Genomic DNA, 56873 nt, shown 5'->3' on the forward strand with positions numbered 1-56873 from the left:
GGCGGATATCTCACGCCGCAAGCTCCGGTCGTGGTTCCTGCCGCCGTTCGAGCGGGTCGCGCGGGAGGGGTGTCGCACGTTCATGCTCGGGTATCAGAGCACGGACGGGGTCCCGATCACGGTGAACGACTGGCTGCTGTCGGACGTGCTGCGCGGGGAGTGGGGGTATACGGGCACGTTGATCACGGACTGGGACAACGTGGGCCGGATGGTGTGGGAGCAGAAGGTGCAACCCGACTACGCCCACGCCGCGGCCGCGGCGGTCACCGCGGGCAACGACATGGTGATGACGACCCCGCACTTCTACGAAGGGGCATTGGAGGCCGTGGAGCGGGGGATGCTGTCCCCGGACGCGTTCGACACCGCCGTGACCCGCATCCTCACCCTCAAATTCGACCTCGGCCTCTTCGAGAACCCCCGACTCCCCTCGCCCGGGCTCGACGCCGTGGTGGGCAGCGGAGCGCACTCCGACCTCAACCTCGAGATGGCGCGGCGCTCGCTCGTGCTGCTGGAGAACGACGGGGTGCTGCCGCTCGGCGGGACAGCGCCGCTCACGGCCGCGGATCCGATCCGCGTCGCCGTCGTGGGTCCGCTCGCCGACGACGCGCAGACGCAGCTCGGCGACTGGGCCGGCGGATCCGGACAGGCCGGCTGGCTGGACGGCCAGCCCCGAGAGATGATCACCACGGTGCTGGACGGTCTGCGCGCGGTCGACGGACTGGCCGTACGGCACGCGCACGGCGCCGACATCCTCACCCTCGAGGACGATCCGCTCGGCGCCACCTTCCCCGACGGCCAGCCCCGCCCGCAGGTGGTCGTGCCCGCGGAGCCGGATCCGCGTCTCCTCGCCGAGGCGGTGCGGGCCGCGGAGGCGGCCGACGTCGTCGTGGCGGTCGTCGGCGACCGGATCGAGCTCGTCGGCGAGGGCCGCTCCACCGCGACCCTCGAACTCATCGGAGCCCAGAACGCCCTCCTCGACGCGGTGATCGCCACCGGGACACCCGTGGTCGTGGTGCTGCTGGCGTCGAAGCCGCTCGTGCTCCCGGCATCCGCGTCGAGGGCCGCCGCCGTGATCTGGGCGGCGAACCCCGGCATGCAGGGCGGGCGCGCGATCGCCGAGCTCCTCACCGGCGCGATCGAGCCGCAGGGGCGGCTGCCGATCTCGTTCGCGCGGCACGTCGGCCAGCAGCCGACCTACTACAACCAGATCCGCGGACAGCACGGCACGCGCTACGCCGACCTCACGCAGGCGCCGGCATGGACCTTCGGTGAGGGCCTCTCGTACACGACCGTGGAGTACTCCGCGCTCGCGCTGGTGTCGTCCTCGCTCGGTGCAAACGACACGATCGTTGCCGAGGTGACGGTGGCCAACACCGGCACCCGCCCGGTGCGCGAGACCGTGCAGGCGTACGTGCGCGACGTCGTCACGAGCACGAGCTGGACCGACAAGGAGCTCAAGGCGTACCGCCAGGTCGACCTCGCCCCGGGGGAGTCGCGCCGGGTCGTGATCGAGCTGCCGGTCGCCGACTGCACGATCGTGGACGCCGCGGGCGTCCGCCGGGTCGAACCCGGTGCCTTCGAGCTGCTGGTGGGTCCGTCGTCGCGCGACGAGGTGCTCCTCACCGCGGCCTTCGAGGTGGGGGCCTGACCGTCGGATCCGACAATTCGTCCGGAATCCTTGCAAAAGTTTCCGCCCGACGGATCCGCTCTGCTTGGATGACCTGGTGCGAACGACTGATGAGGACACCGGCTTCCGGCCCGGAGCGCTGATCTGGCTCGCCGTCGCGACCTTCTCGATGGGCATCGACGGCTACGTGCTGGCAGGTCTGCTGCCCCAGATCGCCACGGATCTGCACGTGGACGCGGCGGCCGCCGGACAGCTCATGAGCGTGTTCGCCGCGACCGGTGCGATCGCCGGCCCGGTGCTGGGCGCGCTCACCGGACGGTGGGAGCGCAAGGCGACGATCGTGCTCGCGCTCACCGTGTTCGTGCTCGGCAACCTGCTGGTCGGGCTGGCCCCCACCTACTTCTGGGCGATGGCGGGCCGGGTGATCTCGGCCGTGGGCGGTGCGCTGCTGAACGCCGTGATCGGCTCGTACGTCATCGCGCGCACCCCCGCGCACTATCGGGGCAGGGCCCTCTCGCTCGTCATGGGTGGCTTCCTCTTCGCGACCGCGCTCGGCGTGCCCGTCGGGCTCGTGATCGGGCAGACCGACTGGCGGATCCCGCTGTTCCTCGTGGTCGGCGTCGGCACGGCCGCGCTCGTCGGCATCATCGCGCGGGTGCCGCGTCTGCACCTGCCGCCGCTGTCGCTGCGCGCGGCGCTGAGCCCGCTCACCCGGCCCGCGATCCTCGCGGTTCTCGTGGTCCCGATGGGGCTCATGTGCGCGAGCTACCTCTGCTTCACCTACGCGACGCTCATCCTGGGACCGCGCATCGGCGAGGGGTACCCGATGATCGGCGCGCTCTTCGGCTACGGCATCGTCAGTCTCGTCGGCAACATCGTCTCGGGTCGCGTGACCGACCGCCGCGGCCCGGTCGCGGTGCTCACCGTCATCGTCGCCACGGTGCTCGCCGCCGCCCTGCTGGGCTGGGCGGGGCTGATGCTTCCGGGCATCGCGGGAGCCGTCGCGGGACTCGTCTGGTTCCTGGCGTGCGCGTTCTTCAACGGCGGTTCCGGCGTCGCGGCCCAGACGCGGCTGGCGACGATGGTGCCGCCCGCGGTCGCTGCGCTCGTGCTCGCCCTGAACAACAGCGCGATGATGCTCGGCAGCGCGCTGGGCAGCGCCCTGGGCGGGCTCGCCCTCGCCGCCGGCGCCCTGCCGGACCACCTGCTGCCGCTGTCGGGGGTCGTGCTCGCCATCACCCTCGGCGTGCAGCTCACCACCGCAGTGGCGCATCGGCGCCGGGCCCGGAGCGCGGACGCGGGCGAGCTCGGCGCCTCCGTGCCCCTCCCGGAGTCGTTGAGCGAGAACCGGGCGTAGCGAGGAGCGAGACGAGACGCGGCGGTCTCTCGCGAGAGCGCCGCGTTTCGTCTCGGTCGCCTTCGGCGGCCTCGCTCAACGACCCCGAGGGGTTTCGGTCGCCTTCGGCGTCCTCGCTCGACGACCCCGAGGGGTCTCGGTCGCCTTCGGCGTCCTCGCTCGACGGCCCCGAGGGGTTTCGGTCGCCTTCGGAGTTCTCGCTCGACGGCCCCGAGGGGTCTCGGTCGCCTTCGGCGTCCTCGCTCGACGACACCGAGGGAGGGCCGTGCTCGGCGGCCCGGCGGTCGTCAGCGACCTCAGCCGAGGGTGTACCAGGCCGCGGAGTCGGGGGGCAGCACGGTGCCCGCGTCCGGGGCGCTGTGCACGAGCACCGTGGCGCCCGAGGGGAGCGCGAGCGGTGCGGAGCCGAGGTTCGCCGCGATGTGCAGCTCGCCGCGGCGGAACGCGACGGCATCGGATCCGAGATCCTCCCAGACGAGCGACCCGGATCCGAGTCCGCGCTCCTTCCGCAGCCGCAGCAGCTCCCGGTAGAGGGCGAGGGTCGACGTGTCGGATCCGTCCTCCCGGGCGCGGGCGTACTCGGCCCACTCCGCGGGCTGCGGCAGCCACGAGGCGCCGGTGTCGTTGAAGCCGTACGACGGGGCCGTGCCGCTCCACGGCAGCGGCACCCGGCAGCCGTCGCGACCGTAGCGCTCGCCCTCCGTGCGGAACCAGGTGGGATCCTGGCGGAACTCGTCGGGGATCTCCATGGCCTCGGGCAGGCCCAGCTCCTCGCCCTGGTACAGGTAGGCGGATCCGGGCAGCGACAGCATCACGGTGGTCGCGGCGCGGGCGCGTGCGAGGCCGAGGGCCCGGTCGGGCTTGGGCTCGTCCCGCGGGCCGATGCCGTCGCCCTGAGGGTTGTCCCAGGTGAGCGCCAGACGCGAGGCGTGGCGCACGACGTCGTGGTTCGACAGCACCCAGGTGCTGGGGGCGCCGACGGCTCCGAACGCGTCGAGGGAGTCGCGGATCACGGCGCGCAGGTCTCCGGCGTTCCACGCGGTCATCAGGTAGTTGAAGTTGAACGCCTGGTTCATCTCGTCGGGGCGCACCCAGAGCGCGATCTGATCGAGCGTCGGCAGCCAGGCCTCGGCGCACAGCGCGCGGTCGCCGTCGTAGGCGGCGAGAACGTCGTGCCAGTCGCGGTAGATCTCGTGCACGCCGGGCTGGCCCCAGTAGGGCACGTCGTCCTGATCGCCGCCCATCGAGTCGGCGTCGGCGGCGGGCGTGTAGTCCGGCAGCCCCGCCTTCTTGATCATGCCGTGGGCGACGTCGACCCGGAAGCCGTCGACACCGCGGTCGAGCCAGAAGCGCAGCACGCCGCGGAACTCCTCGCGCACCTCGTCGTTGGTCCAGTCGAAGTCGGGCTGGCTGGTGTCGAAGATGTGCAGGTACCACTGCCCCGGCGTGCCGTCGGCCTCGGTCACGCGGGTCCACATGCCGCCGCCGAACACGCTCTGCCAGTTGTTCGGGGGCAGCTCGCCGTGCGCGCCCTTGCCGTCGCGGAAGATGTAGCGGGCGCGCTCCGGGCTGCCCGGGGCGGCCCTCAGTGCGGCCTGGAACCACGGGTGCTGGTCGGACGAGTGGTTGGGCACCAGGTCGACGATCACGCGGATGCCGCGGGCGTGCGCCGCGGCCAGCATCGCGTCGAAGTCGTCGAGCGTGCCGAAGAGCGGATCCACGCCGCGGTAGTCGGAGACGTCGTAGCCCGCGTCCTTCTGCGGGCTCGGCATGAACGGGCTCAGCCAGATGGCGTCGACGCCGAGGTCCTGCAGCGCGTCCAGCCGTGACGTGATCCCGGGCAGGTCGCCGATGCCGTCGCCGTCCGCATCCGCGAAGGAGCGGGGGTAGATCTGGTAGATGACGGCGGTGCGCCACCACTCGGAACCCGGGGCGGACTGCTGCTCGATCTCGGCCATGCGATCAGGCTACCGGGACGCGGGGGATCCCGGAAACGCGGGGATCGAATCGGTTCGATCGGCGGCGGGGCGCTGCGGTGTAGGCGTGGGCCCGTGCGCAATTCAGGCTGGATGCCGTGGGGCGGGTTCCCGACCCCGGCGATTCCGCAGATCCGCAGTGGTGAGGCCGGCGTCTGGCCTGAATTGTGCGCGCGGGAGTACCGCCAGTACGGGGATCCGGGCTCAGCGCGGGATGAGGTTCGCCGGCTCCTCGCCCGCGAGCATGCGGTCGATCTGGGTGCGCACGAGGGCGGCGATGCGCGGGTTCATCGCGGTCGAGGCGCCGCCGACATGCGGCGTGAACAGCACGCCCGGCGTGGTCCAGAGCGGGTGCCCCTCCGGCAGCGGCTCCGGATCCATGACGTCGAGCGCGGCGCGGATCCGGCCGTTCTCGGCGACCAGCGCATCGGTGTCGACCAGGGTGCCGCGACCTACGTTCACCAGCAGTGCGCCGTCGGCCATGCGCGCCAGCATCGCCGCGTCGAACAGCCGGTGGGTCGCGGGTCCTCCGGGCAGCGACAGGATGACGATCTCGGCCTCGGGGAGCAGTGTGGGCAGGTCGGCCAGCGCGTGCACGGCGATCTCGCCGAGGCCCTCGACGACCTCCGTGCGGGCGGTCTGGCCGACCGCCGTGACGGCGACCTCGAAGCCGGCGAGCCGGCGGGCGACCGCCGTGCCGACGCCGCCGATCCCGACGAGCAGCACCCGGCGGTCGGCGAGGCTCGACGTGAAGGCGCGGTCCCACACGCCCGCGTCCTGCGCGCGCACGAACCGCGGCAGCTCCCGCTGTGCGGCGAGGGTCAGTGCCAGGGCGAGCTCCGCCGTGGCCGGCTCGTGCACGCTCGCGGCGTTCGCGAACGGGATGCCGGCGGGAATGCGGTCGATCACGGCCTCATAGCCGATCATCTGCCCCTGCACGAGGCCGACGTCCAGGTCCGCCAGTGCGGTGAGGTGCTGCCGGCCGAGGTAGGACGGCACGACGATGTCGATGCGCTGTGCGGGCGGGGGCGTCGCCATGTCCCATACGCGCACCTCCACTCCGTCGGGCAGCGGGCCGCGGGCGATGACGTCGGCGGCGAGTTCGGCGGTGGGGACGGTGACGAGGAAGCTCACCCTACGAGCGTAGGTCGTGCGCGCGATGCCGGAGCAGGCCACTCGGCGAGGACTGGATCCGACGCTCGGCGAGGACGGGATCCGGCGCTCGGCATCGCCGCCGGCGGTTGACATCCTCGTCAACTGTATACATAATACTGAGTGCGTCCCGCACCCGAACGGCCCTTCAACGACGAAAGAGGTGGCGCCATGCCCCGCTCGAACCCTCGCCTGCTCCGCACGCTCGCTGCGGTCTCCGCCGGCGCCCTGATGCTCGGCCTCGCCGCCTGCAGCGGCGGAGGCGGCGCCTCCGCCGGTGGCAAGACCACCCTCGTCTGGTCGACCTGGGGCAGCGCCGACGAGCTCAAGCGCTATCAGGACTTCGACAAGGAGTTCATGAAGAAGCACCCGGACATCACCGTCAAGCTGCAGCCCGTCGCAGGATACGACGACTACCACTCCAAGCTTCTCGCACAGCTCACCAGCAACACCGCCCCCGACGTGTTCTACGTGGGCGACGACATGATCGGCCAGTTCGTCGGCTCGAACCGTCTCATGCCCGTCAAGGCGCTCATGGACGGCCCGAAGAGCCAGAGCAAGCTGGACGACTTCTCGCCGGGCCTGTTCGGCGCGGCGGAGAAGGACGGCGAGATCTACGCGGCCCCGAACGACTCCAACCCCGACGTGTTCTGGTACGACAAGGAGGCCCTCAAGGCCGCCGGCATCACCGACGACCCGGCCACGCTCGCCGCCGAGGGGAAGTGGACGACCGCCGCCTACCTCGACATGAACAAGAAGCTCAAGGATGCGGGCCTCACCGGCACCATGTTCTGGAACTACTGGGCCACCCAGTGGAGCTGGCTGAGCTCGCAGGGCGTGGACGCGCCCTACGACGAGAGCGGGAAGTTCGTCGCGAACAAGAACCCCGACGCGGTCAAGGCGCTCGACCAGTTCGGCTCCCTGTTCCAGGACAAGACCTTCGTCGTCGCCGACACCCTGCCCGAGGGGGCGGGCGCGGACAGCGTCTTCGTCTCGCACAAGGCCGGATTCTTCGTGCAGGGCCGCTACACGATCGGCACGGTCGAGGCCGCCGGGGTCAAGGACTCCTACGACATCGCCCCCTGGCCTACGCCCGACGGGAAGGCGGCCCCGACGGGCGTCGCGACCTCCTTCCTCGCGATCAACAAGAACACCAAGGTCAAGGACGCGGCGTTCACGTTCTGGACCGAGTTCCTCTCGGCCGAGGGCCAGACCTTCCGGCTGCAGGGCGGCGGCAACGCGGTCCCGTCCATCAAGGGCGCCGACAAGGTCGTGCTCGACGGCTACCCGGCTCACGCCCAGACGTTCCTCGACATGCGCGACATCGGCTTCGTCAACTACGCGACCGAGGCGAAGCTGCCCGGCATCCGCTCCGGCATCGGCGACCAGTTCCTCGCCCTGTACAACGGCAAGCAGGACGCACAGGCGACCCTCGACGCGGTCGGCAAGCTGGTCCAGAACGGCAAGTGACGATGAGCACGCAAGCCGTGACCACTCGGGCGTCGTCGACGGCGCCCGAGTGGCGGCGTGAGGCCGGCTGGCGGCGGCGCGACCGTCGCTGGGGCTACGCCTTCGTCGGACCACAGCTGGTGGGGATGGGCATCTTCGTGCTCCTGCCCTTTCTCGCCAGCCTCGTGCTCGCCTTCGCGAAGTGGGACGGCCTGACCGACCTGAGCTGGGTCGGCCTCGACAACTTCGCCGCGGAGCTGTCGGATCCGCTCTTCGGCCGCGCGATCGTGAACACCCTGCTGATCGCGATCATCACGGTCCCGATCGGCCTGGCCCTCGCGGTCGTCATCGCGGTCGCGCTGGAGAAGCTCAAGACCCGCACCCTGTACCTCGTGCTGTTCTTCGCCCCGGTCATGACCTCGACGGTCGCCGTGGCGATGATCTGGCAGCAGATGTTCCGCGCCGACGGGGTGCTCTCGACCACGATCTCGAAGGTCTTCGGGGTCACGCCGCCGGACTGGCTGCAGGATCCGCGCCTGGCGCTCATCGCCGTGTGCATCGTGACGATCTGGTCGTCGCTGGGCCTCAACGTGATCATCTTCCTCGCCGGGCTGCAGAACATCTCGCCCTCGGTCATCGAGGCCGCGCGGATCGACGGCGCGGGCGCCTGGCGGCTTTTCACGAGCATCCGGCTCCCGCTGCTCTCGCCGATCGTCTTCTTCTCGTCGGTGGTCGCGTTCATCTCGTCGCTGCAGACCTTCGACACGGTCTACGTGCTGGTCAAGAACGCCGGTCCGGACAACGCGACCCGCACGATCGTCTACCACATCTACGACCTCGGCATGAAGCAGTTCAACTTCGGCCTCTCCAGCGCGGCGAGCATCATCCTGCTGCTGCTGACCCTGGTCATCACGGCGATCCAGTTCGCCGCCCAGAAGAAGTTCGTCCACTACGAGGATGACCCCGCATGAGCGTCGACGCCCCGCATCTGACCACCGGAGGCCGCGCACCCGCCACCGACTCCACGATCGCGCTCGTCGCACCGGGGCGACGGATCCGGCCGAAGCCGGCCGGGAAGGGCGCGCGCCGTGCCTCCGCCACGATCCTGCACGTCGTGCTGATCGTCGCCGGGATCGGGATGGTCTTCCCGTTCCTGTGGATGCTGCTGACCTCGTTCAAGACCCTGCCGCAGCTGCTGAAGGATCCGCTGTCGGTGATCCCGAACCCGTGGACGTTCGACAACTACGCGCAGGCGTGGGAGGCCGTGCCGTTCGCGCAGGCCTACCTGAACAGCGCCTACATCGCGGTGCTCGTCGTGACCGGCACGCTGATCACCGCATCGATGGCGGGCTACGCGTTCGCGCGGATCCGGTTCCGCGGATCCAAGGTGCTGTTCATCGTGTTCCTCGCGACGCAGATGATCCCGAAGCAGGTCACGCTCATCCCGTTCTACCTGCTGATGACGCAGCTGGGCTGGGTGGACTCGCACCTGGCGCTGATCATCCCCGGCATGATCGCGAACCCCTTCGCCGTGTTCCTCATGCGTCAGTTCGTGCTGGCGCTGCCGAAGGAGCTCGAGGAGGCGGCGCTGGTCGACGGGGCCGGGCGGATCCGCACGTTCTTCACCGTGATCCTGCCGAACCTGAAGCCGGGGCTCGCGGCGCTGAGCATCATCGTCGCCATCGACGTGTGGAACTCGTTCCTCTTCCCGCTCGTGCTGCTGAACACCCCCGACCTGTTCACCGTGCCGCTGCTGCTGCAGTCGTTCCAGGGCCAGTTCGGATCCGTGAACTACGGGCTGGTGATGGCGGCCTCGGCGATCTCGACGGTGCCGATGCTCGTCGTGTTCGTGATCGGGCAGCGCCGGATCCTGAACAGCATGGCCGCATCGGGACTGGGAGGGCGCTGAGGTGCAGCTGACCGGGGAGTGCGAAGCCGAGGCGCACGAGGGCGGCGTGCGTTCCGTCGATGGGATGACCGCGGAGGCCCTCGCGCGGGCGGCCGGGCGCCACCTCGACCTGGAGACCGCGCCGTTCACGATCCCGCGCTCCCGGCTGCTCGTCTTCCGGGCCGGCGACGGCGTGCGCGTGCACACCTCGGAGTACGAGCGCAGCCTCGAGGAGTGCCGGGTGCTGGATGCCCTCGTCGTGCGCGACGCGCACGGTCGTGTGCTCCCGGTCGCCGACGTGCAGCCGCACCGGATCTCGTTCGGCGCGGTGGCCGCGATGGACCCGTCGCCCGGTTCGCCTGGTTCGCCTGCTTCGCGGGTGGAACCTCCGCTCCCGTCGCAGAAAGTGTCGGAAAACGGGACGGAAAGCGACAGAAATCGCGACCTGAGCGGGGTGTCCCTGACCTTCGACGGGCTGCGGGCTCTGAGCGTGGGCGGCGATCCCGCGGCCTCGGTGCGGATCACGCGGCCGGACGGAACGGTCGAGGAGCACCGGATCGGATCCGGCCTGCGGCTGGACGTGGCCGACGACAGGAGCGTCACGGTCGCAGCGCAGTCCGCCGGCGCCCACGCGGCGGCGGAGGAGGCCCGTGCGTCCGAGTGGGCGGACTGGTTCGACCGCTGCCCGCGGGTGCGCGCCGACCTGCAGGACATGGCGGCGTTCTGCTGGTGGGTGCTCGGCGCGAACATCGTCGAGCTGCCGGCGCTCGCCGGGGCCAGGGCGGTCGTGCCGTCGAAGATCGGCTACGTCGGGCTCTGGCAGTGGGACGCGTACTTCATCGCGGTCGGCCTGCGCCACGGGGATCCGGCGCTCGCGCGCGAGCAGCTCGAGCTCGCGTTCCGCTTCCCCCGTGCGAACGGACAGCTTCCCGACGTGGTGCACGAGGAGGGGATCCTCGCGACGAGCGACGACCTGCCCGAATCGGACCGGGCGAACCTCCGCCGCGCCGGATCCCGGATCGCGGATCCCACGGCGCCGGTGCCGCTGACCAAGCCGCCGCTCGCCGCCTGGGCGCTGCGCAAGGTGCTCGAGGTCGAGGACGCACCGGACTGGGCCGCGGCGCAGCTGGAGCGCGTGATCCCCTCGCAGGACTGGTGGTTCGCCGGTCCCGCGGAGAACGGGTCTGACTTGGACGGCGACGGGCTGCCCGAGTACGGGCATCCGTACTCGTCGGGTCTCGACGACAGCCCGGTGTTCGACGGGCCGATCCCGACCACGGCGCCGGATCTCGCCGCCTACCTCGTGCAGCAGGACCGCGAGATCGCGGCGCTCGCCGCCCGGTATCTGCCCGGCCATGACCCGGCGCCGCATCTCTCCCGCGCCGATCGCACCGCGCAGCTGCTCGTGGAGCGGCTCTGGGATCCCGCCGAGGAGCGGTTCATCGCCCGCGGCGCGGGGGAGCGCATCGCGAGCGACACCGTCCTCGGGCTGCTGCCGCTGCGCGTCGAGGGGCTTCCGGCCGAGATGCGCTCCGCGCTCGTCGATGCGATCGGCGACCCCGCGCGCTACGGCCTCGCGTGGGGGCTGCCCACGGTCTCCGCCGCGGATCCGGACTTCTCCGCGGAGCGGATGTGGCGCGGGCCGATCTGGGTGAACACGAGTGCGCTCATCGCGGAGGGGCTCGACACGGCGGGCGAGCCCGAGCGTGCCAGGGCGCTGCGCGAGCAGACCGTGCGCCTGGTGATCCACGGCGGCGGCCCGCACGAGTACTTCAACCCGCGCACCGGTCTCAAGGCCGAGCGCGCGACGACCGCGTTCGGCTGGTCCGCCGCGCTGTTCCTCGACCTCGCGGTGGCGCTGAGCCGCTGACGTCGCGGCGCTCCCGACGCCCCGCTGTTCGGCGACGTCGCGCGCCGGGCTCCCGCGCGCCCGCGCGCCGGATCCGCGCTCCCAGATCCGCGTTTCCCTCCCCTCACCGTCTTTCCCTCCCCGCAACTGCGCCTGTGGGGGGAGGGAAAGACGCCCAGGGGAGGGGAACGCGGACCAGGGGCGCTCCTCGTGCTCGGGCGGACCAGGGGCGCCCCTCGCGCCCGGCCCCTGCGACCCCTCACCATCGGGAGGACCGTCGCTCGGCGGATCCGACGTAGTGTTTGCGTCACCATCCGTGTACTGTATGCAATACACAATTCTGACGAGGAGGTCATGATGAAGCGACGCGGCATGTTCGCGCTGGCGATCGGGGCGACGGCGGCCATCGCCCTCTCCGGATGCGCCTTCGGCGGCGGAGCGCCCTCGAAGAACGAGACCCTGAAGCCCGGAGCCGAGGCGACCGGCACGATCACGATCTGGTCGTGGGACGTCGCCGCGACCGCGCTCAAGCGGCTCGGTGCCGACTACGAGAAGTCCCACAAGGGCACGACGATCAAGGTCGTCGACATCGGCTACGACAACGCCTACGACAAGATCTCGGTCGGGCTGCAGGCCGGGACGGGGCTGCCGGATCTGATCACGCTCGAGACCGACCACAACCAGAGCTACATCACGCAGTTCCCCCAGGGGTTCTCCGACCTGTCTCCCGTGCTCGGCGACAAGAAGGCCGACTTCGATCCGTTCAAGTGGTCGACCGGCACCGACAAGGACGGCAAGCTGCGCATGGCGCCCTGGGACTCGGGCACCGTCGGCCTGTTCTACCGCACCGACTACTTCCAGGCCGCCGGCGTGGATCCGGCCTCCGTCAAGACCTGGGACGACCTCGTCGCCGCGGGCGAGAAGATCAAGGCGGCCACGGGGCACACCCTGCTCACCGCCGATCTCTCCGCCGGCGGATCGCTCTCGATGTACCTGCAGCAGCAGAGCCAGGGATTCTTCGACGACAAGGGCGACATCACCGTGAACTCGCCCGCCGCGGTGCGCACCCTCACCCTGCTGCAGACGATGCAGAAGAAGGGGCTCATCACCAATGCGAAGGGCTGGGACGCGAGCGTCACCAGCGCCAAGGACGGCGACTCCGCGGTGACCCCCGAGGCGGTGTGGTGGATCGGCACGCTCGAGGGCGAGGCGCCCGAGCTCAGCGGCAAGTACGCCGTGCGCGACCTGCCCGTCTTCGACGATTCCAGCGCCCCGACCTCGAACAACGGCGGATCCGGTCTCGCGATCCCCGCGCAGGCGAAGAACCCGCAGCTCGCGGCCGACTTCCTGGCCTTTGTGCTGGCGAACACCGGCAACCAGTCGAGCATGATGCAGAAGGAGGGGCTCTTCCCGGCCTACCTGCCCGCGCTGAAGAGCGGCTTCTTCGAGCAGTCCAGCGACTACTTCGGCGGCCAGAAGGTCTTCCAGACCTTCGCCGAGCTGACGCCGAAGATCCCCTCGATCTCCTTCACCTCCGACCAGTCGGTCGCGAGCGACGCCGTGGCGAACGCGGTCGGCGCCGCCGTGCTGAACGGCGAGGATCCGAAGAAGGCGCTGGACGACGCGGCCGCGCAGATCGCGAACTCGACCGGCCGCAAGATCGCGGGCTGACATGACCGTCGCCACCGTGCGGCGCTCCGACGAGGGGAGCCGCGACGACGACCGTCGCGGCTCCCCGCGCTCGGGCCGCCGCCTCGCCGCGCGCATGCACCGCCCCGGGATGTGGTTCGCCCTTCCCGCGGCGACGCTGCTCGCGCTGTTCTTCGCCTACCCGCTCGCGGTGTCGCTGCTGCAGAGCCTGTTCCGCACCTCCGGCGGGGTGAGCACGTTCGTGGGCTTCGACCAGTACACGCGGATGCTGCGGGATCCACTGGTGCTGAAGAGCCTCGGCAACGCGCTGCTGATCCTGGTCGTGCAGGTGCCGATCATGATCGCGCTCGCCGTGGGGCTCGCCTATCTGCTCAACCAGGCGTGGCTGCGGTTCCGCGCGGGGTTCCGGCTGCTCACGTTCCTGCCGTCGATCACCACGCTCGTCGCGTACTCGGTCGTGTTCCGCGTGATCATGACGACCGACGGCGGCATGCTGAACCAGTTACTCGCGCTGTTCGGCGCCGGGCCCATCGACTGGCTCAACAACGAATGGTGGGCGCGGGTCGCCGTGATCGCCTCGATCACCTGGCGCTGGACCGGCTACAACATGGTCATCATCCTCGCCGGCCTCCAGTCGATCCCGCCCGAGCTCTACGAGGCGGCCCGCATCGACGGCGCGGGACGCTGGCAGACCTTCCGGCACATCGTCGTGCCCCAGCTGCGCCCGGTGCTCATCTTCACGAGCGTCACGTCGACGATCGGCGCGCTGCAGCTCTTCGACGAGAACTTCATCCTCACCGGCGGCGGACCCAACAACGCCACGCTCACCCCGGTGCTGTACCTGTACAAGGTCGGCTTCCAGCAGTTCGACTTCGGCTACGCGAGCGCCATCGCCTGGATGCTCGTGATCCTCACCGGGATCATCGCGCTCATCCAGTTCCGCATCATGAGGGAGAAGCCATGACGACGCAGCTGATCACCACCGGCCGGCGTCGCCGCGCCGGCCAGCCGTCCTCGTCCGGCGGGGAGCCGCTGCTGCGGCGGGTCGTGCTGCGCGCCCCGGTCTACGCGATCATGGTCGTGGCGAGCGTGCTCGCGCTCATCCCGTTCCTGTGGATGGTGATCGCCTCGACGCACAAGACCAGCGACCTCTTCGTCACCCCGCTGCCGATCCTCCCCGGCGGAGAGTTCTGGCAGAACCTGGGCCGGCTGCAGGAGAGCGTGGGCTTCGGCCAGGTGATGCTCAACAGCGTCCTCGTGGCCGTGGTCTACACGGTGTTCAGCTCGCTGATCAGCATCATGTGCGGCTACGGCCTCGCGACCTACCGGTTCCGCGGGCGCGGGGTGCTGCTCGGCGTGATCCTGGTCACGATGATGATCCCGATGCAGGTGCTGCTGGTCCCGCTGTTCCAGATGATGGCGAGCGCCGGATGGATCGACACCTATCAGGCGCTCATCGTCCCGTTCCTCGCGAACGCGTTCGGCATCTTCCTGATGCGTCAGGGGTTCCTCGACTTCCCGACGACGCTCATCGAGGCGGCGCGGATCGACGGCGCCTCGGAGCTGCGCACGTTCTACCGCATCGTGCTGCCGGTGGCCCGCCCGCAGATCGCCGCCCTCGTGATCTACACGTTCATCAGCCAGTGGAACTCATTCATCTGGCCGCTGCTCATGCTCAACTCCGAGGACAAGTACACGGTGCCCGTCGCGCTGAACACGATGATCGGACTCAGCCGCGTCGACTACTCCGGGCTGATGCTCGGATCCCTGCTCGCGACCCTGCCGCTGTTCGTGCTGTTCCTGGTGTTCCAGAAGCAGTTCGTGGCCGGCCTCCTCGGCGGCGCCGTCAAGGGCTGACCCGTCGGACCCCCTCTCGTCCCCGCGAGACCGAATCTGCGTCACGAGACCGTGGAACTCATCCGCGGTCTCGCGACGCAGGTTCGGTCTCGCGGACGGATGGCGCGTCCGTGCGACCCGCGACCGTACGGACGTCAGGCCGAGAAATAGGCGCTCGACGAGTTGTCGAGGATGCGCTGCATGCCGTGCGTCCAGTTGACCTTGAGCGCGGCGACCGCGGCGGGGACGTCGCCGTCGGCGAGGGCGTGCGCGATCGCGGCGTGCTCGGCGGCGACGCGGTCGATCTTCACGTCGTCGGCGACGAGGAGGGCCTCGTAGCGGTGGAAGGATCCCCGCACGCTCTCGATCACGTCGAGCAGGCGCCGGTTCGGGCACACCGACAGCATGAGCGCGTGCCACTCGTCGTCCTTGGTCATGACCAGGGAGTGCTCGACGTGCTCGTCGGTGAACGCGTCGGCGAGCTCGACGAGGCGCGCCCCCACGGCTTTCAGCTGGTCGACCGGGCTGAGCTCGAGGGCGAGGCTCTCCAGGGTCGCCATCACCGGGGCGAGGTCCTCGAACTCGCCGGCGCTGAGCGGCACGAAGCGGAAGCCCTTGCCGTTCTCGCTCGTGATCTGCCCCTCCGACTCCAGGGCGATCAGGGCCTCCCGCAGCGGAGTGCGGCTGACGCCGAGCTCGGCGGCCAGCTGCACCTCGTTGATCCCCTCGCCGGGCTGCACCTTTCCGGCGCGCATGCGGGTGAGCAGCTCCTCGCGCACCTGGGAACGCAGGTTCTTGCGTTCGATCGCCATTCGTTCTTCCCCTTCGGCCGGTGCGGTCAGCCTACGGCTTGACCGTATCCCCGCTTCCACCTACGCTTGTTGTATACAGAATACATTGAACAGATCTTCTGTACAGACTCAGAGAGGAGCCTCCGTGGCGCAGCATCCCGACGGCGAGCGGATCCGCGAGGTCCGCATCGACGCCCTGGCGTACGGCGGCGACTACAACCCCGATCAGTGGTCGGAGGACGTCTGGCGCGAGGACATCCGGCTCATGCTCGAGGCGGGCGTGAACATGGTGAGCCTGCCGATCTTCAGCTGGCCCCAGCTCGAGCCCGAGCCCGGCGTGTACGACTGGGGCTGGCTGGACCGGATCCTGGATCTGCTGCACGAGGCCGGGATCCGGATCGACCTCGCCACGGCCACCGCCACCCCGCCGTCCTGGCTGCTGCGGGCCCACCCCGAGATGGCCCCCTGGGACGCGGACGGGCACCGGCTGGAGTTCGGGTCCCGGCAGACCTACTGCCCCTCGTCGCCGATCTGGCGCGAGAACGTCGCCCGGATGACCCGCGCGATCGCCGAGCGCTACGGCGAGCACCCGGGACTCGCGATGTGGCACATCTCGAACGAGTACGGCGACCACGTCTCGCGCTGCTGGTGCCCCGAGTCGGCCCGGCACTTCCGCCGCTGGCTGCAGGACCGCTACGGCGACCTCGACGGACTGAACGAAGCCTGGGGCGTGAACGTCTGGGGCCAGCGCTACACGTCCTGGGAGCACATCGAGACGCCGAAGAAGGCGCCCGGCCCCGTCAACCCCACCAAGCTGCTCGACTTCGAGCGCTTCTCCTCCGACGCGATGCTCGAGCTCTTCCAGGTCGAGATCGACGTGCTCCGCGAGGTCACCCCCGACATCGCGGTCACGACGAACTTCATGAGCATGTTCCGCGACCTCGACTACTGGCGCTTCGCCGAGCGGGAGGACGTCGTCACCGACGACGCCTATCCGGATCCGATGGATCCGACGTCCCACGTCGGCGCGGCGCTCAACTACGGCCTCATGCGCTCCCTCAAGGGCGGCCGTCCGTGGCTGCTGCTGGAGTCGTCGGCCAGCGCGACCAGCTGGCGGGACATCAACGTGCCGAAGGCGCCGGGGAAGATCCGCGTGGAGAGCCTGCAGGCCGTCGCGCACGGATCCGACGCCGTGATGTTCTTCCAGTGGCGCCAGGCCAAGTACGGCCAGGAGAAGTTCCACTCGTCGATGCTCGGCCACCGCGGCGAGCGCTCGCGCAGCTTCCGGGAGACGAAGGCGCTCGGCAACGAGCTCCGCAGGCTCGAGCCGGTGCGCGGCAGCCGGGTGCGCTCCCGCGTGGCGCTCATCGTGGACTGGGACTCCTGGTGGGGATCCAGCGCGATCGAGTCGCTGCCGTCGCAGCGGCTGCAGTGGGCGCCGCAGGCTCGCGCCTGGCACCGCGCCCTCTCCACGCTGGGGCACCCGGTCGACGCCGTGCGCGCGGAGGGTGCCGACGCGGGGACGCCCTTCGACGGCTACGACGTGGTCGTGGCGCCCAACCTCTACGTGCTGGAGCAGGGGCAGGCCGATACTCTGCGCGCCTTCGTGGAGCGCGGCGGGACCCTCGTCGTCGGGCCCTTCTCCGGGGTCGTCGACGCGACCGAGAAGGTGCACGACGGCGGCGCCCCCGGCCCGCTGCGGGGCCTGCTCGGCATCGAGGTCGACGAGCAGTGGCCGATCGCCGACGGCCGCACGGAATCCCTGGCCTACGGCGCGGACGTGCTCGAGGTGCCCAGCTGGAGCGAGTGGATCGAGGCCGACGCGGACGTCGAGATCCGCGGGGCGTACGCCTCGGGCGAGCTCGCCGGGCTTCCGGCGATCACTCGCCGTGCGGGCGGATCCGGATCCGCCTGGTACGTCAGCGCCATGCTGTCTCCCGAGGGTCTCGTCACGGTGTTCCGCGACGTGCTGCGCACGGCCGGCCTCCCCGCCCGCGACGAGGTGTCCCTGCAGGCCGAGGCCGTCACGCGCTCGGACGACGCCACCGACTACACCTTCCTGCTCAACCACGCGGCCGACCCGGTCACGTTCCAGCTGCCGGCCGCCGGCCTAGACCTGCTCAGCGGATCCGAGACGGGCGACGCCGTGACGCTGGACGCGTACGGAGTCGCGGTCGTCGCCACGCCGCGCGCGACGCAGATCCCTTTCCTCACCCTGACCCATACCCCCCGGCCCACCCAGGCCACCCCGTCGAAGGAGCTGGCATGACGCAGACGTTCGTGCACCCCTACATCCCCAACACGGCGCCCGAGATCCACGCCGAGATGCTCGCCGCCGTCGGCGCCGCCTCGATCGAGGACTTCTACGCCGACGTGCCGGAGGACCTGCGCCTGCGCCGTCCGCTGGACGTGCCCGCGCCGTTGCCCGCCGAGCAGGACCTGGCCCGCCACGTGCGCGGGATCCTGGCGCAGAACCGCACCACCGAGGAGCGTCTGAGCTTCCTCGGCGCCGGGACGTACAACCACTACGTGCCCGCGGTCGTGGACGAGGTGATCCGTCGCAGCGAGTTCCTCACCGCCTATGCGGGCGAGCCCTACGAGGACCACGGACGCTTCCAGGCGCTCTTCGAGTACCAGTCCCTCATGGCCGAGCTGCTCGCGATGGACGTCGTGAACGTGCCCACCTATGACGGCTACCAGGCCACGGCCACGGGCCTCGCGATGGCCGGCCGCCTCACCGGCCGCACCAGGGTGCTCGCCGTGAGCGACGTGCTGCCGGAGAAGGACTCGAAGGTGCGCGATTACACGCGCGCCGACCTCGAGATCGAACGGATCCCCAGCGCGGGCGGCATCGCGGACGTCGCGGCCCTGCGCGACCGGCTCTCCGACGACGTCGCGGCCGTCTGGGTCGAGACGCCGAGCTTCACCGGCGCCGTCGAGACGCAGCTGCGTGAGATCGCCGACGCCGCGCACGCCGCAGGCGCCGTGGTCGTGGTCGGCACCGACCCGATCGGCTACGGGGTGCTGACCCCGCCCGCGCTGCAGGGCGCGGACATCGTCACGGGCGACATCCAGTCGCTCGGCCTGCACCAGTGGTTCGGCGGCGCGCACGCCGGTTTCATCGCGGTGCACGACGAGCCGCGATTCGTGATGGAGATGCCCTCGCGCCTCTTCGGCCTGGAGTCCACCGACGTGCCCGGCGAGTACGGCTTCGGCGACGTCGCCTACGACCGCACCTCCTTCGCGCACCGCGAAGAGGGCAAGGAATGGGTCGGCACCGCCGCCGCGCTGTGGGGGATCGCCGCCGGCGTGCACCTCGCGCTCATGGGACCGCAGGGCATGGCCGACCTCGGCGAGCTGCTGCTCGCCCGCACCGCCTACGCCCAGCAGCGGCTCGCCGCGATCGACGGCGTCCGCCTCGGCGACGACGCCCTGCACCTGCGCGAGTTCACGATCCGCTTCGACGGCGCCCGCGCCGCCGACGTCGTCGCCGCGCTGCGCGCCGAGGGCATCGAGCCCGGCGTCGTCGTGGACGAGCGGACGCTGCTCGTCTGCGTGACCGAGGCCACCTCCGCCGCCGACATCGACCGCCTCGCCGCTGCGCTCGCCGCGGCCATCGACACCGAGGAGAAGGACCAGTGAGCCTCCCCGTCGCCCCCAAGCCGAGCCCCCGCCGCTTCCAGCAGGCCAGCTGGGACGAGCCGATCGTCTTCGAGCTCTCCACCCCCGGAGAACGCGGCGTGCTCGTGACGCCCGTCGAGCCCGTCGTGCGCGAGGCCGTCGGCGACGTCGTGGCCGCCCTCCCCGAGGGCATGCGCCGGACGACCCCGCCGGCGCTGCCCGAGATCGCGCAGATGCGGGTGCTCAAGCACTACCTGCGCCTCTCGCAGGAGAACCTCGGATCCGACCTCAACGTCGACATCGGGCAGGGCACCTGCACGATCAAGTACTCCCCGAAGATCAACGACCAGCTCATCGAGGTGCCGCAGCTGCGCGCGCTGCACCCCGCGCAGGACCCGGCCGACACGCAGGGCGCGCTCGAGGCGATCTGGCGTCTCGAGCGGCTCATGGCCGAGATCTCGGGCATGGACGCCGTCTCGCTCGCCTCCCCAGGCGGATCCGCGGGCATCTGGACGAACATCGCGATGATCCGCGCCTACCATGCGTCGCGCGGCGAGGCGGAGCAGCGCGACGAGGTCATCACGACGATCTTCAGCCACCCCTCGAACGCCGCCGCGGCCAAGGTCGCCGGGTACAAGGTCATCACGATCTACCCGGATGCCGACGGCTACCCCGATCTCGCAGCGCTCCAGGCGGCGCTCTCCGAGCGCACCGCGGCGATCATGGTGACCAACCCGGAGGACACCGGGATCTACAATCCCGCGATCAAGGAGTGGGTCGACGCCGCGCACGCGGTCGGCGCCCTCGCCTCCTACGATCAGGCCAACGCCGCGGGGATCCTCGGGATCACGCGCGCCCGCGATGCCGGGTTCGACGTGTGCCAGTTCAACCTGCACAAGACGTTCTCCGCCCCGCACGGCAGTGGCGGTCCGGGGGCCGCGGCCAACGCGGTGAGCGCGGCGCTCGCGCCGTTCCTGCCCGGACCCCGTGTGGAGCGGGTCGACGGACGCTTCGTGGTGCGCGAGCCCGGCGAACTGTCCATCGGTCACGTCGCGCCGGCCCACGGCGTCATCCTGCACGTCGTGCGGGCGTACGCCTGGATCATGGCGCTCGGGGCCGAGGGCATGCTCGAGGCCTCCCGGACCGCGGTGCTGAACAACAACTACCTGCTGAAGAAGGTGCTCGAGATCCCCGGGGCGTCCGCGCCCTACGCGACCGGGCGCCGTCGCATCGAGCAGGTGCGGTACTCGTGGCAGGAGCTGTTCGAGGAGACCGGGATCTCCTCGGAGGAGATCGGCATCCGGATGGCCGACTACGGCTTCCACTACTGGACGAGCCACCACCCCTATGTCGTGCCGCAGCCGTTCACGCTCGAGCCCACCGAGTGCTACTCCAAGGCCGAGATCGACGAGTACGTCGCGGCGCTCGCCCAGGTCGCGCAGGAGGCGCGGGAGAACCCCGAGCTCGTCCGCACCGCGCCGCACAACCAGACCGTGCACCACACCCACCACGACGACCTGGACGACCCGGAGCGCTGGGCGATCACCTGGCGCGCCTACCGCCGGAAGTACTTCGGCGAAGCGCCGGACGGCCCCGCGCGGAGTGCCCTTCCGGATGCGGAGGCCGCGCTCGCCGAGCCCGTCGCGGTCGGAGCCTGATCGCGTGATCGGACTGGTCGTCAACCCTGTCGCCGGAGTCGGCGGGCCCGCGGGCCTCGCCGGCTCCGACGGTGCGGCCGTGCAGGCCCGCGCGGCGGAGCACGGCTCCGTCCCGCGGGCCGGCGGGCGTGCGGTGCAGGCGATGGCGATCATCGCGCGCGCGCATCCCGGAGTGCGGATCCTCACCGCGGCCGGAGCGATGGGCGCCGCCGCGGTCGCCGAGGCGGGACTGGAGCCGGTCGTGGTGTTCACGCCGGTCGGGGATCCCACTTCGCCCGAGGACACCGCCGCCGCCGTGGCGGCCGTGGCCGCCGCCGGAGCGACGCTCGTGCTCGTCGCCGGCGGCGACGGCACCCTCCGCGACGCCGTGCGCGGGCTGACGCCGCCCCCGGGGTCGTCGAGCGAGGACGCCGCGGGTGCCCGTCTTCCGGGGTCGTTGAGCGAGGACGCCGCGGGTGCCCTTCTTCCGGGGTCGTTGAGCGAAGGCGCCTCGGGTGCCCGTCTTCCGGGGTCGTTGAGCGAGGACGCCTCGGGTGCCCGTCTTCCGGGGTCGTTGAGCGAGGACGCCGCAGGCGCCCGAGACGAAACGCCGTCTCCGTCCGGGCACCGTGCCCCGTCCCGCTCCGCCCGCTCGACGCCCACGGGCCGCCCGGCCGTGCTCGGCATCCCCGCCGGCGTCAAGATGTACTCGCCCGTGTTCGCGGTGAGCCCGGTCGCGGCCGGATCCCTCGCCGCCGACTGGATCGGGCCGGATCCCGTCCCCACCGCCGAGCGCGAGGTGCTCGACGTCGATGAGGCGGCGCTGCGCCGCGCCAGGGTCGAACCCGTGCTCTACGGCACGCTCCGCGTCCCCCAGCGTCTCGGCCGCACCCAGGCGCGCAAGGCGCCGACGCCCGCCACCGAGGAGGCCGCGGTCGCCTCCGCGGCACGGGCCGCGGTCGCCGCGATGCGCCCCGGCGTGCGGTACCTGCTCGGTCCCGGCGGCACCACCGCACGGATCGCGGCGGAGCTCGGCGTGGCAAAGACCCCGCTCGGCGTCGACGTCGTGCTCGACGGCGCCGTGATCGCCGCGGGCGCGGACGAGCGGCGCCTGCTGGACGAGGTCGCCGCCGGGCCGGCTCAGGCCGTGGTCACCGTCATCGGCGGCCAGGGCTTCCTGCTGGGACGCGGCAACCAGCAGCTCTCGGCGCGGGTGATCCGCGCGATGGGATCCGCTCCGCTCCTCGTCGTCGCCCCGGAGCAGAAGCTCGTCGACCTCGCCGGGCGCCCGCTCCTCGTCGACACCGGTGACGCCGAGCTCGACGCTGCGCTCGCCGGGCACGTCCGCGTCATCACCGGCGCCGCGGCCACCGCGTTCTACGCCGTCTCCGCCCCCGAGACCACCCCCGTCTGACCCCCACCCGCAAAGGAACCACCATGCGACTGCAGAACAAGAACGCCATCGTCACCGGAGGCGCCGGCGGCATCGGCCGCGCCACCTCCCTCGCCTTCGCCGCCGAGGGCGCCAAGGTCGCCGTCGTCGACCTGAACGCCGAGGCGGCCGAGGCCGTCGCCGAGGAGATCCGGGCGGCCGGCGGCACCGCCCTCGCGATCGGCGCCGACGTCTCGAGCGAGGCCGACATCGAACGCGTCGTCGCGGCGGTCGTGGACGGCTTCGGCGGTGTCGACGTCGTCTTCAACAACGCCGGGATCATCCGCCGCACCACGGCGGTCGAGACCACGGTCGAGGAGTGGGACCGCGTGTTCGGCGTCAACGTGCGCGCGATCTTCCTCATGTGCAAGCACGTCGTGCCCGTCATGGCGGCGAACGGCGGCGGATCCATCGTCAACACCGGATCCGGCTGGGGTCTCAAGGGCGGCGGGCAGGCGATCTCCTACTGCGCATCGAAGGGCGCGGTGGTCAACATGACCCGTGCGCTCGCGATCGACCACGGCCCGCAGGGCATCCGCGTGAACTCGGTCAACCCGGGCGACGTCGACACCGGCATGCTGCGCGACGAGGCCCGCCAGCTCGGTCAGGACCAGGCCGGCTTCCTCGCCGAGGCCGCGGAGCGGCCGCTGAACCGGATGGGCCAGCCGTCCGAGATCGCCGCGGCCGTGGTGTGGCTCGCGAGCGACGAGTCGTCGTACGTGACCGGATCCGCCCTCGTCGTCGACGGCGGCGGCATCGCCTGAGGCGCCGCCCCGGCGCGTCGGCGCGGTGCCCCGGGGCGTCGGCCCGGTGCCCCGGTGCGGTTCCCCGGGGGCGCGTTTCCCTCCCTGAGCCGTCTTCCCCTCCCCGGGGAGTCGCTGCTGCGGGGAGGGAAAGGCGAACAGGGGAGGGGAACGGCGCTCGTCCCGGATCTCGTTCAGCCTGCTCGCGTAGAATCGGTCCAATGACCGACGCGCATTCCGACGCCTCCGACCTCGGCGACGCCGTCGGATCCGGCATCGACCCGAACGACCTCGCGACGACCCTCCGGGTGCTCGCCGAGCTGCACGAGCTCGACCAGACCCACCCCGACTTCATCGAGGTGCGCCGGGCCACGGCCGCGATGTTCAAGGCCGCCAAGCGGGTGCGCCGCCGGGAGATCCGCGACGCGATCGCCGAGGCCGACAAGGCCGTGATCGCCGCGACCGCGACGGGCGCCCCCGACCGCATCGACGACGAGACCCGCGGCCTCGACCTCGCGTCGAGCGTGGTGGATGCGCCCACCGCGGGCGAGCTGCTGAAGCCCCGCAACTGCTACATCTGCAAGCAGCCGTACACGACCGTCGACGCGTTCTACCACCAGCTCTGCCCCGACTGCGCGCGGTTCAGCCACGGCAAGCGCAACGCGCGGGCGGATCTGACCGGCAAGCGGGCCCTCCTAACCGGCGGGCGCGCGAAGATCGGCATGCACATCGCGCTGCGGCTGCTGCGCGATGGCGCGCACACGACGATCACGACGCGGTTCCCGCGCGACGCCGTGCGCCGGTTCGCGGCACTTCCCGACTCCGCCGACTGGCTGCACCGCCTGCGCGTGGTCGGCATCGACCTGCGCGATCCCGCACAGGTGATCGCGCTCGCCGACTCGGTCGCGGCCCAGGGGCCGCTCGACATCCTCATCAACAACGCGGCGCAGACCGTGCGCCGCTCGCCGGGTGCGTACTCGCTGCTCGTCGACGCCGAGCTGCAGCCGCTCCCGAACGGCCCGCTGCCCGAGATGGAGACCTTCGGGCACACCGCGGATCCGCACCCCGAGGCGCTGCAGGCGTCCGTCGACGCGCATCCGCTGCTGTCGATCGCCTCTCTCGGCGGCACGATCGCCGAGCAGGGCGGCCAGGCGCTCACCGCCGACGACCTGGCGCGACTCGCGATGGCGCCCGGATCCTCGTCGCTCGCGAAGCACGCCGACGGCAGCGCGATCGACGCGGGCGGTCTCGTGCCCGACGTGAACCGGGTGAACAGCTGGGTGCAGAGCGTGGACCAGGTGGATCCGCTCGAGATGCTCGAGGTGCAGCTCTGCAACACCACCGCGCCCTTCCTGCTCATCAGCCGGCTGCGTCCGGCGATGGCCGCATCGCCCGCGCGCCGCAAGCACATCGTCAACGTCTCGGCGATGGAGGGTCAGTTCTCTCGGCGGTACAAGGGTCCCGGCCATCCGCACACGAACATGGCGAAGGCCGCGCTGAACATGCTCACCCGCACGAGCGCCGCGGAGATGCTGGAGACCGACGGCATCCTGATGACCGCCGTCGACACCGGCTGGATCACCGACGAGCGCCCGCACTACACGAAGGTGCGCCTCGCGGAGGAGGGCTTCCACGCCCCGCTCGACCTCGTCGACGGCGCCGCCCGCGTGTACGACCCGATCGTGCGCGGCGAGGCCGGGGAGGACGTGCACGGCGTGTTCCTGAAGGACTACGAGCCCAGCCCCTGGTGACCGCTCCGCCCCTGGTGACCGCTCAGCCTCTGGTGACCGCTCAGCCCTGACGTCGCGCCGCGCAGTCGGCCGTTCTGCAGGGAGGGTGCGCGTTGTGCAGGGCCGCAGCCTCCGGAAACCGCGTTCGGGGCCGGGAATCGCCAGGATTCAGCCCGCGGGTCCTGCACAACGGCGGGGCGGTCCTGCACAACGGCCGGGGCCTTCTGGATACCGAGGACCGGCGCCCGTCGTCCCCGGAAGGGACGTGCGCGGCGATACCCTGAGCGCACCGGATCCACCGTCCGGACCCGTCCCGAAGGAGCGTCGCGATGATTCCCGAGATCAACTACTGGGCCGTCCTGCTCGCGACCGCGTCGAGCATGCTCGTCGGATCCGTCTGGTACGCCCGCGGTGTGTTCGGCACGCGCTGGGCCCGCCTCGCAGGGATCGACCTCGACAACCCCAAGGGCAACCCCGTCCTGGCCATCATCGCGACGGTGGTCGTGAGCTTCGTCACCGCGTGGGTGCTCGCGGGGGCGACAGCGATCGCCTGGCACTTCTACGGCGGATCCTTCTTCGTCTCGGCGCTGGTCACCTCGATCACGCTGTGGATGGGGTTCACGGCCGCGAGGTTCATCACGCACGACGCCTTCGAGGGGCGCCCCAGCTCGCTGACCGTGCTGAACATCGCGCACGAGCTCGTCACGGTCGTGGTGATGGCCGTGCTCATCGGGGTCTGGCCGCCCGCGCTCGGCTGACTCGTTCAGCGCCGCACGGCGTAGCGATGCAGGGTGACGCCTTCGTCGTAGGAGGCCTGCTCGAGCAGGTCGACGATCACCGGATCCCGGGTCTCGCCCGGACGCGGATCGTCGAACAGCGGCCGGCCGGATCCCAGGATCGCCGGGTGCGTGAACAGCAGCAGCTCGTCGAGCAGCCCGGCGTCGAGCAGGGCGGTGGCGAGCGTCGCTCCGCCGACGCCGATGTCCCCGTCCGTCTCGGCGCGCACGTCGGCCAGCCGGGCGACCGCATCGTCGCCGATCACCCGGGTGTTGTACGGGGCCTCGTGGCGGGTGCGCGAGACGAGGATCTTCGGCTTGTCGGTCCAGATCGCGCCGTACTCCTGCATGAACGCGGGCAGGGACCGGTCATCGCGGGCCGCGGGCCAGTAGTCCTCCATGATCTCGAACACGCGCCGGCCCTGCACCAGGAGCGCCAGTTCGGCGGCACGTCGATTGAACTCGCGGTGCAGCGGCTCGCCGATCCGCATCCAGTCGCCGCCGCCGTCCTCGCCGGGAGCGGCCTCGATCCGCAGATCCAGCGACACGTTCATCCAGTACACGAACCGGCCCATGCGGTCCTCCCATCGTCGGGGACGGTTCCGACGCTAGACCGGGGTGCCGCGCGGTGCAACGCCCCGGAACGGAGTCGTCCCCCTCAGCACGACCTGGGGGCCGTGCTGAGGGGGACGACTCGAAAGCGGGGTGACTCAGGCGGCGGCGCGCGCGACCGCGGCGATCGCGCTCGTGAAGAACGGCAGGCCGTCGACGCCGCTGCGCATGGCGGCGGCCGTGTCGGGGCCGAAGCCGGGCTCGGTGGCGTGCTCGGGGTGCGGCATGAGGCCCACCACGTTGCCGGCGGGATTGGTGAGGCCGGCGATGTCGCGGAGGGATCCGTTCGGGTTCACACCCGTGTAGCGGAAGGCGACGAGGCCCTCGCCCTCGATGCGGTCGAGCGTCTCCTCGGAGGCGACGTACCCGCCCTCGGCGTTCTTCAGCGGGATGATGATCTCCTGGCCGGCGGAGAAGTCGCGGGTCCAGGCGGTGTCGGCGTTGGTGACCGTGAGCTTCTGGTCGCGGCGCACGAAGTGCTGGTGATCGTTGCGGATCAGGCCGCCGGGCAGCAGGTGCGCCTCGACGAGCATCTGGAAGCCGTTGCAGATCCCGAGGATGGGCATGCCTTTCGCGGCAGCGTCCTTGACCTCGGTCATGATCGGCGAGAGTGCGGCGATCGCGCCCGAGCGCAGGTAGTCGCCGTAGCTGAAGCCGCCCGGCAGGATCACGGCGTCGACCCCGTCGAGGTCGTGCGCGCCGTGCCAGAGCGCGACCGGCTCGGCGCCGGCGATGCGCACCGCGCGCTGGGCGTCGCGGTCGTCGAGGGAGCCGGGGAAGGTGACGACCCCGATCCGAACGGTCATTCGGCGGCCTCGGCGCCGCTCACGGAGACGGCGACGACGTCCTCGATCACCGAGTTGGAGAGCACCTCTTCGGCGACGCGGCGGGCCTCGGCGAGCACGGCGTCGGTGACCTCGCCGTCGACGGTGAGCTCGAAGCGCTTGCCGATGCGGACGTCGCTGAACGCGGTCACGCCCGTGCGGGCGAACGCCCCGGAGACGGCCTTGCCCTGCGGGTCGAGCAGTTCGGACTTGGGCATGACGTCGACGACGATGGTGGGCATGCGTGGCTCCAGGAAGTCGCGGGCGGGGGCGACACCAGTCTACCGCCCGGGCGCGGGCCGTCCTGCCGGGCGTCGGCGGGGGATCCGGGGTGCGTTCAGCTGCGGAACACGGTGTGCACGTCGCCCACCACGTCGCGGCCGCCGAGCCCGTCGATCTCGAAGAGCACCGAGATCCCCGCGACCGTGTAGCCGAGCTCCTCGACGATGCGGCGGCCGGCCGCGAGGGTGCCGCCGGTCGCGAGCACGTCGTCGATGAGCAGGATCCGGGATCCTGCGGCCAGGTCGTCGTGCATCTCGATCGTGGCGGTGCCGTACTCGAGCGCGTAGTCGACGGAGGCCGCGGGCAGCGGCAGCTTGCCGGCCTTGCGGATCGGCACGAACCCGGTGCCGGCGGCGATCGCGGCCGCTCCGGCGAGGATGAACCCGCGCGCCTCGATCCCGGCCACGACGTCGAAGGACCCGAGGAACGGGGCCACGAGGGCGTCCGTTGTCGCGTGCAGCGCTTCTCGGTCCGCGAGCAGCGGCGTGATGTCGCGGAACAGGATGCCGGGTTCGGGGTAGTCCGGGATGGACCGGATGAGCGATTCGGCGCGGGCGAGCGCGGGCGAGGAGGTCACCGGACCAGGGTACGCGGCGAGGGGGCGTCCCACTCGACGACGGCTCTCAGGCAGATCGGCTCGGCGACTGCGGCGGCGAATCGGACGGTGAGAACCGCGGGCGAGGAAGACGCCGACCGCCACGCCCGGGCTCTCCGACCGCCCTCCCTGCCCGCCCGGGGAAGGTGTTGACAGGCGTGGGAGCGCTCCCATAGTCTGGCGCGGATCGCGTGGGAGCGCTCCCACGCGACCTCTGCCCCACTATCGTGCCGCCCGAACGGCGCGCCGAGCGAAGGAGAGCGATGAACGCGTCCCCCCGTCGATTCCCGGACGGCTTCCTCTTCGGAGCCGCGACCGCGGCGTACCAGATCGAGGGCGCCGCCTTCGAGGAGGGGCGGACCGCATCGATCTGGGACGCGTTCGCCCGGGTTCCCGGAGCCGTGCAGAACGGCGACACCGGCGATGTCGCGTGCGACCACTACCACCGCTACGCCGACGACGTGCGGCTCATGGGCGAGCTGGGCCTGCAGGCCTATCGCTTCTCCACCTCGTGGGCGCGGGTGCGGCCCGACGGGGGCGCGGTGAATCCGGCGGGGCTCGCCTTCTACGACCGCCTCGTCGACGAGCTGCTCGCGGGCGGCATCGTGCCCTGGCTCACGCTCTACCACTGGGACCTGCCGCAGGCGCTCGAGGAGAAGGGCGGCTGGACCGCCCGCGACACGGTCGACCGGTTCGTCGACTACGCGCTCAGCGTGCACGACGCGCTCGGCGACCGCGTGCAGCACTGGACCACGCTGAACGAGCCGTGGTGCTCGTCGTTCCTCTCCTACACGGCGGGCGTGCACGCGCCGGGGCGGACCAGCATCGAGGACGGCATGCTCGCGGCGCACCACCTGCTGCTCGCGCACGGCCGCACGATCCAGGAGCTGCGGGCGCGGGACCCGGAGCTCGACCTCGCCGTCACGCTCAACCTCACGGTCGCCGATCCGGCCGATCCACGCGACCCCGCCGACGTCGACGCGGCCCGGCGCATCGACGGCCAGTTCAACCGCTGGTTCCTGGATCCGGTCCTCCGCGGCGCCTACCCCGCCGACGTGGTCTCGGACATCCGGGACGTGGATCCGGTGGCCGTGCGGCGCTGGGCCGCGGCGATCCAGGAGGGCGATCTCGACACGATCGCCACGCCCCTGGACTGCCTGGGCATCAATTACTACCACGGCGAGCTGCTCTCCGGGACGCCGCAGCCCGGCGCCGAGGGCACCCCGCACGACGGCGCCGGCGACGGCGCGCGGCGCACCCGCTCGCCGTTCCCCGCCGCCGACGACGTGCACTGGGTCGAGCGGGGTCTTCCCCGTACCGGCATGGACTGGGAGGTGCAGCCGGAAGGGCTCACCCGGCTGCTGCGGCGGATCGGCACCGAGTACGCGCCCGGGCTGCCGCTCTACGTGACCGAGAACGGCGCCGCCTACGACGACGTCCTGGAGGGCGGCCGGCTCGACCCGTCGACGGGAGCGGTGACGGGCGGCGCCGTGCACGACGCGGAGCGGGCGATGTTCCTGCGCGAGCACGTCGCTGCGACCTTCGACGCGATCGACGAGGGCGTGGACGTGCGCGGCTACTTCGCCTGGTCGCTGCTGGACAACTACGAGTGGTCCTTCGGCTACGGCAAGCGCTTCGGCATCGTGCGGGTGGACTACGACACCCAGGAGCGGATCGTGAAGGACTCCGGACGCGAGTACGCGCGGATCATCGCCGCCCGGGCGGTCTGAGCGATGGTCGAGCGGCCGGGCGCACGACGGGCCGGATCCGCCGGCGACGATCCCCGACCGGGGACCCGGGTGCCGGATCCGGATCGGCCGGGCCGCGCCACGATCGAAGAGGTCGCGGACGCGGCCGGCGTCTCCCGCTCGACCGTGTCGCGCGTCGTGAACGGATCGTCCGCGGTGAGCCCCGAGGCGCTCGCCGCCGTGCAGGACGCGATCGCCCGGCTGGGGTACGTGCCGAATCGCGCGGCGCGCTCGCTGGCCCTGCGGCAGACCCATGCGATCGCGCTGGTGGTGCCGGAGGACACCCGCCGCTTCTTCGGGGATCCGTACTTCGGCGCGGTCGTGGCGGGCATCGGCGACCGCATCGCGCGCTCGGACTACATCCTGAACCTGCTCATCGCGAGCGACGACCCGGGTGGGCGGATGACGGGGTTCGTGCGCAACGGCGGCGTCGACGGTGCGATCATCCTCTCGCACCACACCAGCGACGCGTTCGTCGACCGCATCGTCGAGGCGGTGCCGGTCGTCTTCGGCGGACGGCGCTCGACCGGCGGCGACGCCGACTTCTTCGTCGACGTCGACAACGTCGCGGGCGGACGCCAGGCCGTCGCGCACCTGATCGCCACGGGACGGAGCCGGATCGCGACCGTGACCGGACCGCTGTCCATGGCCGGCGCCGTCGACCGTCTCGAGGGGTTCCGCGAGGGACTGGCCGAGGTCGGGCTCGCGCCGTTCGCCGAGCTCGCCGGCGACTACTCCGAGGCGAGCGGCGTCCAGGCTGCGGAGGAACTCCTCGCCCGCGCCGGCGAGCCGGGCGGAGGCCTTCCCGACGCGGTGTTCGCGGCCAGCGACCTCATGGCGCGCGGCGTGCTGCGCACCCTGCGCGGGGCGGGTCTGCGCATCCCGGAGGACGTCGCGGTCGTGGGCTTCGACGACTCGGCCGTGGCGCTGTCGACGGATCCGCCGCTCACGACCATCCGCCAGCCGATGCATGCGCAGGGGGAGGCGCTCGCCGGCGTGCTCATCGACCGGCTGACCGGAGCCGCCCCGCCCCGGCGCACCATCCTCGGCACCGAGCTGGTGGTGCGCGGGTCCGCCTGAGGCGAGGACCGTATTCAGGCTGGATCCGGCCCCGGAGCCGCAGCCGTGGGGTGTGGAGGCCGTCACGCGCGGTCCAGCCTGAGTTCGGCGGATCGGTCCGAGTACCGGCCGGGGGCGGCGCCTGCCTGCGATGTGCACTTCGGGCCGGATCCTGGCCGATCGGATGATGTGGATCCGGATTCCGCGTCCGTAGGCTGTGGCCATGGATCCCCGAGGAGAGCCGCGCGACGAGGTCGTCGTCCGCGACGGCGTGCGCGGAATCCTCGCTCCCGTGCGCTTCGGACGGGCGCTGCAGCTCGTGCTGATCGCGTTGATCGTGGTGAGCGCGATCCGGTATCTCCTCCGGCACGGGGAGGGCGAGAACGCGATCGCGATCATGGCCGGTGCCGCGGTGCTCGCCGTCATGGCGGTGCTGCAGGGCGTGGTGCCGCGCCGGGGTGCGTGGCCCGCGGTGTGGACGCTCGCGGCGAGCATGCTCTGGGCCGTGCTCACCCTCGTCGCCCCGTCGTTCGCCTGGTGCGCGGTGCCCCTCGCCTTCGCCGTGCTGCAGATCCTCCCGTTCTGGCCGGCGACGACCCTGGTCGCGGCGATGACCGCCGTCGTGATCGCAGCCGAGCTGCGGCTGGCGGTGCAGTTCGACCCGACGCTCGTGGCCGGGCCGATCGGGATCGCATTCGCGACGATCGTCGCCTATCGGGCGCTGGACCGCGAGGCCCGCGCCCGCCAGCAGCTGCTCGACGAGCTGACGGCGACCCAGGCCGATCTCTCCGCCGCGCAGCACCGTGCGGGGGCGCTCGCCGAGCGCGCCCGGCTCTCGCGCGAGATCCACGACTCCGTGGGGCAGGATCTGTCCAGCATCAATCTGCTGCTGCAGGCGGCCGAGCAGGGCTGGGATCGCCGACCGGACGCGGCGCGCGAGCAGGTGCGCTCGGCCGCCGGCGCCGCGCGCTCGGCGCTGGACGAGGTGCGCCGGGTGGTGCGCGATCTCGCTCCGGGCGAGCTCGAGGGCGCCGCCGGCTCGCTCCCCGCGGCCCTCGCCCGCGTCGTCGCGGAGGCTGCGGGCGACGGCGTGCACGTGCAGTTCGTCAGCCACGGCGCGGTCGACGGGGCGGGCATGGCGGAGGTTCCGCTGCCGGTCGCGTCGGCGATCATCCGCACCGTACGGGGCGCGCTCGCGAACGTCGCCGAGCACGCTCGCGCGTCCCGGGCGGTGGTGAGCCTGACCGTGCAGCCCGATGAGCTGCGCCTCGACGTGCGCGACGACGGCGTCGGCTTCGACGCCCGCCCCGCCGCCATGGCCGCCCTGGCCGCGCAGCGCCGCGCGGCCGGGCGGGGACAGGGGATCCGCGGCATGGCTGACCGCATCGCGCAGCTCGGCGGCGAGCTTCAGGTGGAGAGCACCCCGGGAGAGGGGACGACGGTGTCGCTGGTGTTCCCGCGGGGCGCGGATCCGCAGGAGGAGGACCGATGACCCTGAAGATCGTGCTCGTCGACGACCACCCGGTGGTGCGCGCGGGCGTGCGGGCGCTGGTCGAATCGGCCGATGACCTCGTCGTGGTGGGCGAGGCATCCAGCGCCGACGAGGCGGTGCAGGCGGTCGGGGCCGAGCGGCCGGACGTCGTGCTGATGGACCTCAGCCTCGGGGACGGCGAGGGCGGCATCGCCGCGACGAGCCGCATCCGCGCGCTGCCGGATCCGCCGGCCGTGCTCGTGCTCACCACCTACGACAGCGAGTCCGACATCCTGCGCGCGCTCGACGCCGGGGCCGCCGGGTACCTCCTCAAGGACACCCCGCCGGACCAGCTGTTCGCCGGGATCCACGCGGTGCACCGGGGAGAGCCCGCGCTCGCGCCCTCGGTCGCCGCGGTGCTCATGCGCCGTGCCTCGTCTCCGGAGCCGCGGATGACGGAGCGCGAGGTGGAGGTGCTCGAGCTGCTCGCGGACGGGCTGGGCAACCGCGAGCTCGCGAAGGCGCTCTTCGTCTCGGAGGCGACGGTGAAGTCGCACCTGTCGCACATCTACGGCAAGCTCGGCGTCGACACCAGGGCCGGCGCCGTGGCGGCGGCGATCGAGCAGCGCATCATCCGACGCTGACGCGCGCGCGGGATCCGCGGCCGGGTCGGGGCGCGGTCGGGTTCGGGGCGCGCCGATCCCCGGGCGGGGAGGCGCGTCACGATCAGCACACGGTGTCACGATCCGCACACGTGTTGACGTGGATTCGTGTGCTGATCGTCGCAGGGTGTGCCGATCGTCACACGCCCGGCGCCCACGGATCGGCGCGCCCGGCGCCCGGCGGCGCGCACACCCCCGGCGCCCGCGGATCGGCGCGCCCGGCGCCCGGCACCGTGCCCGGCGCCCCGCACCCGGCACATGCCCCGTATGCGGAGCGCGCCCCGCCCCCGGCCGGGGGACCGGAGGGCGGGGCGTCGGCGCCGGATCCCCAGGGCTCCGGCGTCCTGCGATCACCCTCCGAAGGATCGCAGGAGGTTCCCCCCGAACAGCGCGAACGCGGTGATCCCCGCCGAGAGGATCACCGCCGCCGACGTGGCGGCGACGGCGAGCAGGGACACGCCCTGCCCGCCGAGGCGCTGTCCGCCGAGCCCGATCGTCACGCCCTCCCCGTGCGCGATCGGGACGGCGGTCTCGTCGCGGTAGGCAGCGGTCCGCGCCGCGAGGCGACGGTGCAGCTCCTCCGCGAGCTCGATGATCCCGCGCATGACGTCCGGTGCATCGAACCGGGTGCGCGCGGGAAGGTACAGGTAGGCGCGGTCCTCGACGAGCTCGAGCTCGCCCGCCGCGCCGAGGTCGAGCACGCGCGCCATGAGGTCGGGCGTGAAGATGTACAGCGCGTCGTGCTGGTACCCCTCGGGCACGAGCAGCTGGAACGTCGTGGCGAAGTGCCCCTCGAGGTCCATCCTGGCGCCGCGCAGGCCGAGGGTCGGCACGATGCTGCGGCGGCGGTTCCGCAGCACGATGTGCGGCACCTTGACCGGCAGCGGCAGTTCCACGAAGCCGAACGGACGCTGCAGGGTCGCCCCCTCGTCCCGGCTGCCGACGGAATGGACGATCCCGAGCTCGAACGGGATCCGCGGGTCGTCCGAGGCGACCACGCCGCGCTCCATCGACCGCCGCATGCGCGTGAACGCCGCCCCTGGTCGTCGTGTGTCCTGCAGCAGATCGGCGTACGCCCAGCCGTTGGTCCAGGCGAAGAGCGCGAGCTTCGCGCGTCGCGAGAGGGCCACGGCGTACCAGAGGAAGCCCGCCGCCCCGAGCACTCCGTAGAACACCCCGAACCCGGCGAGCAGCGGCACCCGCTCGAGCATCCCGATCCGGCCCAGCCACCAGAGCGCGACGACGATCGCCGCGGTGAGCAGGAGCACCCCCGCGAGCACCGTGAAGAACCGGCGGTGCAGGGGGATCCCGGCCGCCCGTTCATAGCCGAGCAGAGTGCCGATGCCCGGTGTCGATCGCAGCGGCGCGAGCTCGATCCGCAGGGGTTCCGCGTCCGGCCGGGGTGCGCTCGGTGTCGCCGCGCTCACCCGATGCGCCAGGGCAGCGACGCCCAGGGGCCGTTGCGCTTCGCCGTCGCGGCGGCCTTGAACTCGCTCCAGCCGTCGCCGTACTTGTCGAAGGTCTTCTCGCCGATGCTGCCGTCGCTCCAGTGCATGACGCGGCCGACGATGTAGCTGAGGCCGAAGTCCGCCCAGGAGGAGAACGCGGGGCGGCCCTCCTCGTTGATGCGGCGGATGATCGCCCTGGCCTCCGGCACGTCGGCGTGGCCGAGCGCGACGCCCCAGGTGGTCAGGCCCACCGCCTGACCCAGGGCGTAGCCGTCGAGGGTGCGCACGTACAGATCGGGCGTCACGATGTCCTTCCCGACGAGCTTGCGCACCTGGGCCTCGACGCTCTCGATCGCGGTGACGAAACCGCGGGCATCGCGCTTGTCCCCGCCGGCCTCGACGATCGCCGCGATCCACTCCTTCGCCTTCGGGACGCGCCCGAGGCGCTGCGCGAGCTCGGCGCGGAGGGAAAGGCAGGTGACCCAGACGTCGCGGCGGCGGCGCACGGTCACGAGGCGCTCGATGGCGGCGAGCCAGCTCTCCCGCGTGGGCACGCCCCACATCTCGACGAGGTGCTTCTTGTCGTTCGCGCTGAGCGCGGGTGCGGTCGGGTCGTTCCAGGGGCCCGACGGCATGTTCACGATCTGCAGGAAGCCGAGGGCGATCTCGTCGGCCTCGCGGTCATCCGTCGAGAACTTCTCGGACGGCTTCACCTTCGCGGCCGGCATGATCCAGATCACGAGGAAGAACAGCACGACGACGCCGACGATCACCCAGACCCACCACTGCGCGATGAGCCATTCGACGACGCTTCCGAGGTCGTTCAGGTCGACGCGTGCGCTGGGGTGCATGGGAGGCCTTCCGTGCGGGATTCTCTTAGGTTGAATGAGCATTCAGTTATTAATCTAGCGAATGGATCCGACACCCGGAAACGGATCCGGAAGGCGCCCGCGCATGGCACGCTCCCCCGAGCAGAACCGCATCGCCCGGGAGCGCTCGCACGAGGCCCTGCTCCAGGCGGCGATCGGCGTGTTCGCGGAGCACGGGGTCGAGGGGGCGACCATCGCCGACATCACGCGTCGCGCCGGCGTCGCGCAGGGGCTGGTGAACTACTACTTCGGCGGCAAGGAGCAGCTCATCGCAGCGGTCATCGACCGCTGGTTCGCGATGCTGCTCGGGATCGCGCGCGGCGAGGGCCTGGAACCCGTGGCCCCGGCGCCGGACGACCTTCCTGCCGAGGTGCGGCTCGCGGCGATCATCGACACGGCGCTCGGGATGACGGCGGTGGCCCTCCCGCTGCAGCGCGTGGTCGTCGCCCTGCAGCAGCAGCCGACCACCCGCGCACTGTTCGCCGCCGCCGAGCGGCGCCACGTCGAGGGCGTGGCCGCGGCCGAGGACGCGGTGCGGGCGATCTTCCGGGAGCGGGGCGCGGCGGACCCGGCGATGGAGGAGATCATGCTGCGCAGCCTGCTCGACGGGATCGTCGGGCAGTGCATCGTCTACGGCGACTCGTACCCGCTCGAGGCCGCGCGCCGCTGGGTGCACCGCAGCTACGGGCTGCCCGAGCCCGCGGCGCCGCTGCCGGGTGCGACGAAGCCCGCGCCCGGCTCGGAATCCGAGCCGCGGACGCGGGCCTCGGGCTGATCAGGCCGGGTCGCCGCCCATCGGGCCGACCCCTTCGAGCGGACGCGGATCGTCCGCCCCGCTCCGGCGCAGCCGGGCGATCGCGTTGCCGCCGTGGTAGATGACGATCGCGGCGACCGTGGCGATCACGATGCCGCCGAGCATGAAGCCCGAGTCCTTGATCGAGATCGAGAAGCCGCCGACGGCGATGATGAGCGCGACGGCCGCCGTGTACTGGTTCACCGGCCGCGAGAAGTCGACGCGGTTGTCGACCCAGATCTTGATGCCGATCACGCCGATGAGGCCGTAGAGGCCGGTCGTGATCCCGCCGAGGACGCCCGGCGGCACCGAGTTGATGATGGCGCCGAACTTCGGCGACAGGCTCAGCAGGATGGCGGCGATGCCGGCCACCCAGTACGCCGCGGTCGAGTACACGCGGGTCGAGGCCATGACGCCGATGTTCTCGCCGTAGGTCGTCGTGCCGGATCCGCCGAAGAATCCGGCGAGGGTCGTCGAGACGCCGTCGGCGATGAGCGCCTTCCCGGTCTGCGCGTTGATCTCCGGATCCTCGACCATGGTCGCCACGCCCCGCACGTGTCCGACGTTCTCGGCGATGAGCACGAGCACGACGGGCAGGAACATCGCGATGCCGCTCCACACGGTCGGGGTGCCGAAGTCGGGCAGGTGGAAGGTCGGCAGGCCCACCCAGGCGGCCTTGTCGACGGCGGAGAAGTCGAGCTCGCCGCGGAACGCCGCGAAGACGTACCCCGCGATCACTCCGAGGAAGATCGAGATCCGCCCCAGGAAGCCGCGGAAGAGCACGGCGAACACGATGGTGATCGCGAGGGTGAAGGTCGCCGTGATCGGCGCCTGGGCGAAGTTGCCGTAGGCGGCACCGGCGAGGTTGAACCCGATCAGCGCGACGATCGTGCCGGCGAGCACGGGCGGCAGGAAGCGGTCCACCCACTTCACGCCGGCGACGTGCACGACGACGCCGATGATCGCGAGCAGCACGCCGACTGCGACGATGCCGGCGAGCGCGGCGCCGATGCCCTTGTCGGCGCCGGTCGCGTGCGCGGCGGTCGCCGCCGTCACCGGAGCGATGAACGCGAACGAGGATCCGAGGTAGCTGGGCAGCTTGTTGCGGGTGATGAGCAGGAACAGGATCGTGCCGATGCCGCTGAACAGCAGCGTGGTCGGCACGGGGAACCCGGTGAGGATCGGCACCAGGAACGTCGCGCCGAACATCGCCACGACGTGCTGCACGCCGATCGCGATCGTCGCGGGCCAGTTCAGGCGCTCATCGGGGCGGACGACGGCGCCGGGTTCGACCGTGCGCCCGTCGCCGTGGATCTTCCACAGGGCCATGCGGACTCCTCGGGATCGGGGGAGGGGGCTGGGGAAACCCTATCCTGAACGTTCCCTGGGAGATGCGGCCACCACCTCCGAGTCGTCCCCCTGAGCACGACCTATGGCCCGTGCTCAGGGGGACGACTCGAATGTGCGGGTCAGGCCGTCAGGCGCGCCAGGAGCTCGGCGTAGCGGGCGGCCGTGCGGGCGACGACGTCCTCGGGCAGCACCGGCGGCGTGCCCTGCTTGTCCCAGTGCGCGGAGAGCCAGTCGCGCACGATCTGCTTGTCGAAGCTCGCCATCCGCTCGGCGGGCGTGGATCCGGTCCGCCAGGCCTCGGCGTCCCAGTAGCGCGACGAGTCGCTCGTCAGCACCTCGTCCGCGAGGCGGAGGGTGCCGTCCTCGTCGACGCCGAACTCGAACTTCGTGTCGGCGAGGATGAGCCCGCGCTCCTCGGCGATCGACGCGGCGCGGCGGTACACGGCGAGCGAGACGTCGCGCAGCTGCGCGGCGCGCTCGGGCCCGACGAGCTCCTCGGTGCGGGCGAAGGTGATGTTCTCGTCGTGCTCGCCCATCGGCGCCTTGTAGGCCGGGGTGAACAGCGGCTCGGGCAGGCGGTCGCCGTTGTGCAGGCCGGCCGGCAGCGGGATGCCGCACACCGTGCCGTCCGCCTGATACTCCGCCCAGCCGGATCCGGTCAGGTAGCCGCGCACGACGCACTCGATCGGGAGCATGTCGAGCTTCCTCGCGAGCATCGCCCGGTCGGCGACCTCGGGCGGGACGTCGCCGTCGACCAGGTGGTTCGGAATCGGATCCGCTCCCTCGGCCAGCCGGTCGAACCACCAGCGGCTGAGCGCGGTGAGCAGGGCGCCCTTCTCCGGGATCGGCGGCTCGAGCGCGAAGTCGAAGGCGCTCACCCGGTCGCTGGCGACGACGAGCAGGCGCTCGTCCGCCGGATCCTCCGGGGCGTACAGATCGCGGACCTTGCCGGAGTAGAGGTGACGCCAGCCGGGGAGATCGAGGGGTGTGCTCACGCGTCCATTATCGCGGTGCCCGTCGATGTCCGTGGCCCCGCGTAGGTTGCCCCGGTGAGCACCGACTTCCCCCTCGAGATCACGACCGACCGCCTCCTGCTGCGCCGGCCGGTCCCCGACGACCTCGCGGACGTGTTCGCGGTCAATGCGGATCCCCGGGTCTGGACGCACTTCCCGAGCCTGCGGCCCACCGCGCCCGAGCAGATCGAGACGATGATGGAGCGCTGGTGGCGCAGCTGGGAGCGCGCGGGGCTCGGCAGCTGGACGGTACGGCTGCGGGAGACGGGACAGACGATCGGCAACGGCGGCTGCACGCTGCTCGCCTCCGACCCCGACGACCCCATGGCGCGCGTCTGGAACCTCGGCTACCGGCTCTCGGCCGACCACCACGGGCACGGCTATGCGACCGAGCTCGCGCGCGCGGCGAGGACGGCGGCGGCCGAGGTCATGCCCGAGGTGCCGGTGATCGCCTTCCTCGTCGAGCACAACCGTCCGTCCGCGGCGGTCGCGGAGAAGGCCGGCCTGTCGCTCGTGCACCGTGCCCCGGACGCGGGCAACCCCGATCCCGCCGTGATGCGGCTCGTCTATGCGGATCGCCCGCTGTCCGCCGTCCAGCTCGCCACGGCGCTGCGGTGACCCGAGCCTCGGGACTGGCGTCGGCGATCGTTCGGGCGTATAGTCCTAAACGGATAGTCCACATGGACTAGTTGGGATGGAATGATCGTGAAGGATCCGGTGCTCACGCCCCTCGGGGTGATGGTGCTCGCGCTGCTGAGCGAGGGCGACATGCACCCGTACGAGATGGCGCGGCTGCTCCGGGCCCGTCGCGACGACCGGATCATCCCGATCTCCAACGGCACGCTCTATCACACGGTCTCCCGCCTGCACGGGCAGGGACTGCTCGAGGAGGTCGGCGTCGACCGCGACGGCAACCGCCCCGAGCGCACGACCTACGCCGTCACCCCGGCGGGCACGGAGTCCGTGCGCGAGTGGGTGCGCCGCGAGCTCGGGGGCAGCCGGCGGCGGACGTCGTTCCGGGTGGCCCTGGCCGAGGCGCACAACCTCGAGCGGGCCGAGGCCGTCGACCTGCTCACCCAGCGGCTCGAGCTCCTCCGGGAGGAGCTCGAGGCGATCGGCGCCGGGCTGGACGGCGCCGCGACCCGTGACGTGCCGGAGCAGTACCTCCTCGAGCCGATCCGCCACCGCCTCATGCTGCAGGCGGAGATCGAATGGCTCGATGCCCTCATCCCCCGGATCGCCGCTCCCGACTTCGCGTGGGGGCCGGATCCGGACCACCTTCTTGCCAAGCGAAAGGCTCACCACGATGGCTGAATCCGTCAGCACGTCGACCGGCGCGTACGCCGCCGGCCACAAGCCGAAGAGCCCGTGGCCCGCCCTCTGGGCGCTCGTCATCGGCTTCTTCATGATCCTCGTCGACACCACGATCGTGTCGGTCGCGAACCCGGCCATCAAGGCCGCGCTCGACCCGTCGACGAACAACCTCGACAACGTCGTGTGGGTGACCAGCGCCTACCTGCTCGCCTATGCGGTTCCGCTGCTCATCACGGGGCGCCTCGGCGACCGGTTCGGCCCGAAGAACATCTACCTCATCGGTCTCACGATCTTCACGCTCGCCTCGCTCGGCTGCGGCCTGTCCGGCTCGCTCACCGCGCTGGTCGCGTTCCGTGCCGTGCAGGGTCTCGGCGCCGCGCTGATGACGCCGCAGACCATGGCCGTGATCACCCGCACGTTCCCCGCCGAGCGCCGCGGCGCCGCGATGGGGCTGTGGGGCGCGACCGCCGGAGTGGCGACGCTGGTCGGCCCGCTGGCCGGCGGCCTGCTCGTGGACGCCTTCGGCTGGGAGTGGATCTTCTTCATCAACCTGCCGGTCGGCGTGATCGGCTTCGTGCTCGCGTGGATCCTCGTCCCGCGCCTGCAGACGCACGAGCACCGCTTCGACATCGTCGGCGTCTTCCTCAGCGCGATCGGCCTCTTCCTCATCGTGTTCGCGCTACAGGAGGGCGAGCACTACGACTGGGCCGGCTGGATCTGGACGATGATCGGCGCCGGCGTCGTCGTGATGGCCGTGTTCCTGTGGCAGCAAGCCAAGACGCGCAGCGAGCCGCTCGTGCCGCTCGAGCTGTTCCGCGACCGCAACTTCTCCGTCGCGAACCTCGGCATCGCCGCGGTGGGCTTCACGGTCACCTCGATGTCGCTGCCGATGATGTTCTTCTACCAGCTCGCCCGGGGCCTCACCCCCACCCAGGCGGCCCTCCTGCTCATCCCGATGGCCGTGCTCTCGGGCGTGCTCGCTCCGCTCGCCGGGCGGATCCTCGACCGCGTCGACCCGCGGGTGCTGCTCGTGCCCGGGCTCGGGCTGACCGTGCTCGCCCTCGTCTGGTACGCGCTGCTGATGAACCCCGACACCCCGATCGGCATGTTCCTGCTGCCCTCGGCGCTCATGGGCATCGGTCAGGCCGGCATGTGGGGGCCGCTGGCCACCACGGCCACGCGCAACCTCGCGCCGCGCCAGGCGGGCGCCGGAGCCGGCATCTACAACACCACCCGTACGATCGGGTCGGTGCTGGGCTCCGCCGCCATCGCGGCCTACATGCAGAGCCGCCTCGTCGAGAACCTGCCGGGCGCCGCCGACCACGGAGGCGACTTCGGCACGGGCAAGCTGCCCGAGTTCGTGGTCAAGGGCTTCTCCGCGGCGATGTCGCAGACGATGATCCTGCCCACGATCGTGCTCGCTGCGGGCGTGGTCGCGATCCTGTTCATGAAGCGCCCGGAGCACCTCCGCACGCGCTGAGCGCCGGCGCTCCCGTCGCCCGGCTGTCTCGTCGACGCCCCCTCTGAGTGCCGACGCCCCCTCGTGCGTACGTCAACACGAGGGGGCGTGGAGGCTGCGAGGGGGCGTCGACGTGCGGAGGGGCTCCACGGAGCGGCGTTGGCGAACGTGCCGAATTACTCCGCGACGCGGGCGGCGATGTCGGTGCGGTGGTGCGCACCGTCGAGGCGGATCCGTCCGATCGCCTCGTAGGCGCGGGCTCGCGCATCGGCGAAGTCGGATCCCGTCGCGACGACGTTCAGCACGCGCCCGCCCGTGGCGATGAGGTCGCCGTCCGGCGCGTCGGGAGCGGCGGTCGCGGCGTGCACGATGCCGACGCCCTCGACCGCGGCGGCCTCCGCCAGGCCCCCGATCGGCCGTCCCGTCTGCGGCGCCTCGGGGTAGCCCTCGCTGGCGAGCACCACGGTGATCGCGACGTCGTCGGTGAACACGGGCTGCGGCTGGTCCTCGAGGGTCCCGGTGGCCGCGGCGAGCAGGAGCCGGGACAGCGGGGTGCGCAGTCGTGGCAGCACCACCTGGGTCTCGGGATCGCCGAAGCGCGCGTTGAACTCGATCACCCGCACGCCGGCCGGGGTGAGGATGAGGCCCGCGTAGAGCAGGCCGATGAACGGCGTGCCCTCGGCGTCGAGCTGCTTCACGACGGGCATCGCCACGGTGCGCGTGACCTCGTCGACGAACGCGGCCTCGCTGCCGAACTGCTCGGCGAGCCACGGCAGCGGAGAGTAGGCGCCCATGCCGCCGGTGTTGGGCCCCTCGTCGCCGTCGAAGGCGCGCTTGAAGTCCTGCGCCGGGCTCAGCGCGCGCACGGTGTCGCCGTCGCTGAGGAAGAACAGCGAGACCTCCGGGCCGGTGAGGAACTCCTCGATGAGCACGGGGCCGTGCGGCAAGTAGTGCTCGGCGTGGGCGAGTGCGGCCGCGCGGTCGTCCGTGACGATGACGCCCTTGCCCGCGGCGAGGCCGTCGGCCTTCACCACGTACGGGGCGCCGAGGGCGTCGAACGCCGCATCCACTTCGGCGGCGGAGCTCGCGCGCACGGCGCGGCCGGTCGGCACGGAGGCCGCCTCCATGATCCGCTTCGCGAACGCCTTGGACCCCTCGAGCTGGGCGGCGGCTCGGCCGGGCCCGAACACGGGGATCCCGTGGCCGCGCACCACATCGGCGACGCCCGCGACGAGCGGCGCCTCGGGCCCGATCACCACGAGGTCGACGCCGTGCTCGTCGGCGAACGCGCGCACCGCGGATCCGTTCATCGGATCCACCTCGACCAGGGTCGCGTGCCGTGCGATCCCGGCGTTGCCGGGGGCGCAGAGGATCTCGTGCCGCTCCTGCTCGGCGCGCAGGGCGAGGATGATCGCGTGCTCACGAGCACCGGAACCGAGGACGAGGATCTTCACCCGCCCAGCCTACCGAGCGTGCCCGGCGCGTTTCGCGGGCGTCTCCGTCGAGGCTTGGCCGTTCTGCAGGGCGGCCTCGCGTTGTGCAGGGTGAGAGCAGGGACTGGTCCGGTTTTCCGGGCAGATCCCGGCGAATCAGGCGGGGTCTCCCTGCAGAACGGCGGACCCTCCCTGCACAACGGCCGGGATGCTCCCGTGACCTCCGCCGTGCGCGTCACACCTCGAGGCGGATCGGCCGTTCGTCGGAGCGGTCCCAGGGCAGCGTCCATCCGGCGGCGTCGAAGACCGCATCGAGCACCATCGCCGTGAACCCCCACACGATCGTCCCGTCGACGTCGAACGCCGGCCCGCGGAAGGTCATCCCGCCGCGGGTCAGCGTCGAGGTGTACCGGGTGGCCGGATCCAGCAGCGTCGCGACGGGCACGCGGAAGACCTCCACCGTCTCGGCATGGTCGACGGCCGCGACGCGGGACGGCGAGCGCCACCAGCCGAGCACCGGCGTGACGAGGAAGTTGCTGACCGCGAGCGGCAGGGCGGGCAGCGTGGCGAGCACCTCGACGCCGACCGGGTCGAGCCCGGTCTCCTCCTGCGCCTCGCGCAGGGCGGTCGCCGCGGCGTCGGCGTCGTCGGGCTCGCGTCGTCCGCCCGGGAACGAGACCTGGCCCGGATGCGAGGAGAGGGTCGCCGCCCGGCGCTGCAGCAGCACGTCGAGATCGGCGGGGACCGTGGTCGCCGCGGAGTCGGCGTCCTCGTCGTCGAGGCGACCGAACAGGATCAGCACGGACGCGGGGTGCGCATCCGCGTCGACGCCGCCCAGACGGCGGTGATCGAGCGCGAGCGGCGACCTCGAGGCGGAGAGCAGGTCCGCGCGCGCGTCGGCACCGGCGCGGGGCGCGGCGGAGTCCGGGGTGAGGGCCATCGCATCGAGCCTAAGCCCGCGGTCAGGGTCGTGGGCGGATCCGTCCCGGGCGGTGCCTAGGCTGGATCCATGGCGACGAGGATCGACACGACAGCGGGCCGCGCGGCGCTCGACGCCGCCCGCACCGCCCTTGCCGCGGGGGAGCGCCCCGCGCGCTCGGACTACGCGACCGCGGTGCGCTACCTGCTGCAGCTGCTCGACGAGAAGGCGCCAGGCAACAGCGTCGAGGTGCGGGTGCCGCCGTTCGGCGCGGTGCAGGTCGTGCAGGGCCCGCGGCACACCCGCGGCACCCCGCCGAACGTCGTGGAGCTGGATCCGGCGACGTGGATCGCCGTCGCGACCGGATCCGAGACCTGGGACGATGCGGTCGAGGCGGGCCGGATCCAGGCCTCGGGCATGCGCGCCGACCTCACCGCGCTGCTGCCGCTGCGGTACTGACCCGCTCCGGAACCGCGCACAGGTGCGCGTGGGACAATGGACCCATGAGCACGTCGCAGCCGGACCGCACGCCCGAGATCGAGATCGCGCGTGTCCGTCGTTCGCCGCGCTGGGGCGTCTTCCTCGGCATCGGCGTGGGGGCCGGCGTGATCGCGGCGTTCCTGCTGACCGTGTTCGGCAACTTCGAGGCCTCGGCGGCCACGCAGGTCGCCTATCCGTTCGGCCAGGTGTTCGGGTTCCTGCTGCTGTGGACGGTCCCGGTCGGCATCGCGGTCTTCGGCGTCGTCGCGCTGCTGCTCGAGCGGGGCGCCCGCCGCAGCGAGCGCGTGGTGCGGGTGGACCACCAGACGATCGCCGAGTAGCCGCGCGGCGCCCCCGACATCCCTCGACGGACCAGGCGCCCGGATCCGGTCAGGCGACCTCGGCGATGACCGGACGGATCGCGGTGTCGAAGTCCACCGGGTCGTGACGGAGCGTGTCCGTCACGGCGATGCTGAACGCGCCGATCCGCCAGATCCCGCGCTGTGCGAGCGGCAGCACGTGAACGTTGAGCTCGAACGAGTGCGCGCGGCGGCCTGTGTCGCGCTCGAACTCGGCGAGCGCCGCCGCGTACGCCCGGTAGGGGTCGCCGGTGCCCGAGACGGACCGGGCGTACCGGTGCTGCGCGTCTCTGGCGTAGCGGAGGACGTCGGCGGCGAACGGCGTGATGGCGGTGCGCAGCCGCTCCGCGCCGCGGGTGGGCAGTGCGACCACGGTCTCGAAGCCGTCGACGAGTTCGAGAGGCGTGTCGGAGGGGTGCGTGACGGGCTCCACGGTCATCTCCCAGTAGCTGCGCCACTGCCGTTCCAGTGCGTCGTCGGCCTCGCCGTCGTCGAAGGTCCGCAGCGGGTGGTCGCGCAGCGTCGGCAGGTCCTGGGGCTCGCGGATCCCCAGGCGCTGGCGCAGGGCGAGCGCGACCAGCACCGGTATGCCGGCCTCCTCGCGGACCAGCCACTGCGGCTTCTCCGTCATGGCCCCATGGTACGGATTCCCGGGGGCTGTGGAGCGGTCGATTCGGGTTTCGAGGGGCGATGCGCGTCGCGGATCCGACGAACACCGCCCCTCGCACGGGAGAAGGCGGAAGAAGCGGATCAGCCGATCGTGCGCGCGACGGCGTCGAAGGCCCTGATCGTCCACAGCAGGCGCTCGCCGTCCTGCGGGGTCGGCCAGCTGGAGAGCTTGGCGGCCACCACGTTCGCCGCGCGGTTGACGTAGACCATCTGCCCGTGGATGCCGAGCGCCAGGAACACGTCCGATCCCGGGTAGGGGAACCAGAGGCCGTTGCGGTACATGCCCCCGGGCATGAGGGTCGGCTCGGCGGCGTTCGCGAACGCCGCGCGGGAGTCGGGCGCCCCGGCCACGGTCTCGGCGATCCACGCGGACGGCAGCACCTGGCGTCCGTCCATCGCCGCGCCGTCGCGGAGGAACAGGGTGCCGAAGCGCAGCAGGTCGCGCAGCGACGCCGAGACGCCGCCGTCGAACATCCCCGCTCCGACCGCGTCCACGCCCACGTTGGCTCCGAACTCGGCGCCCATCGGGCTCCAGAGACGCTCCGACATGAGGTCGGCCGCGTGCACTCCGGTCGCGCCCTCGAGCACGAACGCCAGGGCGTCCGTCTCGCAGGACTTGTAGTCGAACCGGCCGCCGTGCGGACCGTCCGCGCCGAGCGTGGCGAGGAAGTCGCGGAGGGTGTGCGGCGTGTCGGGATGCCGCCGCGGCGCCCACCCGATCGCCTCCTCGAGCAGGCGCACCTCGGCGTTCTCGTCGAGGTAGGCCTCGGAGAACCGCACGCCCGTGCGCATGTCCAGCAGGTCGCGCACGCGTGCGCCGTCGTAGCCCGACCCCGCCAGCGCCGGGACGTACGCGGTGACCTGCGCGCCCGGATCCAGCTCGCCGGCGCCCACGAGCGTTCCGGCGACCGCGGTCGTCAGGGACTTGCTCACCGACATCAGCAGGTGCAGGACGCCCGGCGACATCGTGCCGACGTACTGCTCGCCCATCACGGCGCCGTCGCGCGCGACGATCCAGCCGTCCGTGTAGGTCGAGGCCATCACGTCCTCGAACGGCGCCGACCGCGGCTCCCACGGATGCGGCACGTCGATGTGACCGAGGTCGGCGGGCACCGACGGCAGCGGGAGCGTGCGTCCGCGGGACGAGATCTCGTGCACGGGCAGGAAGTCCGCCATGTGCTGCATCGACCAGCGGAGGTTCGGCTCCTGCTGCCATGCCTCGAGGGGAGGGATGAACCCGTCGACCGGGCGGGCGCCGTCCGGGACGGTGACGGGTACGGCGCCCGTCACCGGGGCCGGGCCCGTCCAGTTCTCGGTCGGCGGGGGTGTCACGTCGCCACTCATGAGGTCGAATCGGTTCCGATCTGCTCGTGCTCGTCGATCTCCGCCGCGGGCGGCAGCGGCGTGGCCGCGTACATCGCCCGGATGGACTCGATGAGATGCTTCGCGCGGATGGACAGGCGCCCCGAGGGCGTCTGCAGCCGGCCCTTGGTGACCAGGATTCCCAGATCCGCGCCCTTCCAACGGTAGTCGCCCGGGCCGTAGATCCGCAGGAAGAACGACTCCGCCTCGTTTCCGAGCAGGTGCCAGTCCAGGTCGCCCTGCGAGAACGCGAGCCGGCCGTAGGCGTCCAGCACGTAGCGTCCGGTCGGGGGCGCCACATCGATGTGCTCCACCGTCGCGTCGGTGTGCTTGATGATCATGTGGCTCCACTGGTCGGCCGCGGCGAGCTCCTCCCAGCGGTCGTTGATCTCGTCGACGTCGAGGTCGAACTCGACGCCGGAGTACTCCAGCAGGTGGAACACGAACAGCGGGATGTCGGCGTACGCGCCCGCGGTCACGTTGGTGATCGCGGAGGCGCCGGAGATGCGCGGGTTCAGCTCGCCCAGGTACACGTCGCCGGTGTCGGTGTCCAGCAGCACGTCGACCTCGAAGAATCCGCGGTAGCCCTCGGCGCTCAGCGCATCGCCGAGCTTGCGCACCAGACTCGTCGCGGCGTGCCGGGTGGGCTCGTCGAGCACTCCCGGGAACATCTCGTTGCCGGCCCAGCCGCCGCGGTACGGCGTGAGCTCCTTGTGCCCGGTGATCTCGGTCATGAACGGGCCGACGACGGTGCCGTGCCGCGTGAGCACGGCCTCCACGGCGATCGGGCGGTTGTTGATCCGCTTCATGACCTTGAGCTCGGATCCGATGATCTCCTTCGCGTTCTTGTCGAAGGAGGCCGGATCGGTGATGAAGTAGGTGGTCTTGCCGGAGTCGCCGTAGGCGGTCTGCACCACGAGATCGGATCCGAGCCCCGCCTTCTCGGCCTGCTCCCGCAGGTCCTCGAACGAGCTCACGGTCGTGATGATGTTGGGCACGCTGGGCACGCCCACGGCGTCGGCGATCCGCGTGGTCACCATCTTCGAGTCGAGCCGCTCGCGGAGGGAGGCCTTGGGCAGGATGAGCTCGTAGCCGAGCTCCTCGCAGATCGCCTCGGTCTCCTCATCGAAGAACACCAGCGCGATGCGCGGCTTCTCGCCCGCCGGCGTGAGCCGGGCGATGTGCGCACGCACCTCGTGGTGGCGCAGCAGCCAGTTGTTGATCTGCTCGCCGCTCTCCCACTCGATGTACGGCTTGTGGATCGGGCTGAACACGCGCGGGTGCGCACCCTGCCAGCTGTCGTAGTAGGTGATGTAGGAGAAGCCCCGCACCCAGCGGTCCAGGCCCAGCAGGTTGAACGCAGAGGCGCCGACGAAGAAGATCGGCGTGCGGTTGGTGCGGAAGTAGTGCCGGATCTCGGACATGTTCCGCAGGCCGTGACGGCGGGCGGGAGCCTCGCCGGCGGCGATCTCGGGGTCGAGGGCCGGCACCGCCACCGGGAGCGGACTGGTCGTCGGGCCCGCCGTCGTGGCCGACCGCGGCACGGGCTTGCGCCCGCGGGAGCGGGCCGGAGACGCCTTCTTCGCCGGGGTCGCCTCCTTCGCCGCGGCTGCGCTCGCCCCTCGCCGACGCGGTGCCGGCGTCACGGCCTCTGCAGTGTCCTCGACGGGGGGCTGCGCCGCCCCCGGGTCCTTCTGAGTGCGTGCCACGATGGTCCTCTCCGTTCGCGTAGGCGCGGCATCGTCGCCGCGCTTGCAGAGTTCTCTTGGGATCGGGGGGAGTCAAGTATTACCAGGTCCGGACCGGATCCACCAGCACCGCCGGCCTCCGAGTCGCGACGCGGATCGCCTCCGGCCCGGTGGCGGGTCGCACGGGGGCCGCGCACAGCCGCTCGCCGGTAGGATTGACGGGTGTCCTCCCGCACCTATGCTGAGGCCGGCGTCGATACGGCAGCCGGCGATCGCGCCGTCGAACTCATGAAGTCCGCCGTCCGTGCCACGCACGGACCCGAGGTGCTCGGCGGGGTCGGCGGATTCGCCGGGCTCTTCGACGCCACGGCCCTGCTCGGCTACCGCCGGCCGCTGCTCGCCTCCAGCACCGACGGCGTCGGCACGAAGGTCGCGATCGCGCAGGCGATCGACAAGCACGACACGATCGGGCACGACCTGGTCGGCATGGTCGTCGACGACATCGTCGTGGTCGGCGCGAAGCCTCTGTTCATGACCGACTACATCGCCTGCGGCAAGGTGGTCCCCGAGCGCATCGCCGACATCGTGCGCGGCATCGCCGAGGCCTGCGAGCTCACCGGCACCGCCCTCGTCGGCGGGGAGACGGCCGAGCACCCCGGCCTGCTGGGCGTCGACGACTACGACGTCGCGGGCGCGGCGACCGGCATCGTCGAGGCGGATCGGATCCTCGGATCCGAGCGCGTGAAGGACGGCGACGTCGTGCTCGCCCTCGCCTCCAGCGGCCTGCACTCCAACGGATACTCGCTCGTGCGGCACATCCTCGCCAAGGCCGGGATCGGCTACGGCGACCGTTCGGACGAGCTCGGCGCGACCTGGGGCGAGGCGCTGCTCACCCCCACCCGCCTCTACACGACCCCGCTGCTCGGGATCGCCGATCGCTTCGAGGGCGCCGTCCACTCCCTCAGCCACGTCACCGGCGGCGGCATCGCGGCGAACCTCGCCCGCGTGCTGCCCCGGGGGTCCTGGGCCGAGGTCGACCGCTCCACCTGGTCGCCCGCCGCGGTGTTCCGCGTGCTGAGCGACCTCGCGGGCACGAGCCTCGAGTCGAGCGAGGGCACCTGGAATCTCGGCATCGGCTTCCTCGCGGTCGTCGACGCGTCGTCCGCCGCGGCGATCGCCGCGGCGCTCACGGAGGGCGGCATCGACACGTGGCAGGTCGGAACGGTGCGGCTCGACGCCGTCGCCGCCCGCCCGGCCGGCGATTTCGAGCAGGGCGCCAAGGGCGTCGACGGTGGTGCCGTGCGCCTGGTCGGCGCCTACGCGAACGGAGCGAACTGACCCCCATGTGCGGCATCGTCGGAATGGTCGGGCACGCCCCGGTCAACCAGGACATCTACGACGCGCTCCTGCTGCTGCAGCACCGCGGGCAGGACGCGACCGGCATCGCCACAGCGGAGCCCAACGGGGTCATGCACATGGCGAAGGCGCAGGGCATGGTGCGCGAGGCGTTCCGCACGCGCGACATGCGGTCGCTGCTCGGCAACGTCGGCCTCGGCCACGTGCGCTACGCCACGAAGGGCACCGCGTCGAGCGAGGAGGAGGCGCAGCCGTTCTACGTGAACGCGCCCTACGGCATCATCCTCATCCACAACGGCAACCTCACGAACACGCGTGAGCTGACGGCCGACATGGCGCAGCGCGACCGCCGCCACCTGAACTCCTCGAGCGACACCGAGCTGCTGCTGAACGTGCTCGCGCACGAGCTGCAGACCACCACCTCGACCGTCGATCTCGACTCCGAGCGCATCTTCGAGGCGGTCGCGCGCACGCACGAGCGCATCGAGGGCGCCTACGCCGTCATCGCGATCATCGCCGGTTACGGCCTGCTCGCGTTCCGGGATCCGTTCGGGATCCGCCCGCTCATCCTCGGCAGGCGGGAGCGCGAGGGCAAGGACGAGTGGGTCGTCGCGAGCGAGTCGCTCGTCCTCGAGAACGGCGACTACGAGGTGGTCCGCGAGATCGAGCCCGGCGAGGCCGTGTTCATCACCAACGACGGCACCCTGTTCTCGAAGCAGTGCGCCTCGGATCCGGCTCTCGCGCCGTGCGCCTTCGAGTACGTCTACCTCGCCCGTCCCGACTCGGTCATGAACGGCGTCTCGGTGTACGAGTCGCGGCTGCGGATGGGCGACCGCCTCGCCGACACGATCGCGAAGCACGTGCCGCTCGACGAGATCGACGTGGTCATGCCGATCCCCGACTCCTCCCGCCCCGCGGCGATGGAGGTGGCCCGCAAGCTCGGCAAGGAGTACCGCGAGGGCTTCTACAAGAACCGCTACGTGGGCCGGACGTTCATCATGCCGGGCCAGGCGGTGCGAAAGAAGAGCGTGCGCCAGAAGCTCAACGCGATGTCGACCGAGTTCAAGGGCAAGAACGTGCTGCTCATCGACGACTCGATCGTGCGCGGCACGACGTCGAAGCAGATCATCCAGATGGCCCGCGACGCGGGCGCCGCCTCGGTGATCTTCGCCTCTGCCGCCCCGCCGATCCGGCACCCGCACGTGTACGGCATCAACATGCCGTCCAAGCACGAGCTCATCGCGCACGGCCGCACGATCCCCGAGATCGCCGAGGTTCTCGGCGCCGATCGTCTCGTGTACCAGGAGGTCGAGGATCTCAAGGCGGCGATCACCGAGGGATCCGCCCTGACCGATCTCGACATGAGCCCCTTCGACGGCCGGTACGTGACCGGAACGGTCACCGAGGAGTACCTGGGCTGGCTCGAGGGGTCGCAGACCTCGTGACGTCGCGCGGTCCGGAGGTCCGGCCGCTCTGGCGCGGACGCACGCTGGCGGTGCTCGGCATCGTGCTCGTCGCGTTCTCGCTGCGCTCGGCGGTGGCGTCGCTGTCGCCGGTCGTGGACCACGTCGCGCGGGACTTCCCGATGCCCTCGGCGGTGGTCGGCCTGATCGGCACCGCGCCGCCGGTGTGCTTCGCCCTGTTCGGCCTGCTCACGCCGCTCATCGAACGCCGGCTGGGCCTCGAGCGGGTCGCCGTCATCGCGCTCGGCGCCGTCACGGTCGGACTCGTCGCGCGCGGGCTCGCGGTCGACTCGTCGACCCTGCTCATCGCGACCGCGCTCGTGTTCGCGGGCGTCGGCATGGCCAACATCCTGATGCCGCCGCTCGTGAAGAAGTACTTCCCCGACCGGCTCGGGCTCATGATGACGCTGTACACGACGGTGATGGCGTTCTCCACGTTCCTGCCGCCGCTCGTCGCCGTGCCCGCCGCGGACGCCGCCGGCTGGCGGGTGTCCCTGGCGATGTGGGCGGTGTTCGCGCTCGCCGGCACCATCCCGTGGATCGTGATGCTGCTGCGCACGCGCTCCGAGGCTGCTGCGGCACCCGCCGCCCCGGCCGATCCTTCCGGCACGGCACCGGATCCTGACCGCATCTCGTTCGAGGACGCGACCGCCCTGTCGACCGGGCCGATCGTCACGGCCCCGTCGAGCTCCCGGGTCTTCTCGCGGCTGGCGCGGATCCCGCTGGCCTGGACGCTCGCGGGCGTCTTCGGCACCTCGGCGAGCATGGCGTACACCGCGTTCGCCTGGCTGCCGACGATCCTCGTGGAGCACGCCGGCACGACGCCCCAGCAGGCGGGACTGCTGCTGTCGCTGTTCGCGTTCACGGGTCTGCCGGCGTCGCTCATCGTGCCCGTGCTGATCGTGCGGTTCCGTGCGACGACCGCGCTGTACGTGATCGGCGCGCTCGGCGCCGTCGTCGGCCTCCTGGGCCTGCTGCTCGTGCCCGCGCCGTCGGTCGTGTGGCTGTGGGTGCTGCTGTACGGCCTCGCGGGCCTGCTCTTCCCGCTCGCGCTCGTGCTGATCAGCATCCGCGCGCGCGAGCCGGAGACGGCGGTGGCCCTCAGCGGCTTCGTGCAGAGCACCGGCTACGTGCTCGCGGCGGTGTTCCCGTTCCTGCTCGGCGTGCTGCACACCACGACCGGCGGCTGGCAGGTGCCGCTCATCGTGCTCACCGCGCTGCTCGTCGCCTCGATCCCCGCCGGCGTCTACGCCGGGCGGCATGTCACCGTCGAGGCCGCGTGGGAGCGCCGGAACGGCCGGCGCTGGTAGCAGACCGGCGGCCCGCGCCGCGCACCGACCCCGCGTCAGAGGGGCGGCCGGCGCCGCGCAGCCGTTCTGCAGGGAGGCCGAGCCGTTCTGCAGGGCCGGACAGCCGAGACGGTACCTGCCTCGCGGAACGACGAGGAGCATTGCGGCGACGCTCCTGCAGAACAGCACGGGGCCCCTGCAGAACGTCGTGCTGCGCGGCGACCGGCCCGCGCGGCTCAGCCGACGACGACCTCGTCGCCGACGCGGATCGTGCCGCCCGACCCCGAGGCATCGGACACCGCGCCGCTCACCCCGGGCAGGAGGAGCATCCGTCCCAGCGTCGGCTCGTCCTGCCCGAAGGATCCGGTGAGCGTCTTCAGCACGCTCGCGTCGCGCTCGCCGGTGTCGGGGTTGGCATGCGTCGCCAGGCAGCGGACGATCGGCACGGCGGCCGCGAAACGCACCGCTCCGATCGTCACCTCGCCCTGCCAGGACAGCTCGTCCCAGGCGTCCACGCCGCCGATCACCACGTTCGAGCGGAAGCGCCGGTCCTCGACCTCGTGCTCGAGCGCCGCGCTGAGCGCGTCGATGCTGGCGGTGCTGTGCAGCGACACGTAACCGCGTCTGCTGTCCTGGAACCGGGAGGTCTCGCCGTCGCCGACGAGCACCAGCGGCAGCCGGCCCGGTCGCTGCAGGCGCTTGGCATCGGGGGAGTCGAGGACGAACGCGGTCAGGGCATCCGCCAGCGCCACCCGGCCCGCGTCATCCAGACCGGCCTCCACGAGCGTCTCGCCGTCGTGCTCGATGCGCACGCGCCGGGCTTCGTCGTCGTACTCCAGCCGCAGGGCGGCGAGTCCGGGGAACGTCTCCAGGGCCAGCCCCTTCGACTTCGGCCAGTAGTCCAGCCCGTCGCGCTCGTCGGGGGTCGCCGCCTCGGCGAAGCGGAAGGCGAGCACGCGGTCGCCGGCGATCCGTCCGTCCGCCTGAACGGTGACGGAGGTCACCTTCTCGGGCGTGAAGCCCTTGACCGGGTGGCGGTAGAGCGCGACGACATGAGGCATGGATCCATCCTCGCAGGGCGGCGCGGTGGACCGGGACAGGCCGTTCAGGGCCGGTCGGAGTCGTTCGGGAGCCATGCGGCTCGCTCACCGACGACGAACCCCGCCGCGAGCGGACTCGGGCGGGGTTGCGGGTGACGGAGCTCAGGCCTTTTCGAGCTCGTCCTCGTCTTCGTCGGCGTACTGATCCGCCCACTTGTCGACGTACTGGTCTTCCGTCTCCGGGTGCCCCAGCTCGCGCTCCAGCGCGGAGTAGTTCACCGACGGACTGTACGACTTGAGTTCGCGGGCAATCTTGGTGTGCTTTGCCTTCTGACGGCCACGGCCCATGCGCGAGACCCCCTTACTGTAAGCAGCGGGCGGAACGGGGCTCGCTGTCTATTTCCGGCACCGGCTCGCGGCCGGTAAGAGTAGCATCCAGGATAGCACGAGGGCCACCTCACCTCGCCGTGACGGGGCTCGCCGCAGACCGGCCGGAAGGGAACGACGAGATGACCGACAGCGCCCCCACCCCCGACGATCGCGAACTGCAGAACGCGCAGCTGCAGAAGGCGGTGATCGTCGCCCTGCGCCCCGGCCAGCCGCGCCGGGTGCTCGCCGAGGCGATGCGGTTCGCCGGACTGCTGTCCGCGCCGCTCGTCGTCGTGCACGTCGACGTCACCCGGTTCGTGACCTTCGAGGACCCGGACGGCATGGTGCATTCGGCGCCGATCGACCTGAACATCGACACCGGCGCCGAGGAGTTCGCCGAGCTGCGCGCCGAGGTCGAGGACGCGCTCGCGGGGTCCGGTCTCACCTGGACCGCGCGCCAGCTGGTCGGCGACCCGGCGCTCGCGATCAAGCACCTGTCCGGCGAGCTCGACGCCCAGCTGATCGTGGTCGGCACCCGCAGCCGTGGCCTCGGCGAGTCGATCCGGGAGTTCTTCACCGGATCCGTCGCCGCGCGGCTCTCGCACCGTCAGTCCCGGCCGATCCTCGTCGTGCCGCTCGAAGAGCCCATCGCCGACGACAAGAAGGACCCCTGGGCGGAGTAGATCCGCCCCGTCCCCGGGCTGTGGCTGTGGCTGTGGCGTGGGGGCCTGTTGACCGCGAGACCGAACCTGTGTCACGAGACCGACGATGGTTTGCTCGGTCTCGTGACGCAGGTTCGGTCTCGCGGTCGGTGGGCGTCGGCCCGGAGGGCCTCAGTCCGGTGGGCGTCGGCCCGGTGGGCGTCGGCTCGGTGGGCGTCAGTCCCGCGGGCGTGCCGGACCTGCGGCGGCGAGCGCCGCGGTGACCGCGTGCGCGGCCTCGTCGAGCGCGCGGTCGAGCTGCGTCACCACGGTGGCCGGCAGCAGGCCGCCCTTCGCGACGTGCGTGCGCAGGTCGGCCCGCACGCGCGCACGGAACTCGTTGATCGAGGCGTCGGCGCGGCGCAGCTCCTCGCGGCTGGCGATCCGCTCGTCGGCGCGGGCGGAGGCCTCGCGGTACGACGAGGCGGCGGCGCCGGAGCGCTCCTCGCGGGCCGCGGCGGCGAGGTCGGCGCGGAGGCTCTTCATGGCCTCCTGCACGCTCTGGCGCACCTCGTTCGCGATCAGGCGCACCGAGTCGTTGAGACCCGCCTCGATCCCCTGCAGATCGCCCTCGCGGGCGGTGAGCTCGGCTCGCCCCGCGTCGGTGATCGCGTAGATCGTGGTTCGGCCGTCGGCCGTCTTGGTGACGAGGCCCTCCTCCTCGAGCTTGGCGAGCCGGGGGTAGATCGTGCCGGCGCTGGGCGTGTAGGTGCCGCCCGTGCGGTCGGTGAGGGCCTGGATGATGCCGTAGCCGTGCTGCGGCGATTCGGCGAGCAGCGCCAGCAGGTACAGCCGCAGGTCGCCGTGCGAGAAGACCGCGGGGCTCACAGCAGGTCCTCCCCGTCGGCGGTGAACGACACCGGACCCTCGGCCGCGTCGCGGCGCAGCACCGTGATGTCGCCCGAGACGGTGTTCACCCGCACGTCGGCGAAGGTGCCGGACAGCTCGCCCCGGGATCCGGTGAAGTTCGAGGGTCCGGAGCCGCCGCGGGGCACGCCGTCGATCGTGATGCGGCCGCTCAGCGCGCGGGCCACGTAGTTCGCGGCGAGGTTCTCGTCCAGGCGCACGGTGGCGTCGCCGGAGACGCTGTTCAGCGACACGGTGTTGACCGAGCCGGTCGCGTCGATGAGCATCGCGCCCGACACGCTGTCGATCGTGGCCTTGCGCACCTCGCCGGTCACCGCGACGCCGCCCGAGACCGTGTTGGCCACGGCGGTGCCGGTGAGGCCGTGCACCTGCACGTCTCCCGAGACGGTGTTCACGTTCAGGTCGCCGGTGTGCGTGTCGACGATGAGGTCGCCGGAGACGGTGTTCAGGCGGGCGTCCTCGGTGAGACCCGAGACGAGCGCGCCGGCGCTCACCACGCCGAGGTTGAGCGCGATGTCCCGGGGGACCGCGACGCTGATCTCGGCCTTGGGGCCGCCCGCGCCGAAGTTGCGGAACACCTCGAGGAAGTTGTCCCACCCGATCTGCGGGTGGTCGATCTCGATCTGGGTGCCGTCCGACTCGATCCGCAGATCCTTGATGGTGACGTTGTGCACCTCGATCCGGATGCCCGGCTCGTCGTGGGCGATGACGTCGACCTGTCCGCCGACGAGTCCGATCTTGAGCTTCGACGCGCGCTCGATGTCGATCACGCGCTCCTGCCCGGGGGCGATGAGCCACTTCTCGGTCATGTCTGTTCTCCTGTGGAAGAGGGATCCCGATCCAGCATCGAGATATATCGTGTTTCAGAGCATAACACGATATATCTCGAAATCGTCAAGAGCTTTCCCAGATCGCCCTCCGTCGGCTCCTGCCCGGGCAGGTCCGGCTCCTGCCCGGTCTCGCCCGGATCCGGCCCGGTTCCCGCACGGATCGCGGGCGGGCATCGTGCTGTTTCCCGCCGGGGTGGGGTGGGCGCGGGTCAGACCGTCGGCGGGGTGTGCCAGATCCGGTCGATGTAGTCGCGGATGGAGCGGTCGGACGAGAAGAACCCGCACCGGGCGACGTTGAGGATCGCGGAGCGCGTCCAGCCGTCGGGGTCGGCGTAGGCGGCGTCCACGCGCTCCTGCGCCGCCATGTACGAGGCGTAGTCGGCGAGCACCATGAACCGGTCGTCGTAGAGCAGGTTCGACACGATCGGCTCGAACACCGAGCGGTCGCCGCCGGAGAACGCGCCCGAGGCGATGAGGTCGATCGCCCGTCGGAGGCCCGCGTCGGCCTGGTAGAACTCCGCAGGGTGGTAGCCGTCGCGGCCGAGCTGCTCCGCCTCGGGCTCGGTCATCCCGAACAGGAAGAAGTTCTCGTCGCCGACCAGCTCGCGGATCTCGACGTTCGCCCCGTCGTCGGTGCCGATCGTGAGGGCTCCGTTCAGTGCGAACTTCATGTTGCCGGTGCCGGAGGCCTCCTTGCCGGCGAGCGAGATCTGCTCGCTGAGATCCGCGGCGGGGATGACGCTCTCGGCGAGGGTGACGTTGTAGTTCGGCGGGAACAGCACCTGGAGCCGCCCCTCCAGGCGGGGATCCGCGTTGACCACGGATCCGACCGCGTTGATGAGGTGGATGATCCGCTTGGCCATCGCGTAGCCCGGCGCGGCCTTGGCCCCGAACAGCACGGTGCGCGGCTGCAGGGCGTCGAGCGGGACGCGCCCCGAGACGACGCCCTCGTACTCGCTCACCACGTGCAGCACCTTGAGCAGCTGCCGCTTGTACTCGTGCAGGCGCTTGACCATCACGTCGACGAGGTGCCCG

The 56873-nt window shown here is 71.6% G+C and carries 51 protein-coding genes (1 of these 51 running past the window's edge); 30 read left to right on the forward strand and 21 right to left on the reverse strand.

Annotation, left to right across the window (positions count from 1 at the left end; genetic code table 11):
• On the forward strand, positions 1 to 1648 hold a 1648-nt coding region (locus WFJ17_RS08815; RefSeq protein ID WP_336648196.1), incomplete at its 5' end, for a glycoside hydrolase family 3 C-terminal domain-containing protein.
• A gap of 76 nt (positions 1649 to 1724) precedes the next feature.
• On the forward strand, positions 1725 to 2984 hold the full coding sequence (locus WFJ17_RS08820; protein ID WP_336648197.1) for an MFS transporter: 1260 nt from the start codon (positions 1725 to 1727) through the stop codon (positions 2982 to 2984).
• A gap of 296 nt (positions 2985 to 3280) precedes the next feature.
• On the opposite strand, the gene WFJ17_RS08825 is transcribed toward WFJ17_RS08820, so the two are convergent.
• The gene (locus tag WFJ17_RS08825; protein ID WP_336648198.1) at positions 3281 to 4942 is read right to left on the reverse strand and encodes a glycoside hydrolase family 13 protein; all 1662 of its coding nucleotides are present in this window, start codon (positions 4940 to 4942) and stop codon (positions 3281 to 3283) included.
• Positions 4943 to 5164: 222 nt separating this feature from the next.
• Positions 5165 to 6208 carry an NAD(P)-dependent oxidoreductase gene (locus WFJ17_RS08830; protein ID WP_336648199.1) on the reverse strand — a complete coding sequence of 348 codons (1044 nt, stop codon included), beginning with the start codon at positions 6206 to 6208 and terminating at the stop codon, positions 5165 to 5167.
• A 75-nt stretch (positions 6209 to 6283) separates the two neighbouring features.
• Here WFJ17_RS08830 and WFJ17_RS08835 point away from each other — a divergent pair, with 75 nt between their 5' ends.
• The 7 genes from WFJ17_RS08835 to WFJ17_RS08865 all read left to right on the forward strand — a co-directional run bounded on the left by WFJ17_RS08835 (position 6284) and on the right by WFJ17_RS08865 (position 14805).
• On the forward strand, positions 6284 to 7582 hold the full coding sequence (locus WFJ17_RS08835) for an ABC transporter substrate-binding protein (RefSeq protein WP_251447721.1): 1299 nt from the start codon (positions 6284 to 6286) through the stop codon (positions 7580 to 7582).
• 2 nt (positions 7583 to 7584) lie between these two features.
• A complete protein-coding gene (locus WFJ17_RS08840) occupies positions 7585 to 8532 on the forward strand; it encodes a carbohydrate ABC transporter permease (protein ID WP_251447719.1) in 948 nt (315 codons plus the stop codon).
• Complete coding sequence (locus WFJ17_RS08845) at positions 8529 to 9470, forward strand: carbohydrate ABC transporter permease (protein WP_336648200.1); 942 nt, start codon at positions 8529 to 8531, stop codon at positions 9468 to 9470. Before WFJ17_RS08840 ends, WFJ17_RS08845 begins: the two co-directional genes overlap by 4 nt.
• Positions 9471 to 9534: 64 nt before the next feature.
• The gene (locus WFJ17_RS08850; RefSeq protein ID WP_336648201.1) at positions 9535 to 11319 is read left to right on the forward strand and encodes an amylo-alpha-1,6-glucosidase; all 1785 of its coding nucleotides are present in this window, start codon (positions 9535 to 9537) and stop codon (positions 11317 to 11319) included.
• A 333-nt stretch (positions 11320 to 11652) separates the two neighbouring features.
• A complete protein-coding gene (locus tag WFJ17_RS08855; RefSeq protein ID WP_336648202.1) occupies positions 11653 to 12969 on the forward strand; it encodes an ABC transporter substrate-binding protein in 1317 nt (438 codons plus the stop codon).
• A 1-nt stretch (position 12970) separates the two neighbouring features.
• A complete protein-coding gene (locus WFJ17_RS08860) occupies positions 12971 to 13912 on the forward strand; it encodes a carbohydrate ABC transporter permease (protein ID WP_336648203.1) in 942 nt (313 codons plus the stop codon).
• On the forward strand, positions 13909 to 14805 hold the full coding sequence (locus tag WFJ17_RS08865) for a carbohydrate ABC transporter permease (protein WP_336648204.1): 897 nt from the start codon (positions 13909 to 13911) through the stop codon (positions 14803 to 14805). The genes WFJ17_RS08860 and WFJ17_RS08865 overlap by 4 nt, the downstream gene beginning before the upstream one ends.
• A gap of 134 nt (positions 14806 to 14939) precedes the next feature.
• On the opposite strand, the gene WFJ17_RS08870 is transcribed toward WFJ17_RS08865, so the two are convergent.
• The gene (locus WFJ17_RS08870; protein ID WP_251447694.1) at positions 14940 to 15596 is read right to left on the reverse strand and encodes a GntR family transcriptional regulator; all 657 of its coding nucleotides are present in this window, start codon (positions 15594 to 15596) and stop codon (positions 14940 to 14942) included.
• Between the two features lie 124 nt (positions 15597 to 15720).
• On the opposite strand from WFJ17_RS08870, the gene WFJ17_RS08875 reads away from it, so the two are divergent.
• From WFJ17_RS08875 to WFJ17_RS08905, 7 genes are all read left to right on the forward strand, one after another.
• On the forward strand, positions 15721 to 17844 hold the full coding sequence (locus tag WFJ17_RS08875) for a beta-galactosidase (protein ID WP_336648205.1): 2124 nt from the start codon (positions 15721 to 15723) through the stop codon (positions 17842 to 17844).
• Positions 17841 to 19217: an aminomethyl-transferring glycine dehydrogenase subunit GcvPA gene (gcvPA, locus tag WFJ17_RS08880; RefSeq protein ID WP_336648206.1), complete on the forward strand. Its 1377-nt coding sequence runs from the start codon at positions 17841 to 17843 to the stop codon at positions 19215 to 19217. The genes WFJ17_RS08875 and gcvPA overlap by 4 nt, the downstream gene beginning before the upstream one ends.
• On the forward strand, positions 19214 to 20854 hold the full coding sequence (gcvPB, locus tag WFJ17_RS08885; RefSeq protein ID WP_336648207.1) for an aminomethyl-transferring glycine dehydrogenase subunit GcvPB: 1641 nt from the start codon (positions 19214 to 19216) through the stop codon (positions 20852 to 20854). Before gcvPA ends, gcvPB begins: the two co-directional genes overlap by 4 nt.
• A 4-nt stretch (positions 20855 to 20858) precedes the next feature.
• Positions 20859 to 22247 (forward strand): ATP-NAD kinase family protein, encoded by a 1389-nt coding sequence (locus WFJ17_RS08890; protein WP_336648208.1) that lies wholly within the window; start codon positions 20859 to 20861, stop codon positions 22245 to 22247.
• 23 nt (positions 22248 to 22270) lie between these two features.
• Positions 22271 to 23029, forward strand: coding sequence for an SDR family NAD(P)-dependent oxidoreductase (locus WFJ17_RS08895; protein ID WP_251447681.1), 759 nt, complete (start codon positions 22271 to 22273; stop codon positions 23027 to 23029).
• 200 nt (positions 23030 to 23229) lie between these two features.
• On the forward strand, positions 23230 to 24759 hold the full coding sequence (locus tag WFJ17_RS08900) for an SDR family NAD(P)-dependent oxidoreductase (RefSeq protein ID WP_251447677.1): 1530 nt from the start codon (positions 23230 to 23232) through the stop codon (positions 24757 to 24759).
• 308 nt (positions 24760 to 25067) lie between these two features.
• Positions 25068 to 25496, forward strand: coding sequence for a DUF1761 domain-containing protein (locus WFJ17_RS08905; RefSeq protein WP_251447674.1), 429 nt, complete (start codon positions 25068 to 25070; stop codon positions 25494 to 25496).
• A 5-nt stretch (positions 25497 to 25501) separates the two neighbouring features.
• Here WFJ17_RS08905 and WFJ17_RS08910 read toward each other — a convergent pair whose 3' ends face one another.
• The 4 genes from WFJ17_RS08910 to WFJ17_RS08925 all read right to left on the reverse strand — a co-directional run bounded on the left by WFJ17_RS08910 (position 25502) and on the right by WFJ17_RS08925 (position 27809).
• Complete coding sequence (locus WFJ17_RS08910; protein ID WP_251447671.1) at positions 25502 to 26089, reverse strand: dihydrofolate reductase family protein; 588 nt, start codon at positions 26087 to 26089, stop codon at positions 25502 to 25504.
• A 135-nt stretch (positions 26090 to 26224) separates the two neighbouring features.
• On the reverse strand, positions 26225 to 26932 hold the full coding sequence (purQ, locus tag WFJ17_RS08915; protein ID WP_336629210.1) for a phosphoribosylformylglycinamidine synthase subunit PurQ: 708 nt from the start codon (positions 26930 to 26932) through the stop codon (positions 26225 to 26227).
• Positions 26929 to 27192, reverse strand: a complete 264-nt coding sequence (gene purS / locus WFJ17_RS08920; protein WP_251447665.1) for a phosphoribosylformylglycinamidine synthase subunit PurS — start codon at positions 27190 to 27192, stop codon at positions 26929 to 26931. The genes purQ and purS overlap by 4 nt, the downstream gene beginning before the upstream one ends.
• 95 nt (positions 27193 to 27287) lie before the next feature.
• Positions 27288 to 27809, reverse strand: a complete 522-nt coding sequence (locus WFJ17_RS08925) for an adenine phosphoribosyltransferase (protein WP_251447662.1) — start codon at positions 27807 to 27809, stop codon at positions 27288 to 27290.
• Positions 27810 to 28090: 281 nt separating this feature from the next.
• Between WFJ17_RS08925 and WFJ17_RS08930 the strand changes: the two genes are divergently transcribed.
• From WFJ17_RS08930 to WFJ17_RS08945, 4 genes are all read left to right on the forward strand, one after another.
• Positions 28091 to 29557: a GH1 family beta-glucosidase gene (locus tag WFJ17_RS08930; protein ID WP_336648209.1), complete on the forward strand. Its 1467-nt coding sequence runs from the start codon at positions 28091 to 28093 to the stop codon at positions 29555 to 29557.
• A 3-nt stretch (positions 29558 to 29560) separates the two neighbouring features.
• The gene (locus WFJ17_RS08935; protein ID WP_336648210.1) at positions 29561 to 30655 is read left to right on the forward strand and encodes a LacI family DNA-binding transcriptional regulator; all 1095 of its coding nucleotides are present in this window, start codon (positions 29561 to 29563) and stop codon (positions 30653 to 30655) included.
• 202 nt (positions 30656 to 30857) lie between these two features.
• On the forward strand, positions 30858 to 32126 hold the full coding sequence (locus WFJ17_RS08940) for a sensor histidine kinase (protein ID WP_336648211.1): 1269 nt from the start codon (positions 30858 to 30860) through the stop codon (positions 32124 to 32126).
• Positions 32123 to 32749 (forward strand): response regulator transcription factor, encoded by a 627-nt coding sequence (locus WFJ17_RS08945; protein WP_336648212.1) that lies wholly within the window; start codon positions 32123 to 32125, stop codon positions 32747 to 32749. Before WFJ17_RS08940 ends, WFJ17_RS08945 begins: the two co-directional genes overlap by 4 nt.
• A gap of 368 nt (positions 32750 to 33117) precedes the next feature.
• On the opposite strand, the gene WFJ17_RS08950 is transcribed toward WFJ17_RS08945, so the two are convergent.
• Together WFJ17_RS08950 and WFJ17_RS08955 are read right to left on the reverse strand one after the other, a co-directional pair.
• Positions 33118 to 34194, reverse strand: coding sequence for a hypothetical protein (locus WFJ17_RS08950; RefSeq protein WP_336648213.1), 1077 nt, complete (start codon positions 34192 to 34194; stop codon positions 33118 to 33120).
• Positions 34191 to 35066 carry a DUF1266 domain-containing protein gene (locus tag WFJ17_RS08955; protein WP_336648214.1) on the reverse strand — a complete coding sequence of 292 codons (876 nt, stop codon included), beginning with the start codon at positions 35064 to 35066 and terminating at the stop codon, positions 34191 to 34193. Before WFJ17_RS08955 ends, WFJ17_RS08950 begins: the two co-directional genes overlap by 4 nt.
• 103 nt (positions 35067 to 35169) lie before the next feature.
• Between WFJ17_RS08955 and WFJ17_RS08960 the strand changes: the two genes are divergently transcribed.
• Positions 35170 to 35859 carry a TetR/AcrR family transcriptional regulator gene (locus WFJ17_RS08960; protein ID WP_336648215.1) on the forward strand — a complete coding sequence of 230 codons (690 nt, stop codon included), beginning with the start codon at positions 35170 to 35172 and terminating at the stop codon, positions 35857 to 35859.
• On the opposite strand, the gene WFJ17_RS08965 is transcribed toward WFJ17_RS08960, so the two are convergent.
• Both WFJ17_RS08965 and WFJ17_RS08970 read right to left on the reverse strand, forming a co-directional pair.
• Positions 35860 to 37206 carry a uracil-xanthine permease family protein gene (locus WFJ17_RS08965; protein ID WP_251447581.1) on the reverse strand — a complete coding sequence of 449 codons (1347 nt, stop codon included), beginning with the start codon at positions 37204 to 37206 and terminating at the stop codon, positions 35860 to 35862. It abuts the gene before it with no gap.
• A 140-nt stretch (positions 37207 to 37346) separates the two neighbouring features.
• A complete protein-coding gene (locus WFJ17_RS08970) occupies positions 37347 to 38222 on the reverse strand; it encodes a phosphoribosylaminoimidazolesuccinocarboxamide synthase (RefSeq protein WP_292887891.1) in 876 nt (291 codons plus the stop codon).
• 54 nt (positions 38223 to 38276) lie between these two features.
• Between WFJ17_RS08970 and WFJ17_RS08975 the strand changes: the two genes are divergently transcribed.
• From WFJ17_RS08975 to WFJ17_RS08985, 3 genes are all read left to right on the forward strand, one after another.
• Positions 38277 to 38858 carry a GNAT family N-acetyltransferase gene (locus WFJ17_RS08975; RefSeq protein WP_336648216.1) on the forward strand — a complete coding sequence of 194 codons (582 nt, stop codon included), beginning with the start codon at positions 38277 to 38279 and terminating at the stop codon, positions 38856 to 38858.
• An 81-nt stretch (positions 38859 to 38939) separates the two neighbouring features.
• Positions 38940 to 39554, forward strand: a complete 615-nt coding sequence (locus WFJ17_RS08980; protein ID WP_251447572.1) for a PadR family transcriptional regulator — start codon at positions 38940 to 38942, stop codon at positions 39552 to 39554.
• Positions 39547 to 41034: a DHA2 family efflux MFS transporter permease subunit gene (locus tag WFJ17_RS08985; protein WP_251447569.1), complete on the forward strand. Its 1488-nt coding sequence runs from the start codon at positions 39547 to 39549 to the stop codon at positions 41032 to 41034. The genes WFJ17_RS08980 and WFJ17_RS08985 overlap by 8 nt, the downstream gene beginning before the upstream one ends.
• 155 nt (positions 41035 to 41189) lie before the next feature.
• Here WFJ17_RS08985 and purD read toward each other — a convergent pair whose 3' ends face one another.
• The gene (gene purD, locus WFJ17_RS08990) at positions 41190 to 42467 is read right to left on the reverse strand and encodes a phosphoribosylamine--glycine ligase (RefSeq protein ID WP_292887879.1); all 1278 of its coding nucleotides are present in this window, start codon (positions 42465 to 42467) and stop codon (positions 41190 to 41192) included.
• 214 nt (positions 42468 to 42681) lie between these two features.
• Positions 42682 to 43386 (reverse strand): NUDIX hydrolase, encoded by a 705-nt coding sequence (locus WFJ17_RS08995; RefSeq protein WP_251447562.1) that lies wholly within the window; start codon positions 43384 to 43386, stop codon positions 42682 to 42684.
• 69 nt (positions 43387 to 43455) lie between these two features.
• Between WFJ17_RS08995 and WFJ17_RS09000 the strand changes: the two genes are divergently transcribed.
• The gene (locus tag WFJ17_RS09000; RefSeq protein ID WP_336648217.1) at positions 43456 to 43824 is read left to right on the forward strand and encodes a sterol carrier family protein; all 369 of its coding nucleotides are present in this window, start codon (positions 43456 to 43458) and stop codon (positions 43822 to 43824) included.
• 44 nt (positions 43825 to 43868) lie between these two features.
• Positions 43869 to 44186 carry a potassium transporter Trk gene (locus tag WFJ17_RS09005; RefSeq protein WP_251447556.1) on the forward strand — a complete coding sequence of 106 codons (318 nt, stop codon included), beginning with the start codon at positions 43869 to 43871 and terminating at the stop codon, positions 44184 to 44186.
• A gap of 49 nt (positions 44187 to 44235) precedes the next feature.
• On the opposite strand, the gene WFJ17_RS09010 is transcribed toward WFJ17_RS09005, so the two are convergent.
• The 3 genes from WFJ17_RS09010 to WFJ17_RS09020 all read right to left on the reverse strand — a co-directional run bounded on the left by WFJ17_RS09010 (position 44236) and on the right by WFJ17_RS09020 (position 47944).
• Entirely contained in the window at positions 44236 to 44835 is a 600-nt protein-coding gene (locus tag WFJ17_RS09010; RefSeq protein ID WP_292887867.1) for a zinc-binding alcohol dehydrogenase, read from the reverse strand.
• 119 nt (positions 44836 to 44954) lie between these two features.
• Complete coding sequence (locus WFJ17_RS09015; RefSeq protein ID WP_251447550.1) at positions 44955 to 46205, reverse strand: serine hydrolase domain-containing protein; 1251 nt, start codon at positions 46203 to 46205, stop codon at positions 44955 to 44957.
• A gap of 8 nt (positions 46206 to 46213) precedes the next feature.
• Positions 46214 to 47944, reverse strand: a complete 1731-nt coding sequence (locus WFJ17_RS09020) for a biotin carboxylase (protein WP_292887863.1) — start codon at positions 47942 to 47944, stop codon at positions 46214 to 46216.
• A 201-nt stretch (positions 47945 to 48145) separates the two neighbouring features.
• Between WFJ17_RS09020 and purM the strand changes: the two genes are divergently transcribed.
• The 3 genes from purM to WFJ17_RS09035 are packed head-to-tail and all read left to right on the forward strand — an operon-like array spanning position 48146 to position 52052.
• Positions 48146 to 49261, forward strand: a complete 1116-nt coding sequence (gene purM, locus WFJ17_RS09025) for a phosphoribosylformylglycinamidine cyclo-ligase (RefSeq protein WP_336648218.1) — start codon at positions 48146 to 48148, stop codon at positions 49259 to 49261.
• Between the two features lie 5 nt (positions 49262 to 49266).
• Positions 49267 to 50724, forward strand: a complete 1458-nt coding sequence (purF, locus tag WFJ17_RS09030; protein WP_336648219.1) for an amidophosphoribosyltransferase — start codon at positions 49267 to 49269, stop codon at positions 50722 to 50724.
• Entirely contained in the window at positions 50721 to 52052 is a 1332-nt protein-coding gene (locus tag WFJ17_RS09035) for an MFS transporter (protein ID WP_251447541.1), read from the forward strand. Before purF ends, WFJ17_RS09035 begins: the two co-directional genes overlap by 4 nt.
• Before the next feature lie 215 nt (positions 52053 to 52267).
• On the opposite strand, the gene WFJ17_RS09040 is transcribed toward WFJ17_RS09035, so the two are convergent.
• A complete protein-coding gene (locus WFJ17_RS09040; protein ID WP_336648220.1) occupies positions 52268 to 53092 on the reverse strand; it encodes an MOSC domain-containing protein in 825 nt (274 codons plus the stop codon).
• A 141-nt stretch (positions 53093 to 53233) separates the two neighbouring features.
• Positions 53234 to 53419, reverse strand: a complete 186-nt coding sequence (locus WFJ17_RS09045) for a DUF3073 domain-containing protein (protein WP_251447535.1) — start codon at positions 53417 to 53419, stop codon at positions 53234 to 53236.
• A gap of 161 nt (positions 53420 to 53580) precedes the next feature.
• Here WFJ17_RS09045 and WFJ17_RS09050 point away from each other — a divergent pair, with 161 nt between their 5' ends.
• On the forward strand, positions 53581 to 54123 hold the full coding sequence (locus WFJ17_RS09050; protein WP_251447532.1) for a universal stress protein: 543 nt from the start codon (positions 53581 to 53583) through the stop codon (positions 54121 to 54123).
• A gap of 195 nt (positions 54124 to 54318) precedes the next feature.
• Here the strand turns inward: WFJ17_RS09050 and WFJ17_RS09055 are convergent, their stop codons facing one another.
• The 3 genes from WFJ17_RS09055 to WFJ17_RS09065 form a co-directional block, all read right to left on the reverse strand.
• The gene (locus WFJ17_RS09055) at positions 54319 to 54969 is read right to left on the reverse strand and encodes a PadR family transcriptional regulator (RefSeq protein ID WP_336648221.1); all 651 of its coding nucleotides are present in this window, start codon (positions 54967 to 54969) and stop codon (positions 54319 to 54321) included.
• On the reverse strand, positions 54966 to 55817 hold the full coding sequence (locus WFJ17_RS09060) for a DUF4097 family beta strand repeat-containing protein (RefSeq protein ID WP_336648222.1): 852 nt from the start codon (positions 55815 to 55817) through the stop codon (positions 54966 to 54968). The genes WFJ17_RS09055 and WFJ17_RS09060 overlap by 4 nt, the downstream gene beginning before the upstream one ends.
• A 230-nt stretch (positions 55818 to 56047) precedes the next feature.
• Positions 56048 to 56873, reverse strand: the end of a protein-coding gene (locus WFJ17_RS09065) for a glycogen/starch/alpha-glucan phosphorylase (RefSeq protein WP_336648223.1). It continues 1634 nt past the right edge of the window; the window shows 826 of its 2460 coding nt (coding positions 1635–2460); the start codon falls outside the window, past its right edge — the gene reads right to left on this strand; its stop codon occupies positions 56048 to 56050.

Origin of the sequence: Microbacterium sp. MMO-10 (genome assembly GCF_037148715.1) — a bacterium.
In the GTDB taxonomy this organism is placed as follows: Bacteria; Actinomycetota; Actinomycetes; order Actinomycetales; family Microbacteriaceae; genus Microbacterium.

Bases quoted from the DNA above. Each gene is read 5' to 3' on its own strand.
- WFJ17_RS08825 (WP_336648198.1), bottom strand. From the start codon at position 4,942: ATGGCCGAGATCGAGCAGCAGTCCGCCCCGGGTTCCGAGTGGTGGCGC.
- WFJ17_RS08830 (WP_336648199.1), bottom strand. From the start codon at position 6,208: ATGTCAACCGCCGGCGGCGATGCCGAGCGCCGGATCCCGTCCTCGCCG.
- WFJ17_RS08835 (WP_251447721.1), top strand. From the start codon at position 6,284: ATGCCCCGCTCGAACCCTCGCCTGCTCCGCACGCTCGCTGCGGTCTCC.
- WFJ17_RS08840 (WP_251447719.1), top strand. From the start codon at position 7,585: ATGAGCACGCAAGCCGTGACCACTCGGGCGTCGTCGACGGCGCCCGAG.
- WFJ17_RS08845 (WP_336648200.1), top strand. From the start codon at position 8,529: ATGAGCGTCGACGCCCCGCATCTGACCACCGGAGGCCGCGCACCCGCC.
- WFJ17_RS08850 (WP_336648201.1), top strand. From the start codon at position 9,535: ATGACCGCGGAGGCCCTCGCGCGGGCGGCCGGGCGCCACCTCGACCTG.
- WFJ17_RS08855 (WP_336648202.1), top strand. From the start codon at position 11,653: ATGATGAAGCGACGCGGCATGTTCGCGCTGGCGATCGGGGCGACGGCG.
- WFJ17_RS08860 (WP_336648203.1), top strand. From the start codon at position 12,971: ATGACCGTCGCCACCGTGCGGCGCTCCGACGAGGGGAGCCGCGACGAC.
- WFJ17_RS08865 (WP_336648204.1), top strand. From the start codon at position 13,909: ATGACGACGCAGCTGATCACCACCGGCCGGCGTCGCCGCGCCGGCCAG.
- WFJ17_RS08870 (WP_251447694.1), bottom strand. From the start codon at position 15,596: ATGGCGATCGAACGCAAGAACCTGCGTTCCCAGGTGCGCGAGGAGCTG.
- gcvPA (WP_336648206.1), top strand. From the start codon at position 17,841: ATGACGCAGACGTTCGTGCACCCCTACATCCCCAACACGGCGCCCGAG.
- WFJ17_RS08895 (WP_251447681.1), top strand. From the start codon at position 22,271: ATGCGACTGCAGAACAAGAACGCCATCGTCACCGGAGGCGCCGGCGGC.
- WFJ17_RS08900 (WP_251447677.1), top strand. From the start codon at position 23,230: ATGACCGACGCGCATTCCGACGCCTCCGACCTCGGCGACGCCGTCGGA.
- WFJ17_RS08905 (WP_251447674.1), top strand. From the start codon at position 25,068: ATGATTCCCGAGATCAACTACTGGGCCGTCCTGCTCGCGACCGCGTCG.
- WFJ17_RS08910 (WP_251447671.1), bottom strand. From the start codon at position 26,089: ATGGGCCGGTTCGTGTACTGGATGAACGTGTCGCTGGATCTGCGGATC.
- purQ (WP_336629210.1), bottom strand. From the start codon at position 26,932: ATGACCGTTCGGATCGGGGTCGTCACCTTCCCCGGCTCCCTCGACGAC.
- purS (WP_251447665.1), bottom strand. From the start codon at position 27,192: ATGCCCACCATCGTCGTCGACGTCATGCCCAAGTCCGAACTGCTCGAC.
- WFJ17_RS08930 (WP_336648209.1), top strand. From the start codon at position 28,091: ATGAACGCGTCCCCCCGTCGATTCCCGGACGGCTTCCTCTTCGGAGCC.
- WFJ17_RS08935 (WP_336648210.1), top strand. From the start codon at position 29,561: ATGGTCGAGCGGCCGGGCGCACGACGGGCCGGATCCGCCGGCGACGAT.
- WFJ17_RS08940 (WP_336648211.1), top strand. From the start codon at position 30,858: ATGGATCCCCGAGGAGAGCCGCGCGACGAGGTCGTCGTCCGCGACGGC.
- WFJ17_RS08945 (WP_336648212.1), top strand. From the start codon at position 32,123: ATGACCCTGAAGATCGTGCTCGTCGACGACCACCCGGTGGTGCGCGCG.
- WFJ17_RS08955 (WP_336648214.1), bottom strand. From the start codon at position 35,066: ATGCACCCCAGCGCACGCGTCGACCTGAACGACCTCGGAAGCGTCGTC.
- WFJ17_RS08960 (WP_336648215.1), top strand. From the start codon at position 35,170: ATGGCACGCTCCCCCGAGCAGAACCGCATCGCCCGGGAGCGCTCGCAC.
- WFJ17_RS08965 (WP_251447581.1), bottom strand. From the start codon at position 37,206: ATGGCCCTGTGGAAGATCCACGGCGACGGGCGCACGGTCGAACCCGGC.
- WFJ17_RS08980 (WP_251447572.1), top strand. From the start codon at position 38,940: ATGATCGTGAAGGATCCGGTGCTCACGCCCCTCGGGGTGATGGTGCTC.
- WFJ17_RS08985 (WP_251447569.1), top strand. From the start codon at position 39,547: ATGGCTGAATCCGTCAGCACGTCGACCGGCGCGTACGCCGCCGGCCAC.
- WFJ17_RS08995 (WP_251447562.1), bottom strand. From the start codon at position 43,386: ATGGCCCTCACCCCGGACTCCGCCGCGCCCCGCGCCGGTGCCGACGCG.
- WFJ17_RS09000 (WP_336648217.1), top strand. From the start codon at position 43,456: ATGGCGACGAGGATCGACACGACAGCGGGCCGCGCGGCGCTCGACGCC.
- WFJ17_RS09005 (WP_251447556.1), top strand. From the start codon at position 43,869: ATGAGCACGTCGCAGCCGGACCGCACGCCCGAGATCGAGATCGCGCGT.
- WFJ17_RS09010 (WP_292887867.1), bottom strand. From the start codon at position 44,835: ATGACGGAGAAGCCGCAGTGGCTGGTCCGCGAGGAGGCCGGCATACCG.
- purF (WP_336648219.1), top strand. From the start codon at position 49,267: ATGTGCGGCATCGTCGGAATGGTCGGGCACGCCCCGGTCAACCAGGAC.
- WFJ17_RS09040 (WP_336648220.1), bottom strand. From the start codon at position 53,092: ATGCCTCATGTCGTCGCGCTCTACCGCCACCCGGTCAAGGGCTTCACG.
- WFJ17_RS09045 (WP_251447535.1), bottom strand. From the start codon at position 53,419: ATGGGCCGTGGCCGTCAGAAGGCAAAGCACACCAAGATTGCCCGCGAA.
- WFJ17_RS09050 (WP_251447532.1), top strand. From the start codon at position 53,581: ATGACCGACAGCGCCCCCACCCCCGACGATCGCGAACTGCAGAACGCG.
- WFJ17_RS09060 (WP_336648222.1), bottom strand. From the start codon at position 55,817: ATGACCGAGAAGTGGCTCATCGCCCCCGGGCAGGAGCGCGTGATCGAC.